The 57,671-nt window shown below is 63.4% G+C and carries 48 protein-coding genes (2 of these 48 only partly in view); 33 read left to right on the top strand and 15 right to left on the bottom strand.

Features of this window, described 5'->3' with window-relative positions; all coding sequences use genetic code 11:
- Positions 1-857, top strand: partial view of a PhoX family protein gene (locus tag WH367_RS02325; protein WP_021026111.1) — the final stretch only. Its footprint begins 1,177 nt before the window's first position; the window shows 857 of its 2,034 coding nt (coding positions 1,178-2,034); its start codon lies off the left edge, out of view; the stop codon is at positions 855-857.
- An 84-nt stretch (positions 858-941) separates the two neighbouring features.
- On the opposite strand, the gene WH367_RS02320 is transcribed toward WH367_RS02325, so the two are convergent.
- The 9 genes from WH367_RS02320 to WH367_RS02280 all read right to left on the bottom strand — a co-directional run bounded on the left by WH367_RS02320 (position 942) and on the right by WH367_RS02280 (position 9,276).
- Entirely contained in the window at positions 942-1,940 is a 999-nt protein-coding gene (locus WH367_RS02320; protein ID WP_339534011.1) for a Bug family tripartite tricarboxylate transporter substrate binding protein, read from the bottom strand.
- Between the two features lie 98 nt (positions 1,941-2,038).
- The gene (locus WH367_RS02315; protein WP_021026110.1) at positions 2,039-3,373 is read right to left on the bottom strand and encodes a short-chain fatty acid transporter; all 1,335 of its coding nucleotides are present in this window, start codon (positions 3,371-3,373) and stop codon (positions 2,039-2,041) included.
- A gap of 66 nt (positions 3,374-3,439) precedes the next feature.
- Complete coding sequence (locus tag WH367_RS02310) at positions 3,440-4,189, bottom strand: SDR family NAD(P)-dependent oxidoreductase (protein ID WP_021026109.1); 750 nt, start codon at positions 4,187-4,189, stop codon at positions 3,440-3,442.
- Between the two features lie 20 nt (positions 4,190-4,209).
- The gene (locus WH367_RS02305; protein WP_021026108.1) at positions 4,210-4,506 is read right to left on the bottom strand and encodes a YciI family protein; all 297 of its coding nucleotides are present in this window, start codon (positions 4,504-4,506) and stop codon (positions 4,210-4,212) included.
- Positions 4,507-4,581: 75 nt separating this feature from the next.
- Positions 4,582-5,640, bottom strand: a complete 1,059-nt coding sequence (locus WH367_RS02300; protein WP_021026107.1) for a cyclase family protein — start codon at positions 5,638-5,640, stop codon at positions 4,582-4,584.
- 80 nt (positions 5,641-5,720) lie between these two features.
- Positions 5,721-6,518, bottom strand: a complete 798-nt coding sequence (gene pcaD / locus WH367_RS02295; protein ID WP_021026106.1) for a 3-oxoadipate enol-lactonase — start codon at positions 6,516-6,518, stop codon at positions 5,721-5,723.
- A 158-nt stretch (positions 6,519-6,676) separates the two neighbouring features.
- Complete coding sequence (pcaF, locus tag WH367_RS02290) at positions 6,677-7,879, bottom strand: 3-oxoadipyl-CoA thiolase (RefSeq protein ID WP_339534006.1); 1,203 nt, start codon at positions 7,877-7,879, stop codon at positions 6,677-6,679.
- Between the two features lie 37 nt (positions 7,880-7,916).
- Positions 7,917-8,558 (bottom strand): 3-oxoacid CoA-transferase subunit B, encoded by a 642-nt coding sequence (locus WH367_RS02285; protein ID WP_339534004.1) that lies wholly within the window; start codon positions 8,556-8,558, stop codon positions 7,917-7,919.
- Between the two features lie 16 nt (positions 8,559-8,574).
- On the bottom strand, positions 8,575-9,276 hold the full coding sequence (locus tag WH367_RS02280) for a 3-oxoacid CoA-transferase subunit A (protein ID WP_021026103.1): 702 nt from the start codon (positions 9,274-9,276) through the stop codon (positions 8,575-8,577).
- 310 nt (positions 9,277-9,586) lie between these two features.
- Between WH367_RS02280 and WH367_RS02275 the strand changes: the two genes are divergently transcribed.
- Both WH367_RS02275 and WH367_RS02270 read left to right on the top strand, forming a co-directional pair.
- The gene (locus tag WH367_RS02275; RefSeq protein ID WP_339534002.1) at positions 9,587-10,411 is read left to right on the top strand and encodes an IclR family transcriptional regulator domain-containing protein; all 825 of its coding nucleotides are present in this window, start codon (positions 9,587-9,589) and stop codon (positions 10,409-10,411) included.
- A 408-nt stretch (positions 10,412-10,819) separates the two neighbouring features.
- Positions 10,820-12,922: a TonB-dependent receptor gene (locus WH367_RS02270; RefSeq protein ID WP_339534000.1), complete on the top strand. Its 2,103-nt coding sequence runs from the start codon at positions 10,820-10,822 to the stop codon at positions 12,920-12,922.
- An 83-nt stretch (positions 12,923-13,005) separates the two neighbouring features.
- Here WH367_RS02270 and WH367_RS02265 read toward each other — a convergent pair whose 3' ends face one another.
- Positions 13,006-14,388, bottom strand: coding sequence for a hypothetical protein (locus WH367_RS02265; RefSeq protein ID WP_339533998.1), 1,383 nt, complete (start codon positions 14,386-14,388; stop codon positions 13,006-13,008).
- A gap of 296 nt (positions 14,389-14,684) precedes the next feature.
- Here WH367_RS02265 and WH367_RS02260 point away from each other — a divergent pair, with 296 nt between their 5' ends.
- From WH367_RS02260 to fghA, 7 genes are all read left to right on the top strand, one after another.
- Positions 14,685-15,386, top strand: coding sequence for a transposase (locus WH367_RS02260; RefSeq protein ID WP_339533996.1), 702 nt, complete (start codon positions 14,685-14,687; stop codon positions 15,384-15,386).
- Positions 15,387-15,564: 178 nt separating this feature from the next.
- Complete coding sequence (locus WH367_RS02255; protein WP_339533994.1) at positions 15,565-20,346, top strand: glutamate synthase-related protein; 4,782 nt, start codon at positions 15,565-15,567, stop codon at positions 20,344-20,346.
- A gap of 104 nt (positions 20,347-20,450) precedes the next feature.
- A complete protein-coding gene (locus WH367_RS02250) occupies positions 20,451-21,926 on the top strand; it encodes a glutamate synthase subunit beta (protein ID WP_339533992.1) in 1,476 nt (491 codons plus the stop codon).
- Between the two features lie 216 nt (positions 21,927-22,142).
- On the top strand, positions 22,143-22,409 hold the full coding sequence (locus tag WH367_RS02245) for a metal/formaldehyde-sensitive transcriptional repressor (protein ID WP_021026096.1): 267 nt from the start codon (positions 22,143-22,145) through the stop codon (positions 22,407-22,409).
- Positions 22,410-22,469: 60 nt separating this feature from the next.
- Positions 22,470-23,585, top strand: a complete 1,116-nt coding sequence (locus WH367_RS02240) for an S-(hydroxymethyl)glutathione dehydrogenase/class III alcohol dehydrogenase (protein ID WP_116926434.1) — start codon at positions 22,470-22,472, stop codon at positions 23,583-23,585.
- A 135-nt stretch (positions 23,586-23,720) separates the two neighbouring features.
- Positions 23,721-25,022, top strand: coding sequence for a DEAD/DEAH box helicase (locus tag WH367_RS02235; protein ID WP_339533991.1), 1,302 nt, complete (start codon positions 23,721-23,723; stop codon positions 25,020-25,022).
- Positions 25,015-25,881 (top strand): S-formylglutathione hydrolase, encoded by an 867-nt coding sequence (fghA, locus tag WH367_RS02230; protein WP_339533990.1) that lies wholly within the window; start codon positions 25,015-25,017, stop codon positions 25,879-25,881. The genes WH367_RS02235 and fghA overlap by 8 nt, the downstream gene beginning before the upstream one ends.
- Positions 25,882-25,944: 63 nt before the next feature.
- Here fghA and WH367_RS02225 read toward each other — a convergent pair whose 3' ends face one another.
- The 3 genes from WH367_RS02225 to WH367_RS02215 all read right to left on the bottom strand — a co-directional run bounded on the left by WH367_RS02225 (position 25,945) and on the right by WH367_RS02215 (position 27,406).
- Complete coding sequence (locus WH367_RS02225) at positions 25,945-26,577, bottom strand: LysE family translocator (protein ID WP_339519790.1); 633 nt, start codon at positions 26,575-26,577, stop codon at positions 25,945-25,947.
- A 62-nt stretch (positions 26,578-26,639) separates the two neighbouring features.
- The gene (locus tag WH367_RS02220; protein ID WP_339533989.1) at positions 26,640-26,939 is read right to left on the bottom strand and encodes a putative quinol monooxygenase; all 300 of its coding nucleotides are present in this window, start codon (positions 26,937-26,939) and stop codon (positions 26,640-26,642) included.
- 29 nt (positions 26,940-26,968) lie between these two features.
- Positions 26,969-27,406 (bottom strand): DUF3293 domain-containing protein, encoded by a 438-nt coding sequence (locus WH367_RS02215; RefSeq protein WP_339533988.1) that lies wholly within the window; start codon positions 27,404-27,406, stop codon positions 26,969-26,971.
- Positions 27,407-27,664: 258 nt separating this feature from the next.
- On the opposite strand from WH367_RS02215, the gene WH367_RS02210 reads away from it, so the two are divergent.
- The 14 genes from WH367_RS02210 to hisD all read left to right on the top strand — a co-directional run bounded on the left by WH367_RS02210 (position 27,665) and on the right by hisD (position 38,649).
- Positions 27,665-28,477: an amino acid ABC transporter substrate-binding protein gene (locus WH367_RS02210; protein WP_339533987.1), complete on the top strand. Its 813-nt coding sequence runs from the start codon at positions 27,665-27,667 to the stop codon at positions 28,475-28,477.
- 200 nt (positions 28,478-28,677) lie between these two features.
- Positions 28,678-29,331: an amino acid ABC transporter permease gene (locus tag WH367_RS02205; protein WP_021026088.1), complete on the top strand. Its 654-nt coding sequence runs from the start codon at positions 28,678-28,680 to the stop codon at positions 29,329-29,331.
- Positions 29,332-29,385: 54 nt separating this feature from the next.
- Entirely contained in the window at positions 29,386-30,174 is a 789-nt protein-coding gene (locus tag WH367_RS02200; protein ID WP_445228051.1) for an amino acid ABC transporter ATP-binding protein, read from the top strand.
- A 272-nt stretch (positions 30,175-30,446) separates the two neighbouring features.
- Entirely contained in the window at positions 30,447-31,277 is an 831-nt protein-coding gene (locus WH367_RS02195; RefSeq protein ID WP_021026086.1) for an ABC transporter ATP-binding protein, read from the top strand.
- A complete protein-coding gene (mlaE, locus tag WH367_RS02190) occupies positions 31,277-32,059 on the top strand; it encodes a lipid asymmetry maintenance ABC transporter permease subunit MlaE (RefSeq protein ID WP_021026085.1) in 783 nt (260 codons plus the stop codon). Before WH367_RS02195 ends, mlaE begins: the two co-directional genes overlap by 1 nt.
- Before the next feature lie 41 nt (positions 32,060-32,100).
- Positions 32,101-32,580 (top strand): outer membrane lipid asymmetry maintenance protein MlaD, encoded by a 480-nt coding sequence (gene mlaD / locus WH367_RS02185; protein WP_021026084.1) that lies wholly within the window; start codon positions 32,101-32,103, stop codon positions 32,578-32,580.
- A gap of 24 nt (positions 32,581-32,604) precedes the next feature.
- Complete coding sequence (locus tag WH367_RS02180; protein ID WP_339519796.1) at positions 32,605-33,375, top strand: MlaA family lipoprotein; 771 nt, start codon at positions 32,605-32,607, stop codon at positions 33,373-33,375.
- Between the two features lie 113 nt (positions 33,376-33,488).
- A complete protein-coding gene (locus WH367_RS02175) occupies positions 33,489-34,136 on the top strand; it encodes an MlaC/ttg2D family ABC transporter substrate-binding protein (protein ID WP_021026082.1) in 648 nt (215 codons plus the stop codon).
- Positions 34,137-34,138: 2 nt separating this feature from the next.
- A complete protein-coding gene (locus WH367_RS02170; protein WP_021026081.1) occupies positions 34,139-34,420 on the top strand; it encodes an STAS domain-containing protein in 282 nt (93 codons plus the stop codon).
- A 55-nt stretch (positions 34,421-34,475) separates the two neighbouring features.
- A complete protein-coding gene (locus tag WH367_RS02165; protein WP_021026080.1) occupies positions 34,476-35,426 on the top strand; it encodes an ABC transporter ATP-binding protein in 951 nt (316 codons plus the stop codon).
- Positions 35,423-36,178 (top strand): ABC transporter permease, encoded by a 756-nt coding sequence (locus tag WH367_RS02160; RefSeq protein ID WP_021026079.1) that lies wholly within the window; start codon positions 35,423-35,425, stop codon positions 36,176-36,178. The genes WH367_RS02165 and WH367_RS02160 overlap by 4 nt, the downstream gene beginning before the upstream one ends.
- Before the next feature lie 103 nt (positions 36,179-36,281).
- Positions 36,282-36,524, top strand: coding sequence for a BolA family protein (locus WH367_RS02155; RefSeq protein ID WP_021026078.1), 243 nt, complete (start codon positions 36,282-36,284; stop codon positions 36,522-36,524).
- A gap of 91 nt (positions 36,525-36,615) precedes the next feature.
- On the top strand, positions 36,616-37,260 hold the full coding sequence (gene hisG, locus WH367_RS02150; protein WP_027010712.1) for an ATP phosphoribosyltransferase: 645 nt from the start codon (positions 36,616-36,618) through the stop codon (positions 37,258-37,260).
- A gap of 69 nt (positions 37,261-37,329) precedes the next feature.
- The gene (gene hisD / locus WH367_RS02145) at positions 37,330-38,649 is read left to right on the top strand and encodes a histidinol dehydrogenase (protein WP_339519799.1); all 1,320 of its coding nucleotides are present in this window, start codon (positions 37,330-37,332) and stop codon (positions 38,647-38,649) included.
- 59 nt (positions 38,650-38,708) lie between these two features.
- Here hisD and WH367_RS02140 read toward each other — a convergent pair whose 3' ends face one another.
- Positions 38,709-40,187 carry a glycosyltransferase family 39 protein gene (locus tag WH367_RS02140; protein WP_339533986.1) on the bottom strand — a complete coding sequence of 493 codons (1,479 nt, stop codon included), beginning with the start codon at positions 40,185-40,187 and terminating at the stop codon, positions 38,709-38,711.
- 197 nt (positions 40,188-40,384) lie between these two features.
- The gene (locus tag WH367_RS02135; RefSeq protein ID WP_339533985.1) at positions 40,385-41,260 is read right to left on the bottom strand and encodes an NAD-dependent protein deacetylase; all 876 of its coding nucleotides are present in this window, start codon (positions 41,258-41,260) and stop codon (positions 40,385-40,387) included.
- Positions 41,261-41,369: 109 nt separating this feature from the next.
- On the opposite strand from WH367_RS02135, the gene WH367_RS02130 reads away from it, so the two are divergent.
- From WH367_RS02130 to WH367_RS02090, 9 genes are all read left to right on the top strand, one after another.
- Complete coding sequence (locus tag WH367_RS02130; RefSeq protein WP_027010710.1) at positions 41,370-41,630, top strand: DUF6364 family protein; 261 nt, start codon at positions 41,370-41,372, stop codon at positions 41,628-41,630.
- Positions 41,627-42,067: a PIN domain-containing protein gene (locus WH367_RS02125; protein WP_339533983.1), complete on the top strand. Its 441-nt coding sequence runs from the start codon at positions 41,627-41,629 to the stop codon at positions 42,065-42,067. The genes WH367_RS02130 and WH367_RS02125 overlap by 4 nt, the downstream gene beginning before the upstream one ends.
- Positions 42,068-42,094: 27 nt before the next feature.
- Positions 42,095-43,213 (top strand): histidinol-phosphate transaminase, encoded by a 1,119-nt coding sequence (gene hisC / locus WH367_RS02120; RefSeq protein WP_339519805.1) that lies wholly within the window; start codon positions 42,095-42,097, stop codon positions 43,211-43,213.
- Entirely contained in the window at positions 43,210-43,839 is a 630-nt protein-coding gene (hisB, locus tag WH367_RS02115) for an imidazoleglycerol-phosphate dehydratase HisB (RefSeq protein WP_339519807.1), read from the top strand. The genes hisC and hisB overlap by 4 nt, the downstream gene beginning before the upstream one ends.
- A gap of 38 nt (positions 43,840-43,877) precedes the next feature.
- The gene (gene hisH, locus WH367_RS02110) at positions 43,878-44,546 is read left to right on the top strand and encodes an imidazole glycerol phosphate synthase subunit HisH (protein ID WP_339533982.1); all 669 of its coding nucleotides are present in this window, start codon (positions 43,878-43,880) and stop codon (positions 44,544-44,546) included.
- A gap of 23 nt (positions 44,547-44,569) precedes the next feature.
- Positions 44,570-45,316 carry a 1-(5-phosphoribosyl)-5-[(5-phosphoribosylamino)methylideneamino]imidazole-4-carboxamide isomerase gene (hisA, locus tag WH367_RS02105; RefSeq protein WP_339533981.1) on the top strand — a complete coding sequence of 249 codons (747 nt, stop codon included), beginning with the start codon at positions 44,570-44,572 and terminating at the stop codon, positions 45,314-45,316.
- Positions 45,317-45,653: 337 nt separating this feature from the next.
- Complete coding sequence (galE, locus tag WH367_RS02100) at positions 45,654-46,664, top strand: UDP-glucose 4-epimerase GalE (RefSeq protein ID WP_339533980.1); 1,011 nt, start codon at positions 45,654-45,656, stop codon at positions 46,662-46,664.
- Positions 46,665-46,803: 139 nt separating this feature from the next.
- A complete protein-coding gene (gene hisF / locus WH367_RS02095) occupies positions 46,804-47,583 on the top strand; it encodes an imidazole glycerol phosphate synthase subunit HisF (RefSeq protein WP_021026068.1) in 780 nt (259 codons plus the stop codon).
- A gap of 877 nt (positions 47,584-48,460) precedes the next feature.
- Positions 48,461-57,671, top strand: partial view of a hypothetical protein gene (locus tag WH367_RS02090; RefSeq protein ID WP_339533979.1) — the 5' portion only. Its footprint extends 7,709 nt past the window's final position; the window shows 9,211 of its 16,920 coding nt (coding positions 1-9,211); it begins with the start codon at positions 48,461-48,463; its stop codon lies off the right edge, out of view.

The following is a 57,671-nucleotide window of genomic DNA, read 5'->3' as shown; positions in this document are numbered from 1 at the left end:
TTGCCGTGGGCCACAAGTACCTGGACAAGGGCACCCTGTACGTGGCGCGCTTTGATGCCGAAGGCAAGGGCGAATGGCTGGCGCTGACCCCCGCCACCAAGGGCAAGGACGGCCGCAGCCTGGGCGAGGCCTTTGGCAATATCGATGCCATCCTGATCAACACGCGTGGTGCGGCCGACTTTGTCGGTGCCACGCCGATGGACCGCCCCGAGTGGACCGCCGTGCACCCCAGCAATGGCGATGTCTACCTGACCCTGACCAACAACACCAGCCGCAATGCCGAGCGCGGCACCAACCCCGCCAACCCGCGCCTGAACAATGTCAACGGCCATATCGTGCGCTGGCATGACGACGCTGGTGCCAACACCTTCCGCTGGGACATCTTTGTGTTTGGCTCGGACGCGGCGGGCAATGCCGACACCAACCGCTCGGGCCTGACCGAGCTGAACCAGCTCGCCAGCCCCGATGGCATTGCTTTCGATGACCGCGGTATTCTGTGGATCCAGACCGACAACGGCATCGATGGTGGCCGCAACAATGCGGTTGCCAAGGCCACCAACGACCAGATGCTGGCCGTGGTGCCGGGCGCCTTGAAGGATGCCAAGGGCACCGGCCCCGTCATCAATGCCAGCAACCAAGCCGAGCTGCGCCGTTTCTTTGTCGGCCCGAACGAGGCCGAGATCACCGGCTTTGCCTATACCCCCGACCACACCAGCATCTTCCTCAACATCCAGCACCCGGTGAACTGGCCCGCCTATGGCACGGCCGATGCCACCCGCGCGCCCGATGGCACGGTGCGCCCGCGCTCGTCGACGGTGGTGATCCAGAAGGCGGACGGCGGCCCGATCGGCGTCTGATCTTTTAGTCAGCCGCCATAGAAAAAGCCGCCGGTCCTGGGCGTCCAGGATCGGCGGCTTTGCTTTGTGCGATTGGGCTGTGGATTAGCCTGCGGTCGCGCCCGAGGTCTTCACCACTTGCTTCCACTTTTCGTTTTCAGCAGCGATGAACTTGCCAAATTCGGCCTGCGATTCGGTCACCACTTCGCCGCCCTGGTCGCCAATTTTCTTGATCACGTCAGGCTTTTGCAACACCTTGATGATGGCGGCATGCAGCTTGGCCTGCACATCGGCGGGCGTCTTGGTGGGGGCGAACAGGCCAAACCACGAAGTAGCCTCGTAGCCGGGCACGCCGGCTTCGGCAACCGTTGGCACATCCGGCAGCTCGGGCGAGCGCTTGGCGGTGGTCACCGCCAGCGGGCGCAGCTTGCCAGAACGCACATGCTGGATCGCAGAGGGCATGTTGTCAAACATGATCGCAATCTGGTTGCCCAGCAGGTCGGTCACGGCCGGCGCGCTGCCCTTGTAGGGGATGTGGATCATGTCGACCTTGGCCATCATCTTGAACAGCTCACCGGAGAGGTGGATGGAGCTGCCGCTGCCCGAGGAGCCAAAGTTCACCTGGCCGGGGTGGGCCTGGGCGTAGCTGATCAGCTCCTTGACGTTCTTGAAAGGCTGCGCAGGGTTGGCCACCAGCAGGTTGGGCACATTGGCCACGCGGGTCAGCGGCACAAAGTCTTTGTTGGGGTTGAAGGGCATCTTCTTGTAGAGCCATTCATTGATCGCATGCGTGCCCACGGTACCCATGAAGATGGTGTAGCCGTCGGCCGGCGCACGCGCTGCAAACTGGCCGCCGATATTGCCACCGGCACCGGCGCGGTTGTCGATGATGACCGGCTGGCCCAGCTCCTCGCCCAGCGACTGGCCGACGATGCGGGCCAGGATGTCGGTGGTGCCACCGGCCACAAAGGGCACGACCATGGTGATGGGCTTGTTCGGGAAGGCCTCAGCTGCAAAGGCTGCTGGCAGCAGGGCGGCGCCCAGGCTGGCAGCGGTGATGGCTTGCAGCACGGTGCGGCGGGCGTTGAGGCGGATGGTGTTCATGGGTATCTCCAAAGCAAGGTGAAAAAGGCTGCCACTTGTTTTGTCAATGCTTGTTGGGTCTCGCGTGACAGCCGGAGGAAGGGAAGGTCTGGCCCGGTTTATGGCCAGAACAGGGAGGAGCCGATGTAGATGGCCCCCACGACGAACATCGAGACCACGGTGTAGCCCATGATGTCCTTGAGCTTGAGCTTGGACAGCGCCAGCGCCGGCAGGATCCAGAAAGGCTGCACCAAGTCGTTCCAGCCATTGCCCAGCATCACCGACATGGCGGTGTGGGCCTGCGATGCGCCCAGGGTCTTGGCCGCTTCGATCATGAAGGGGCCTTGCAGCACCCAGTGGCCACCGCCCGAGGGCGCAAAGAAGTTGATGAAGAAGGAGCTCACCAGGCCCCACAGCGGCAGGGTGTAGGCGGTCGAGAAGCTCACAAACACATGGGCGATCGATTCGACCAGGCCCGAGGCATGCATGATGGCCATGATGCCGGCGTAGAACGGGAACTGCAAAATGATGCCGCCAATGGTCTTGACGCCTTCATTGACCTTTTCCACATATTTCATCGGCGTGCCCAGCAGCAAGATGCCCAGGAACAGGATGAAGAAATTGATCATGTTCAGATCCAGGCTGCCGTTCTGCATGAAGTGCATCGCCACAAAGGCCATGCCGGTCAGGCCAATCAGCCAGCTCAGGATGCGGCTGTTGTTCAGGCGGCCGGCAAAGGTCTTTTCATCGCCCAGCAGGTTGGCGGCCGATGGGCCCTTGGCCTCTTCGTTGCTGGCCAGCTCGGGGCTGATTTCGGTGATCTTCTCACCGGCCTTGGGGTGCATCGCGGCGTTGATCAGCGGCAGCACGATCAGCACGGCCAGGGCCGTGAGCAGGATGTGGGGCGAGAAGATGGTTTCGCTCAGCGGGATGATGCCCATCTGCTTTTCAAAGCTGTGGCCCTTGGTGGAGATCAGCACCGGAATGGTCGCCGACAGCCCCAGGCTGTACATCGTAAAACCCGTGTAGGCCGAGGCGATGATGAGCGGGTAGTGCACGCCCTTGACGCGCACGGCCAGCTTCTTGGCCATGATGCCGCCAATCACCAGACCGAAACCCCAGTTGAGGTAGCTGCCCACGCAGCCCACGACGGTGGCCATGATGATGGCGCCACGCGGCGTGTGCACCATGCCGGCAATGCGGTTGAGGAAGCGGTCCACCACCGGCGCGGCGGCCAGCACATAGCCCATCACCAAGATCACCGCCATCTGGGTGGTGAAGGCCAGCAGGCTCCAAAAGCCCTTGCCCCAGTCCTGCACCACCAGGTTGATGGGCCGGCTCTCCACAGCAAAGGCCAGCACCATGGTCAATAGCGTCAGCAAGATCGCGAACACAAAGGGGTCGGGCAGATACTTGCGCATCAGCTCGGTGAAAAAAGCGGTGATTTTTGACATCAATGTCTCTTGTTATCGGTGGTTGGAGCAAAGGTGGGCCGGTACCAGACAGGCCCACGAAAAAATTTAGACCGGTGCCACGCCCACGGTCATGCCGCCGCAGACATAGAGCGCCTGGCCGGTGACAAAACCGCTGCGCTCGTCGAGCATGTAGGCCACGGCATGGGCCACGTCATCGGGCGTGCCCACACGCTTGACGGGCACAGACTGGATGATCTTTTGCGTGCGCTCGGCACCCGGCGGGTTGGCCTTGTCGAACAGCTCGGTACGGATGGGGCCGGGGCCAATCGCATTGGCGGTGATGCCCCATTGACCCAGCTCCAGCGCCCAGACGCGGGTCATGCCGATCAGGCCGGCCTTGGTGGCAGCGTAGGCGGTGCGCAGGTCCTTGCCCAGCGCAGCGCGCGAGGACATGTTGACGATGCGGCCAAAGCGCGCCTCCTGCATGCCCGGCAGCAAGGCCTGCATGCACTGGAAGGCGCAGCGCAGATTCAGCGATACGGCCAGATCAAATTCGGCCAGAGTCTGGCTGGCGGCGTCGTTGGGCACCACGATGCCGACGTTGTTCACCAGGCGGGTGATGGGGCCGCCAGCGAGCGCTTCGCCCAGCGCGCGCGCCGTGTCTTCGGCGCTGCTGAGGTCGGCCTGGATCGCGACAAAGCCTGCCGGCACCTGGTCAATCTGGCGGTCGATGATGACCGGGTCATAGCCATCGGCATGGCAGCGCAGCGCAGCGGCTGCACCAATGCCGGCGCCGCCGCCGGTGATGAGCACGCGGGGGCGTGCGGGAGTCGATGGGGTCGATGGAGTGGACATAGCAGTTTCCAAGAAAGGCGTCACAGGCAGCACTGGCCGGCCACATAGGCCTTGCGCCAGCGCGTGATGCGCACCTGGGCAAACAGTGCAGCCTGGTAGAAGGGATCGGATTCGATAAAGGCCTGGGCTGCTTCGCGCGTGTCCAGGTCCACCACATAGAGGCCACCGCCCATGTCGCTGCCGTCGTCCTGCAGCTTGGCGCCGCAGGCCAGCAGCAGCTCGGCGTTGCGCGCCAGAAAGTCCAGATGCGCCGGGCGGTGGGTCTGGCGCACGGCCTGGTGTTCGGGCTTGTCGAAAGTCTCAATGATGTAGGGCATGGTGGCTCCGGGGTAGGGCGCGGCAGGCGTGCTTAGGACGGCTGCCGCTGTAAAACGGGTCTCTGAATGCCGGTCTCAGACCGTGGCAATCGGGGTCACGGGCGAGGCAATGGCGCCGGGCAGGTTCAGCGGTGGGGCGGTCAGCAGAAAGCGGCTGCGGCCATGGGCACGCAGCCACTGCGCCAGCGGCGTCAGGTGCCAGAGCTCACCCAGGTGCAGGCCCAGCTTGAACAAACAGTGCTCATGCAGCGGCAGCGCGGCGCAGCAATCGGCACCGGGCTGGGCCGGATGGGCTTCGACGGCATAGTTGTCGGCAGCGATCACGGCGATCTGGCTGTCGCTGATCCACTGAAGCAGCTTCTCGTCGCGGCCATTGAGCACCGCGCAGCTGTTGTTCAGCACCACCGGGTCGGGGTTCTTCTGCATCGCCAGCACGGCCTGGGCAAAGCCGGTGTGCAGGCAGAGCATGTCGCCGGGCTCGATCTCCAGCCGGTCGGCCTCGATCACGCGCATCCACTCGTCGTAACCGATCAGGCTGCGGGCATCGCCGTAGTGCGCATGCAGGTCCAGCATCACGCCCCGGCCTTGCACGCCGTTCTGCGCCATGCCCTCGATGCCCAGCGCCTTGGCGCAGCTGGTGCTGCCGCTGCTCTCGGCCGTGGGCATGCCGGTGTCGCTGACCAGCAGCGGCCCCAGCACATCGCGGCCAGCAGCAAAACCGTTGTAGTAGAGCGGCTCGGGCACACCGTCGCCATTGGCATCGAACAGCTGGCCGGCATGGGCCAGGCCATCCCACTGGGTGGAATACTGCAGCGACAGCACGGCCATGTCGTCCGACAGCACATCGGTGCGGCCGGGCTCCAGGTCGCCCAGCAGGCAGTTGAAATTGACCAGGCCCTTGCGCTGCAGCGGGCGCAGCACAGGCGGCTTGCGGTTGGGGTTGAGCGCGCTGCCGCCGGGGTAGTCGAGCGGCAGGCTGAGTGAAAAGCGCAGGCCTTCCTGCACCTCGGCCACGCCCTGGCGCACCTTGGCGGCCGTCAACAGGTTGAGGCGGCCCAGCTGGTCATCGGGGCCGAAGTCGCCCCAGGTCGATCCTGCAGGGCGCTGCTTCCAGCGTGGATTGGCATCGGACATGCTTGTCTCCTTGGTTGAGGAAGGGCTGCAGCGAGCGGTTGTTGTTCTTGGTACCCGTCTGCATGGTTTGAGGCTTTGCCTCAGTGTTTTTGCAAAAAGCTGCCCAGTGCCAGGTCAAAGGCCTGGGGCACTTCGAGGTTGGACAGGTGCGAGGCCGGCACGGTCGCCAGCTCCGAGCCGGCGATGGCGGCATGCATGGCCTGGGCATCGGCCACCGTGGTGACCGGGTCGGCGCTGCCGCCAATCAGCAAGGTGGGGGTCTGGATGCGGGCGATATCGGCACGCAGGTCCTCCACAGCCAGCGCTTCGCAGCAGCTGGCATAGCCTTCGGGGGCAATGCCGGCAATCCAGGCCTGGGCGGCCCGCACCACCTGGGGCTGGCTGGCGATAAAGCCTTCGGTGAACCAGCGGCTGGGCGATGAATCGGCCAGGGTCTGCATGGCGGCCGTGCCATTGGCACGCACCAGCGCAGCGCGGTCGCGCCAGCCGGCTTCGGCGCCAATCTTGGCCGCGCTGTTGGCCACGGTGATGCTGCGCATGCGTGCGCCGGCATGCACGCCCAGCCAGAGCCCGGTAAGGCCGCCCATCGAGATACCGCAGAAATGGGCCTGCTCGATGCCCAGGCTGTCCAGAATGGCCAGCACATCGCCGCCCAGTTGTGCGAACTGGTAGGGGCCTGGGCTCAGCACGCTGGCGCCGTGGCCCCGGGTGTCATAGCGCAGCACGCGGTACTGGCTGCTGAAGGTACGGGCCTGGGCATCCCACATGTCCAAGGTGGTGCCCAGCGAGTTGGAGAAAACCAGCACCGGCGCGCCCTCAGGGCCTTGCAGATCGATGTTGAACATGCCGGTCGCAGTGGTGATTTGTTGTGTTGCCATGGCGTTCTGTCCTTCAAAAAGTGCCCCTGCATCGCTGCGCGGGCGTGGCTGCGCCAAGGTGGGCGAGGCAGCAGCGCTGGTGTTGGGGGGGAGGGTGTCGGGGGGATGCGGGGCAAGGCGCGGCCTTGGCAGGCCCGCGCTTGCCGCCGCAGTGGGCGTCAGACTTTTTCGAGAATCACGGCAATGCCCTGGCCCACGCCGATGCACATGGTGCACAGCGCGTAGCGGCCACCCAGTGCATGCAGCTGGTTGACTGCGGTGGTCGCGAGGCGTGCACCCGATGCGCCCAGCGGGTGACCCAGCGCAATCGCGCCGCCCCATTGGTTGACGCGCTGGTCGTCGTCCGCAATGCCCAGGTCGCGCAGCACAGCCAGGCCTTGGGCGGCAAAGGCTTCGTTCAGCTCGATGACATCCATGTCGGCCAAGCTCAGGCCAGCCAGCGCCAGCACCTTGCGCACGGCAGGTGCCGGGCCAAAGCCCATGATGCGTGGGGCCACACCGGCCGTCGCCATGGCCACCACCCGGGCACGCGGGGTCAGGCCGTATTGCTGGGCGGCTTCGTCATTGGCCAGCAGCAAGGCGCAGGCGCCGTCGTTCACGCCCGAGGCATTGCCGGCCGTCACGGTACCGCCTTCGCGCACCACGCCCTTGAGCTTGGCCAGCGCTTCGATCGTCGTGGCGCGGGGGTGTTCGTCCTGGCTGATCACCAGTGCGTCACCCTTTTTCTGCGCAATGGTCACGGCCACGATCTCGCGGGCCAGGTGGCCGGCAGCGATGGCCGCTGCGGCCTTTTGCTGCGAGGCCAAGGCCATGCGGTCCTGGGCGTCGCGCTCGATATTGAAGTCGTCGGCCACGTTCTCGGCCGTCTCGGGCATGGAATCGACGCCGTACAGCGCCTTCATCTGCTTGTTGACAAAGCGCCAGCCAATGGTGGTGTCGTAGACGGCATTGTTGCGGCTGAAGGCGGATTCGGCCTTGGGCATCACAAAGGGGGCGCGGCTCATCGATTCCACACCCCCCGCGATCATCAGGCGTGCTTCGCCGGACTTGATGGCGCGGGCAGCGGAGCCCACGGCATCCAGGCCCGAGCCGCAGAGGCGGTTGACGGTGGCGCCGGGCACCTCGATGGGCAGGCCCGCGAGCAGGCTGGACATGCGGGCCACATTGCGGTTGTCTTCGCCGGCCTGGTTGGCGCAGCCGTAGATGACATCGGTCACGGCCGTCCAGTCCACACCGGGGTTGCGCTCCATCAGCGCCTTGATGGGTACGGCGCCCAGGTCATCGGTGCGCACACCGGCAAGCGCGCCGCCGTAGCGGCCAAAGGGGGTGCGCACAGCGTCGCAGATATAGGCGTTGGTCATCTTGGTCTCCTTGGATGAATACAGATCGGCGCTGCGCTTAGAGCAGGCTCAGGCCAATCATTTGTTCGAGTTCGGCCTTGTCCAGACCTGCAACGGTGTCGATAAGCTTGAGGCCTTGGGGCGTGACCTCGATGGTGGCCACATCGGTGTAGATGCGCTTGACGCAGCCAATGCCGGTCAGCGGATAGCTGCATTGCTTGACGATCTTGCTCTCGCCCTTCTTGGTCAGCAGGTCCATCATTACCCAGGTCTGTTTGGCACCAATGGCCAGGTCCATCGCGCCGCCCACGGCCGGAATGGCACCAGCTTCACCGGTGCTCCAGTTGGCCAGGTCGCCGTTCTCTGCCACTTGGAAAGCGCCGAGCACGCAGATGTCGAGGTGACCGCCGCGCATCATCGCAAAGCTGTCGGCATGGTGGAAGAAGCTGCCACCCGCCAGCAAGGTGACGGGCTGCTTGCCGGCGTTGGTGAGGTCATAGTCTTCCTCGCCAGCGGCGGGTGCCGGGCCCATGCCCAGGATGCCGTTTTCCGACTGCAGGATGACTTCGCGGTCCTTGGGGATGTGGTTGGCCACAGCCGTCGGCTGGCCAATGCCCAGGTTCACGTAGGCGCCATCATGGATGTCCTGCGCCACGCGGGCGGCCAGTTCGTCTTTCGTGCGTTTTTGGTAGCTGCTCATGGTCTTGTCTCCTGCTTCAGGCTGTTTTTTTGAAGCCACCGGCTTGCGTGGCAACGCGCTCGATCTTGATGACCTGGTTGACATAGATGCCAGGGGTGACCACGGCCTCCGGGTCGAGCTGGCCCAGCTCCACGATCTCATGCACGGTGGCCACGGTGTACTTCGCCGCAGTAGCCATCACCGGGCCAAAGTTGCGGGCCGATTTGCGGTAGGTGAGGTTGCCCCAGCGGTCGCCTTGCTCGGCCTTGATCAGCGCCACGTCGCCATAGATGGGGTACTCCAGCACATAGTGCTTGCCATTGATCTCGCGCGTTTCCTTGCCCGCTGCCAGCTCGGTGCCGTAGGCGGTGGGGCAGAAGAAGGCGCCGATGCCGGCACCTGCCGCGCGCATGCGCTCGGCCAGATTGCCCTGGGGCACCACTTCGAGCTCGATCTTGCCGCTGCGGTAGAGCTCGTCGAACACATAGCTGTCGACCTGGCGCGGAAAGCTGCAAATGATCTTGCGCACGGCGCCGGTCTTGAGCAGCGCCGCCAGGCCCGTGTCGCCATTGCCAGCGTTGTTGTTGACCACCGTGAGATCGCGCGCACCTTGCGCGATCAGGCCATCAATCAGGGCTGCGGGAATGCCGGCGGTGCCAAAGCCGCCGATGAGCACGGTCGAGCCGTCCTGGACGCGGCTGAGGGACTCGGCAATCGAGTCCGAAATCTTGTTGATCATCTTGTCTCCTGGTTCTGAACACGGGTCGCAACAGGCTGCTGATCCCGCTGCGGCATGGTCGCGCTGCGCTGGGGCAGTGCCTGTACCGCGTGCGACAAATGCAATGCCGAGGCTGCCTGCGCGAAACCTGGGAATGCATTTGAGAGGATCGGCGGCCTTTGGTAGGGCTCTTGGATGAAATGTTCGTATATAGAACATTAGTTCGCTAAAAGAATTATAGACTGCCTGATAATCCGCTACCCGATGTCCCTGCGATTTGCTTTTGTATTGCCAGGGACCCGCTCCACGCCAACGACCAAGATTGCGGCCTATGAAAGAAGAAGACCCGACCCTCCGCCCCAGCGACAGCTATGTGCAGTCCTTCGCGCGCGGGCTGGAGGTCATCCGCAGCTTTGGCGCGGCAGCGCCCCGCCAGACCTTGACGGAAGTGGCCGAGGCCACCGGCATGACGCGTGCCGGGGCGCGCCGCATTTTGCTGACCTTGCAGACCCTGGGCTATGTGCGGGTGGAGGGCCGTTTGTTTGCGCTCACGCCGCGCATCCTGGATCTGGGCTTTGCCTATCTGTCGTCGATGCCGGTCTGGAACCTGGCCCAGCCGGTGATGGATGCACTGGTCGAGCAGACGCACGAGTCCTGCTCCATCGCCGTGCTCGATGGCCAGGATGTGGTCTACGTTTTGCGCGTGCACACGCACAAGATCATGAGCACCAACTTAGGCATGGGCTCGCGCCTGCCGAGCTTTTGGACCTCGCTCGGCCGGGTGCTGCTGGCCGAGCTGCCGCCGCAGGAGCTGCAGCCCTTGCTCGATGGCCGCGACCGCACGATGTTCACCCGCTTCACCCTCCAGGACGATGCCCAGCTGCTGGCCGAGCTGGCCCAGGTGCGCGCGCAGGGCTGGTGCCTGCTCAACCAGGAGCTGGAAGAGGGCCTCACCTCGGTCGCGGCCCCCATCCGCAATGCCAGCGGCCAGGTGGTGGCTGCGATGAACATCAGCGGCCAGGCCAACCGCACCACGCCCGAGATCATGCAGGGCGAGCTGCTGCCCCAGCTCTTGCAGGCGGCCGGGCGCGTCTCGGGCCTGCTGGGTTACCAGCCGGGTCGGGGCATCGGCGGCAAGATAGCACCACGCTGCTGAGCGGCGGGCGCCGCTGCGCGCTTGGGCTCCAGCCTCATCGTTCCCCCATCGCTTTGATGCGCCCATGCCGGTCGCAGGCTGCGGCTCGCCATGCCCTGGCCCCGGTAAGCCCTCTGTTGCTGGGGGCATTTCTCTGCTTTGAGGCGAGCCCAGCGCGGCCTGCGACGGCGCGCAGACAGCCCATGCGCTGCAGTTGCGGCGTTTCTTAACAAAATCTGAAGGCGCGTTAAGAAATCGCCTACTGTGGCTTTGTTGCTGCCTTGCATTCCTTTCTTAAAGATATGTAAATGAGAACCATTTTCCTCTTTAAGATGTGCGAGCTTTTCACGGTGGTAGCCAACCAGAGTGCGGATCTCCCATGCGGTACAGCCAGACCGAACACATACCAAGGCAATAAAAGGAACTGGAATGGCTTTCAAAACACAAGCCGTGGCAGCAGCAGTGGCGCTGCTGTGCACGGGCTATGCAGGGGCGCAGCAGGCGCCAGCTGAGACGACCTTGCAGGAAGTGCGCGTGCAGGGCGATACCGCAGCGGACGTGGGCTATGCAGCGCCCACGGCCAAGAGTGCCACCAAAATCGAAGCGCCTTTGCGCGACATTCCGCAAACCGTGAACGTGGTGCCCCAGCAGCTGATGCGCGACCAGGCCGTGCAGTCGATGCAGGACGTGCTCAAGGCCGTGCCCGGCATTGGCCTGTCGCATGGCGATGGCCAGCGCGACCAGGTGACGATCCGTGGCTTCTCGGCCATTGCCGACCAGTTTGTCGATGGCGTGCGCGATGACGCGCTGTACTTTCGTGACCTGTCCAATGTCGAGCAGGTCGAAGTGCTCAAGGGCCCGGCATCGGTGCTGTACGGCCGGGGCTCTTCGGGTGGTTTGATCAACCGCATCACCAAAAAGCCCGGCATTGACCGCAGCGAAGTGGGCCTGACCCTGGGCAGCTGGAACCAGCGCCGGGGTGAGTTTGACCTGGCACGCGCCCCGCAGGACAGCATCGTCTCCTACCGCCTGACCGGCGCCATCGAGCGCGCCGACAGCTACCGCGACCAGCAGTTTCTGGACCGCAAGGCGCTGGCCGGCTCGGTGCAGTTCAAGTTCAGCGCGGAGACGCAGCTGCTGCTGCAGGCCGACTACCTCAAGGACAGCCGCCTCACCGACTTTGGCATTCCCGCCTTCCAGGGCCGCCCGGTCAACGTGTCGCCCCGCACCTACTTTGGCGCGGCCAATGCCCGCGATACCGATGTGAGCACCTCCGAGGTGTATTCGGCATCGGCCACCTTGAGCCACCGCTTCAACGACAGCCTGAGCCTGCGCAATGTGCTGCGCTACTACGACTACAGCCTGGACCGCAGCAATACCTTGGTCGGCTCGGTGAATGAGAAGGCGCAGACGGCAACCCTCAACCGCGGCCATCTGGAGCGCGACGAGCATGGCTTTTTCAACCAGCTGGAGCTGACGCAAAAAGTCGATCTGGCCGGCATGCAGCACCAGGTGCTGTACGGGCTGGAGCTGGGCCGCCAGAACAAGGGGCTGCTCAGCATCAGCCAGAACAATGTCGGCACGGTGTCGCTGTTCAACCCGGTGCTGCCGGTCGTCTCTCCGGTGCTGACCGCCGCGCCGTCTGCCAACAACGACAGCGTCTTCAGCGTGGCCAGCGCCTATGTGCAGGACATGGTCACCCTGGCCCCGGAATGGAAGCTGCTGGCCGGCGTGCGCTATGACCGCTTCCGCCAGGAAACCGACAACTACACGCCAGGCAGCGTCAACCTGGGCCGCACCGATGTGGCCTGGAGCCCGCGCGTTGGCCTGGTCTACCAGCCGAGTAATGCGCTGTCGTACTACGTGTCGTTCAGCAAGTCCTTCCAGCCCTCGGGCGAGACCTTTGCGCTGGCGGCCAACAATGCCCAGCTGGCGCCGGAGAAGACCAGCAGCCGTGAGGTGGGGGTGAAGTGGGATCTGCTTGACGGCAAGGCCAGCGCCAATGCAGCGCTGTTCGAGATCGAGCGCACCAACATCAAGAGCGTGGACCCTGTGACCAACACCTTGGTCCCCCTGGGCGTGCAGCGCACGCGCGGCCTGGAGCTGAGCTTTGCTGGTGACCTGTCACAGGGCTGGCAGATCTGGTCGGGCTATGCCTACCTGCTGAGCGAGATGACCTCGTCACCTGCCGTCGATGCCGGCCAGGCCGTAGAAGGCAAGCGCGCCACCTTGACGCCCAAGCACAGCGCCAATATCTGGGTGACCAAAGCCCTGGGCCATGGCTTTGGCGCCGGTGGTGGCATCAACTATGTCGGCGCGCGTTTTGCCAACCCTGGCAATACCGTTGTGCTGCCGGGCTACGTCACCCTGGATGCCATGGCCTACTACCGCCTGAACAACGTGGACCTGCAGCTCAAGCTCAACAACCTGCTGGACAAGCGCTACATCGTGGCCGGCCACGGCTCCTCGCCCAACCTGAACCTGCCGGGCGCGCCGCGCTCGGTGCAACTGGTGGCGCGTTACCGCTTCTAAGCTGCAAAGCTGGTATGGAAAAAGGCCATCTGCCGTGGGCAGATGGCCTTTTGTCGTTGTGGGTGCTGCGAAGGCGGAAGGGCTCAGTTGATATTGCCCAGGCCTTGGAGGTTGCCGAAACGGTCGCGGATCTGGATCCAGTTGCTGCCCTGGTTCAGCAGGGGGAGGGCGAAATTACCTGTACCGGCTAGGGTTTCGCCAGCGGTCTTGGTGCAGCTGATGCGGTCAGGGTTGTCTGGGTATTTCTGTTCGCAACTGATGGCGCCATCAGAAGACAAAACCGCGCCATCCTTCTCCTGGTTGAATACCAGATGCGCTTGCATGGGCGGTGAGTACCATTCGCCAAGCAGCTTGTCGGCCAGCGAAGGCGGGTCGTCCAGTCGCATGCGCACGATGGCTTTGGGCGCTTCTCCCGGAAAGGTCACGGTGCCGCGCTGTGAAAAGTGGGGTAAAGGTTGCCCGCGGTTCAGAGCCAAATCGATGCGCACTGGGCCCGCGTCTGCCACCGGGTGCGCCGATTGGGGCGCACCGCCCAGGCTGCGTCCACCCGCATACTGGTTCAGCGCAAACTCCGCCCGCGACGCCAGGGTATCTGGTCCGGCGCTGACGTAGCTTCCGCTGCCCATATGGAAAGTGGGCTGGCCATTGGCGCTGTAGTTGAAGACCTGCAGCACCATCGTGGAATTCTGCACGTCCAGCGCCAGTCCGCGCCCGGGCTTGCCGGTCATCTCATCCTGCACAATCCAGGTGCCATTGACGGGCATCAGTTGGTGGCTGTGCGTGGTGGGTATGCCCGTCACGGTCGCGCCGGGAATCACGAAGGACCAATAGGTTTGCTGCTGACTGTCACGGCGGCCTAAGTCCATTGCAGAATCGCTTTGCCCGATCACATTGAGCTGCTGCGTTGGCGTATCTTTCATCGTGATCTGGCCTGCCAGCTGGCCGCCCACCATTCGGAAGCGCAGACTGTCGATATCGCTGCCGCTGTCAGCAGCGCTGCAGACAAACTGGCCTTCGTCGGGTTCGAGGCTGCAAGGAAGGACATTTCCCATTGCAGACGAGCCAGGATGTTCCACCAGCACCGGCTGCCCTTGGTTATCGCGCTGAAGCATTGCACTGCGGTACTGCTTGAACTGCAGATTCTTGTCCAGTATCAGCAGATGCAGGCCGCGTTGGCCTATCTGGGCAAGTGGGTTGCTGATGCTCGGCGTGAATTCCTTGATCGCAAAGCGCTCCATCGCTGCGGGTGCTTCGCCGGGAAACTGCACGCTGCCTTTGAGCCCATTGCTGAAGGAAACGGTCACATCACCGGGCGAACTGTCTTCCACGCCATCACGTGCTTCGCTGCCAAAGCTGCGCCCGCCGGTATAGCGAACGAGTGGGGCGGTGATGCTGTTGCCACCCAACTGCCCGGTGGCGGTATAGAAGGTGGCATCGCCATTTTTCTCATAGCCAAACACCTGCATAAAAAAGGTATTGCCTTGCACATCGATGGCCAGGCCACGGCCGGGCTTGCCATCGATTTCGCTGCTGACGATCCAGGTGCCCGCTTGGGGTGTGAAATCGCGTGCGGCCCAGCTGTTGGCGCTCAAGACCAGCAAGGACGCAATCGCTAGCGAAGAAAAGCGCATGGTGTTTCCATCTCCCGGGTTATTGGCTTATTTACCAGTTGGATCATAACGAATAGGTACGCAAGCTAGCTGTCAGGGAAGCGTTGATAATGGTGCCGCCTCTCCATCTGCCGTCCTCGCCCATTACGCCTATGGCCCGCCTTCCCCGACTCAGTCTTCCTGACATGCCGCACCATGTGCTGCACCGGGGCAACAACCGGCAGACGGTTTTTGTCGATGACGCGGACTTCCAATACTTCAGTGACTTGCTGCGTCAGTTGGCGCAGACCCATCTGGTGGCAGTGCATGCCTTTGTGCTGATGCCCAACCACTTTCACCTGCTGATAACGCCCCAGACCGAGCAGGGCCTGCCGTTGCTGATGCAGGCGTTGGGCCGGGCCTATGTGCGTTATTTCAATGCCCGGCACGGGCGCAGCGGCACTTTGTGGGAAGGGCGCTACCGCTCGACGGTGCTTGAACCGGCCGAGCCGTTGCTGCAATGCATCATCTATATCGATTCCAACCCGCAGCGCGCTGGCCTGGTTACCAAGGCGGAAGACTACCCCTGGTCCAGCTGTTCGCACCATTTAGGTGCAAGACCACTGGCCTGGCTGCGCGATCCGGCGGCTTTCTGGGCCTTGGGCAACACCCCCTTTGCGCGGGAGGCCCGCTATGCCCAAATGCTGGCCTATGGCCTGTCGCAGCGCGAGTCTGGCGCGCTGACCGATGCCGTGCAAGGGGGCTGGGCGATGGGCAGTGAGGACTTTGTGCAATCCCTGCAGTCCAAAACGGTGCGCAGGCTGCACAAAAAGAGTGCGGGCCGTCCCCGTCTGCTAGCCCCTTCCGACGATTGAATTAAAAATGTCATATAAATCAACGATAATTTTGCTCATTTAAATATGACCCCAATTAATTGTTGAGAAAAATCATTTGAAAATAATTGGTATCTGACCCTAAATAAAAATCTTGCTCGGGTATTGCCAGCTGCTCTACATTGACCTTCCCGCGATAGATTATTTGAAGGATTGCGCCATGTCGGCTTCTGCACGCGAGCACATGCAAGCTCAGGGTCTGTATGACCCGACTCTGGAACACGATGCCTGCGGCGTCGGTTTTGTGGCCCACATCAAGGGCCAGAAGAGCCATGCCATCGTGACCCAGGCTCTGAAGATTCTGGAGAACCTGGACCACCGGGGTGCGGTGGGTGCCGACAAGCTGATGGGTGATGGCGCCGGTATCCTGATCCAGCTGCCTGACGCGCTCTACCGCGACGAGATGGCCGCCCAGGGCGTCAAGCTGCCGCCGTTTGGCGAATACGGCGTGGGCATGGTGTTCCTGCCCAAGGAACATGCATCGCGTCTGGCTTGCGAGGAAGAGCTGGAGCGCGCCATCAAGGCCGAAGGCCAGGTGCTGCTGGGCTGGCGCGATGTGCCGGTCAACCGCGAAATGCCAATGTCGCCCACCGTGCGCGAGAAAGAGCCTGTCATCCGCCAGGTGTTCATCGGCCGTGGCGCCGATGTGATCGTGCAGGATGCGCTGGAGCGCAAGCTGTATGTGATCCGCAAGACCGCCAGCGCGGCGATCCAGAACCTGCAGCTCAAGTACAGCAAAGAGTACTACGTGCCCAGCATGAGCAGCCGCACCGTGATCTACAAGGGTCTGCTGCTGGCCGACCAGGTGGGCACCTACTTCCGCGATCTGGAAGATGAGCGCTGCGTCTCAGCGCTGGGTCTGGTGCACCAGCGCTTCTCGACCAACACCTTCCCCGAGTGGCCACTGGCCCACCCTTACCGCTATGTGGCGCACAACGGTGAAATCAACACCGTCAAGGGCAACTACAACTGGATGCGTGCCCGCGAAGGCGTGATGAGCTCGCCCGTGCTGGGCAACGACCTGCAAAAGCTCTACCCGATCAGCTTTGCGCACCAGTCCGACACGGCCACCTTCGACAACTGCCTGGAGCTGCTGACCATGGCGGGCTACCCGCTGGCCCAGGCCGTGATGATGATGATCCCCGAGCCTTGGGAGCAGCACGCCACGATGGATTCGCGCCGCCGCGCTTTCTATGAATACCACGCCGCGATGATCGAGCCCTGGGATGGTCCCGCATCGATCGTGTTCACCGATGGCCGCCAGATTGGCGCCACCCTGGACCGCAACGGCCTGCGCCCTGCCCGCTACTGCGTGACCGACGATGACTTCGTCATCATGGGCTCCGAATCGGGCGTGCTGCCCGTGCCCGAGCACAAGATCGTGCGCAAGTGGCGCCTGCAGCCGGGCAAGATGTTCCTGATCGATCTGGACCAGGGCCGCTTGATCGACGACGAGGAAGTCAAGTCCTCGCTGACCAATGCCAAGCCCTATATGCGCTGGATCGAAGACCTGCGCATCCGCCTGGACGATGTGGAAAAGCCCGTGGCCGGCGAATCGCAGGTCGACCAGCAGGCCAAGGCCTCGCAAGAGTTCGGCGCGATTGCCGATGAGCAGCAGTCGCCCGAGTTGCTGGACCTGCAGCAGGCCTTTGGCTACACCCAGGAAGACATCAAGTTCCTGATGAGCCCGATGGCCGCCAACGGCGAAGAGGGAATTGGCTCGATGGGCAATGACAGCCCGCTGGCCGTGCTGTCGGACAAGAACAAGCCGCTGTACAACTACTTCCGCCAGATGTTCGCGCAGGTGACCAACCCGCCGATCGATCCGATCCGTGAAGCGATTGTGATGAGCCTGGTGTCCTTCATCGGCCCCAAGCCCAACCTGCTCGACATCAACCAGGTGAACCCGCCGCTGCGTCTGGAAGTGACCCAGCCGGTGCTGGACTTCACCGACATGGTCAAGCTGCGCAACATCCGCTCGCACACCGCTGGCAAGTTCAGCTCGGCCGTGCTCGATATCACCTACCCGCTGGAATGGGGCAGTGAAGGCGTGGAAGCGCGCCTGGCTTCGCTGTGCGCACAAGCGGTTGATGCGATCAAGACCGGCAACAACATCCTGATCATCAGCGACAAGGGTGTCAGCAAGGACCGCGTGGCCATCCAGGCACTGCTGGCGCTGTCGGCCATCCACCAGCACCTGATCCGCGAAGGCCTGCGTACGGCCTGCGGTTTGGTGGTGGAAACCGGCACCGCCCGCGAAGTGCACCACTTCGGCGTGCTGGCCGGCTACGGTGCCGAAGCCGTGCACCCCTACCTGGCGCTCGAGACGATCACCTCGATCCACAAGCACCTGCCCGGCGATCTGTCGGCAGACAAGGCGATCTACAACTACATCAAGGCCATCGGCAAGGGTCTGTCCAAGATCATGTCGAAGATGGGTGTGTCCACCTACATGTCCTACTGCGGTGCGCAGCTGTTCGAGGCCGTTGGCATCAACAGCGAAACCATCGACAAGTACTTCACCGGCACCTCCAGCCGCGTCGAAGGCCTGGGTGTGTTCGAGATCGGTGAAGAAGCCATCCGCCGCCACAAGGCTGCCTTTGGCAACGACCCGGTGCTGGCCACCATGCTGGACACCGGTGGCGAATACGCCTGGCGTGCCCGTGGTGAAGAGCATATGTGGAGCCCCGATGCGATTGCCAAGCTGCAGCACTCGACCCGCGCCAACAGCTTCAACACCTACAAGGAATATGCGCAGCTGATCAACGACCAGAGCAAGCGCCACATGACCTTGCGTGGCCTGTTCGAGTTCAAGATCGACCCTGCCAAGGCCATCCCGGTCGAGCAGGTCGAATCGGCGGCCGAGATCGTCAAGCGCTTTGCGACCGGCGCCATGTCGCTGGGCTCGATCAGTACCGAAGCCCATGTGACCCTGGCCGTGGCGATGAACCGCATTGGCGGCAAGAGCAACACCGGCGAAGGTGGTGAAGACCCCGCCCGTTACCGCAATGAGTTGAAGGGCATCCCGATCAAGCAGGGCGAGTCGCTGGCGTCGATCATCGGCAAGGACCAGATCGAATCCGACTACGTGCTGCAAGATGGCGACAGCCTGCGCTCGCGCATCAAGCAAGTGGCATCGGGCCGCTTTGGTGTGACGGCCGAGTACCTGGCCTCTGCGGACCAGATCCAGATCAAGATGGCGCAGGGTGCCAAGCCCGGTGAAGGCGGTCAGTTGCCTGGCGGCAAGGTGACCGAGTACATCGGCAAGCAGCGTTACTCGGTGCCTGGTGTGGGCCTGATCTCGCCGCCGCCGCACCACGACATCTACTCGATCGAGGACTTGGCCCAGCTGATCCACGACCTGAAGAACGTCGCCACGCATTCGACCATCAGCGTCAAGCTGGTGTCCGAAGTGGGTGTGGGCACAATTGCCGCCGGCGTTGCCAAGTGCAAGGCCGACCATGTGGTGATCGCCGGCCATGACGGCGGCACGGGCGCATCGCCCTGGTCGTCGATCAAGCATGCGGGCTCGCCTTGGGAAATCGGCCTGGCCGAAACCCAGCAGACCCTGGTGCTCAACGGGCTGCGCAGCCGTATCCGTGTGCAGGCCGACGGCCAGATGAAGACCGGCCGCGACGTGGTGATTGGTGCACTCTTGGGCGCTGATGAGTTCGGCTTTGCCACCGCACCGCTGGTGGTTGAGGGCTGCATCATGATGCGCAAGTGCCACCTCAACACCTGCCCGGTGGGTGTGGCCACGCAAGACCCCGAGCTGCGCAAGAAATTCAGCGGCAAGCCCGAGCATGTGGTGAACTTCTTCTTCTTCATCGCCGAAGAAGCGCGCCAGATCATGGCCCAGCTGGGTATCTCCAAGTTCGACGACCTGGTGGGCCGTGCTGATCTGCTGGACATGAAGGCCGGTATCACCCACTGGAAGGCCAAGGGCCTGGACTTCAACCGCCTGCTGGCCCGTGCCGAAGTGGCCGACGATGTGCCGCTCTACCACACGCAAAACCAGGACCATGGTCTGGAAAAAGCCTTCGACAACATCCTGATCGAGAAGTCGCGCCCTGCCATCGACAAGGGCGAGCGGGTCAAGATCCTGGAGACCGTGCGCAATGTGAACCGCACCGTGGGCGCCATGCTCTCGGGCGCGGTGACCAAGGTGCATGCCGAAGGCCTGCCTGACGACACCATCCACATCCGTGTCGAAGGCACGGGCGGCCAGTCCTTTGGCGCCTTCCTGTGCAACGGCATCACCCTGTACCTGGTCGGCGACGCGAACGACTACACCGGCAAGGGCCTGTCCGGCGGCCGCGTGGTGGTGCGCCCGAGCCTGGATTTCCGTGGCGAAGCGCACAAGAACATCATCGTGGGCAACACCGTGATGTACGGCGCGACCACCGGTGAGGCCTTCCTGAGCGGCGTTGCTGGCGAGCGCTTTGCGGTGCGCCTGTCGGGTGCCACGGCCGTGGTCGAAGGCACGGGTGACCATGGTTGCGAATACATGACCGGCGGCACCGTGCTGGTGCTGGGCAAGACCGGCCGCAACTTTGCCGCCGGCATGAGCGGTGGCGTGGCCTACGTCTATGACGAGGACGGCCAGTTCGCCAGCCGCTGCAACACCACGATGGTGACCATGGACAAGGTGCTGAGCCAGTCCGAGCAGGAGGCCAGCATCGACAAGGGCATCTGGCACAACGGCCAGACCGACGAAGCGCAGCTCAAGCGCCTGCTCGCCGACCATCTGCGCTGGACCGGCAGCAAGCGTGCCCGTGATCTGCTGGACAACTGGGCGGAAGTGCGCAGCAAGTTCGTCAAGGTCTTCCCAACCGAGTACAAGCGCGCGCTGGGTGAGATCCATGCCCGCGCCGAAGCCAAGGCGCAGGTCGCCAAGGCCAAGACCTCGGCCAAGAAGAGTGTGGACGCCGCCGCAAAGTGAGGCCCCTGGCGGCCTGGCCGCCAAGCACCCAGCCCCTTATTAATGACCACGATTGCTGTCCCCGCCAACGCGGCGCGGGCAGCAGCCAAGCAAGAGATCCGATCATGGGAAAAGTCACAGGCTTTATGGAATTTGCGCGTATCGACGAGGGTTATGCACCCGTTGAAGATCGCCTCAAGCACTACAAGGAATTTGTTGTTGGCCTGAACTCGCAGCAGGCCAAGCAGCAAGGCGCCCGTTGCATGGACTGCGGCACGCCGTTCTGCAACAGCGGCTGCCCGGTCAACAACATCATTCCGGATTTCAACGATCTGGTGTACCGCGCCGATTGGGCGGCAGCCTTTCATGTGCTGGACTCGACCAACAACTTCCCCGAGTTCACTGGCCGCATCTGCCCCGCGCCTTGCGAAGCAGCTTGTGTGCTGAACATCAACAACGACCCGGTGGGCATCAAGTCCATCGAGCACGCCATCATTGACCGTGCCTGGGAAGAGGGCTGGGTGCAGGCGCGCCCCGCCAAGCACCAAAGCGGCAAGAAGGTGGCCGTGGTCGGCTCCGGCCCTGCCGGCATGGCCGCTGCCCAGCAGTTGGCCCGTGCAGGCCATGCGGTGACCCTGTTCGAAAAGAACGACCGCATCGGCGGCCTGCTGCGCTACGGCATCCCTGACTTCAAGCTCGACAAGCTGCACATCGACCGCCGCGCCGCGCAACTGGAAGCCGAAGGCGTGACCATCCGCACCGGCGTGCTGGTGGCCGGCAAGGACGGTCTGGGCAAGGACAGCAAGGTCACCAACTGGGCCAAGGAAACGGTCTCTCCCGAGCAGCTCAAGTCCGAGTTCGACGCGGTGCTGCTGACCGGCGGCTCCGAGCAGTCGCGCGATCTGCCCGTGCCCGGCCGTGAGCTGGACGGCGTGCACTACGCGATGGAGTTCCTGCCCCAGCAGAACAAGATCAATGCCGGCGACAAGCTCAAGGGCCAGATCCGTGCGGATGGCAAGGACGTCATCGTCATCGGCGGTGGCGACACCGGCAGCGACTGCGTAGGCACCAGCAACCGCCACGGCGCCAAGAGCGTCACCCAGTTCGAGGTGATGCCCATGCCGCCCGAAGAGGAAAACAAGCCCCTGGTCTGGCCCTACTGGCCGATCAAGCTGCGCACCAGCTCCAGCCACGAAGAAGGCGCCGTGCGTGAGTTCGCGATCTCGACCAAGACCTTCAACGGCGACAAGGGCAAGGTCAAGAGCCTGACCACCGTGCAGGTCGAGTTCAAGGACGGCAAGCTGAGTGAAGTCAAGGGCACCGAAAAGGAATGGCCCGCCGACCTGGTGCTGCTGGCCATGGGCTTTGTGAACCCGGTCTCACCGGTGCTGGAAGCCTTTGGCGTGGACAAGGACGCCCGTGGCAACGCCCGCGCCACCACCGATTTCACAGGCGGCTACGCCACCAATGTGGACAAGGTGTTTGCCGCTGGCGACATGCGCCGTGGCCAGTCGCTGGTGGTCTGGGCCATCCGCGAAGGCCGCCAGGCCGCCCGTTCCATCGACGAGTACCTGATGGGCTGGAGCGATCTACCGCGCTAAAACCGGTAGCTACTCATCCACGCAAGACCGCAGCCGAGGCTGCGGTCTTTTTTTGTGCCTGCTCGGCCTGAGAGAATTCGAGATATCCGGTATACCCCCAGGGGGTACCTGGGGTTTTCATCTATTTTTCATATGTAATTTTTATAAATTGCATTTATACTCTGGCCCAGTACCTGAGTTTGGCGTGCTTTTGCGCCGTTGCGAACACCGCCTGCCATGCCCCATAACGCCGAAGACAAGCACCGCGCCATCACCCGCCTGCGCCGCATCAAGGGCCAGGCGGAGGCCTTGGAGCGGGCGGTGGAGGCGGGCAGTGATTGCGCCCCCATCCTGCAGCAGCTCGCCGCCATGCGCGGGGCCGTACACGGCCTGATGGCCGACTTGCTCGATGGCCATATGCGCGAGACCATGGCCAAGCAGCCGGCGCCATCGCAGGCGGACATTGACGAAATGCTGTCGCTGCTGCGTTCGTACCTCAAATAGGCCTGTGGTCGTGACCGCGCCTGACTGTTTTCCCCCGTTTTTGACCCAAGGAGTCCACCCATGAAATCCCGCGCCGCTGTTGCCTTCAAAGCCGGAGAGCCTTTGCAGATTGTCGAGATCGACGTTGCGCCCCCCCAGAAGGGCGAAGTGCTGGTCAAGATCACCCACACGGGCGTGTGCCACACGGATGCCTTCACCCTGAGCGGTGATGACCCCGAAGGCATCTTCCCGGCGGTGCTGGGCCATGAAGGCGCCGGCATCGTGGTGGAAGTGGGCGAGGGCGTCACCAGCGTCCAGCCGGGCGACCATGTGATTCCGCTGTACACGGCAGAGTGCGGCGAATGCCTGTTCTGCAAGAGTGGCAAGACCAACCTCTGCGTGGCGGTGCGCGCCACCCAGGGCAAGGGTGTGATGCCCGATGGCACCACGCGCTTTAGCTACAACGGCGAGCCGATCTACCACTACATGGGCTGCTCCACGTTCTCGGAGTACACCGTGGTGGCCGCAGTGTCGCTGGCCAAGGTCAACCCCGATGCCAATCCCGAGCAGGTCTGCCTGCTGGGCTGCGGCGTGACCACCGGCCTGGGCGCTGTCAAGAACACCGCCAAGGTGCAAGAGGGCGATACCGTGGCTGTGTTCGGTCTGGGTGGCATTGGCCTGGCGGTAATCCAGGGCGCGCAGCTGGCCAAGGCCGGCCGCATCATTGCCGTCGATACCAACCCTGGCAAGTTCGAGCTGGCCAAGACCTTTGGCGCGACCGACTGCATCAACCCCAAGGATTTCGACAAGCCGATCCAGCAAGTGATCGTCGAGATGACCGGCTGGGGCGTGGACCACAGCTTTGAATGCATCGGCAGCACCCAGGTGATGCGTGCAGCGCTGGAATGCGCGCACCGTGGCTGGGGCCAGAGCGTGATCATCGGCGTGGCGGGCGCGGGCCAGGAAATCTCTACCCGTCCCTTCCAGCTGGTGACCGGCCGCAAATGGCTGGGCACGGCCTTTGGCGGCGTCAAGGGCCGCAGCGAGCTGCCCGGCATGGTGGAAGACGCGATGGCCGGCAAGATCAAGCTCGAACCCTTTGTCACCCACACCATGGGCCTGGCCAAGATCAACGAGGCTTTCGACCTGATGCATGAAGGCAAGTCGATCCGCTCGGTGGTCAATTACGCCAGCTAAGCACTGCTGGCCGAAGCTGGCCAGTGCCGGTTGCCAGCATGCGCTGCAATAGTCCTGCGCAGCGCTGGCAGCGGTGCCAGGGGCGACAATGCGAGGCTTGTTGTCCCTGCGGCCCGGCCCGCACCATTGAAATCCATGTCTTTTACCTCTCTTGGCCTTGCTCCGTCGCTGGCCCACGCTGCCCAGGCCCATGGCCTGATTGCACCCACGGCCATCCAGACCCAAGCCATTCCGGCCATTCTGGACGGGCGTGACCTGCTGGGCTGCGCGCCGACCGGCTCGGGCAAGACGGCGGCCTATGTGCTGCCCCTGATGCAGGCCTGGATGCTGAGCGACGCGGCAGGCCAGGCGGGCCGCCATGAGACGCAGGCCTTGATCCTGGTGCCCACGCGCGAGCTGGCCACCCAGGTGGCCGAGCTGGTCTACTTTGTTGGCGAGGCCCTGGGCCGCCGCCCCAAGGTGGCCGTGCTTACAGGTGGTGTCTCCATCAACCCCCAGCTGCTGGCCCTGCGCGGCGGCGTGGATCTGGTCATTGCCACGCCCGGGCGCCTGCTCGATGTGGTGGCGCACAGCAAGCTGCGGCTGGACACCATCAGCACCCTGGTGCTGGACGAGGCCGACCGCTTGATGGACCTGGGTTTTGCCGAGGAGCTGCACAGCGTGCTGGGCCTGGTGCCCGCGCGTGAGCAGCGCCAGACCCTGCTGCTGTCGGCCACCTTTGCCCCGGCGGTGCAGGCGCTGGTGCCCACCTTGCTGCGTGCCACGCATGAGACGGTGGAGATCGCCTCGACCCACCTGCAGGACGCCACCATCGTGCAGGAGGCCTACTACCTCGATGCCGCCAAGCGCACGGCCTGGCTGCGTGAGCTGGTCACCCAGTACACCGGCCAGCGCATGCTGGTGTTTGTGGCCAGCCGCTACAGCGCCGAGCATGTGGCCAACAAGCTTTATGACAAGGGCATCAGCGCCACCGCCTTCCATGGCGAGCTGAGCCAGGGCGCGCGCCAGCAGGTGCTGCAGGAGTTCCGCAGCAGCCAGTGGCAGGTGCTGGTCACCACCGATCTGGCCGCGCGGGGCATCCATGTCGAGGCACTGCCCCTGGTCATCAACTACGACCTGCCGCGATCGCCCACCGACTACACCCACCGCATCGGCCGTACCGGCCGGGCCGGTATCTCGGGCCTGGCCATCAGCCTGGTGACCCCCGCCAGCCTGGCGCACTGGAAGCTGATTGCCAAGCGCAATGGGCTCGACGTGGCGCTGCAGACCCTGGACCAGTACCCGGTGACCGAAGCGGTGCCCGCGCATGCGCCCTCTGAAGACGCCGGCAATGGCGGCATCAAGGGCAAGCGCATGAGCAAGAAAGACAAGCTGCGTGCAGCGGCCGCCCAGGCCGCATCCCCGCAATCCCCTAGCGAAGGAAATTCCGATGTCTGAAGCCCAAGCCAGCCTCAAGCTGCAGGCGGCCCATGCCTGCTTTGGCGGCGCCCAGCGTTTTTATGAGCATTTCTCCAGCCAGATCGGCCTGGCGATGAAGTTCTCGGTGTTTCTGCCGCCCAAGGCGGTGGAGGGCGAGAAAGTGCCCGCGCTGCTGTACCTGGCAGGCCTGACCTGTACCGAAGAGACCTTCATGACCAAGGCCGGCGCCCAGCGCCTGGCGGCGTCGCTGAACGTGGCCCTGGTGACCTGCGACACCAGCCCGCGCGGCGCGGGTCTGCCTGGCGAAGCGGAGAGCTGGGATTTTGGCGTGGGGGCCGGTTTTTACCTGGATGCCACGGCCAAGCCCTGGGCGCTGCACTGGCGCATGGAAAGCTACATCCTCGAAGACCTGCTGCCGCTCTTGGGCGCCAAGCTGCCGATCGACCTGCAACGCCTGGGCATCTTTGGCCACAGCATGGGCGGCCATGGCGCGCTGACCCTGGCGCTGCGCCACCCCGGCGTGTTCAAGTCGGTTTCGGCCTTTGCGCCGATTGCCAATCCCATTAACTGCCCCTGGGGCCAGAAAGCCTTTGCCGGCTACCTGGGCGATAACCAGGCCGAATGGGCCAAGCACGATGCCACCGCCTTGATGGCCGCGCAAAAGCAGCCGCCATACCCGGCCGGCATCCTCGTCGACCAGGGCCTGGCCGACAAGTTCTTGCTGGAAAAGCAGCTGCTGCCCGAAGCCTTTGAAGCCGCCTGCACCCAGGTCGGCCAGCCGCTCACACTGCGCCGCCATGGCGGCTATGACCATGGCTACTACTTCATCCAGAGCTTTATCGATGAGCACCTGCGCTTTCACGTGAGCCAGCTGTAAACAGAACCCGGTACGCGGATTTCTGCCAGGCGCTGCCGCCCACCCCGGGCTGCAGCGCCTGTTTTACTTGCGGGCCTCAGTCAGCATGCGCAGCGCCAGGCCTGCGAGCACGGTGCCCATCATCCAGCGCTGCAGCTGCACCCAGCTGGGGCGGCTGGCCAGAAACACGGCGATCGAGCCGGCCAGCATCGCGATGGCGGCATTCACGCTGATGCTGATAACGATCTGCGTGAAGCCCAGCACCATCGACTGCGAAAAAACGCTGCCCTGTGCCGGTGTGATGAACTGCGGCAGCAGCGACAAATACATCACCGCAATCTTGGGGTTGAGCAGGTTGGTCAAAAAACCCATCGCAAACAGCTTGCGCGGGCTGTCCTGCGGCAACTGGCGCAGCGCAAATGGGGAGCGGCCGCCCGGCTTGACGGCCTGCCAGGCCAGGTACAGCAGGTACAGCGCGCCGCCAATGCGCAGTGCGTCATAGGCGTAGGGGATGGCCATCACGATCGCGGTGATGCCCAGGGCCGCGCACAGCATGTAGAAGACAAAGCCCAGGGCCACACCGCCCAGCGAGATCAGCCCGGCAACACGCCCCTGGCATATCGAGCGCGAGATCAGGTAGACCATGTTGGGCCCGGGGGTCAGGACCATGCCCAGGGAAATAAGGCCAAAGGCGAGCCAGTTGTGGAATTCAGGCATGGGCGGCGTGCAAGCGGTGGGGTGGAGAAGAGAGCAGTCGGAGAGGAGAGCGCCAGCTGCGATCAGGTGCTGCGCGGCGCGCCCACCTCATAGACGCGCAGATTGCGCTCGCCCATCTCCAGCGCAGGCCAGGCAGCGCGCCAGGCCTGGATATGGCTGGACGCAAAGTGCGCATCGAGCGCGGCCTGGTCGCTCCAGAGCTCTTTGACGTGGATCAGCCCGGGCACCAGCACATCCTGGGCGTAGCCGTATTCCAGGCAGCCGGCTTCAGCGCGGGAGGCTTCGACCATTGCCTGCATGGCGGGCAGGGCGCGTTCCAGATTGGCGGCGGGCAGGCGGACGGTGCCAACGATCAACAGCATGGGTTTTCCTCTCAGTCGGTCAATGGGGATCAGCGCATCCAGCCGGGCACCTTGGTTTCCAGCAGCTGGGGCACCATGTCGGCGCTGGTCCATACCACTGCCAGCTGCTCCCACTGCGCGGCCCAGCGCTGGGCATCGTCGCGGCCCATGCCGATGACGAGAAACCCCGGCTCGGCCGGCCAGCCGTTGGCAGGGTGCTGGGCGACGGCGGGCAGCGCGGCAAAACCGGCAGCGCCCAGCGCGCGGCCCAGTTGGGCGTGGCGTTCGATGTTCTCGTCCTTGTCCAGCAGCTCGCCCATGGGGTTGAAGGCGGTGATGAAGCAGCTGCAGTCGGTCTGGTGCTGCTGGTAGAGGGCGCCAAGCGCCGCCTGGGCCTGGCCCAGCTGCAGGATGAACGGGGCCTGGTTCAGCACGTGGTACTGGGTTTCTTCAAAGGCCTTGCGCAGTTCGGGCGAGAGGGTGGTCATAAATAAGGGGCCGCCAGTGTTGTAAATCATGCACGCGCAGCAAGCGACAGCCGTGATGTCGAGATGCCCTGGTCGCCAGATGGCGGCCGGGGCAGCCATCGTAGCGGCTTGCGGACGTCCGACTAGGCCGGCAGAGTTTTCCACACAAGCGACACGAATTTCGTGTGATCGGAGACAATACGCGATTCGCCTGCACGCTGATGCTTGTACAAAACAAGTCAAGTGCTCTTATTTTGTCTTTCTCTTTGGTTGAGACACATGAAAAAACGTTCTTTCGTTGCCACCCTGGCGCTGACTGCCTTGCTCACCGCTTGCGGCAAGAATGATGCGCCCAAGCCTGCGGCTGAAGCACCCGCGCCTGCGCCTGTTGCTGCTGCAAGCACCAAGCTGGTGGTAGGTCTGGACGACAACTTCCCGCCCATGGGTTTCCGTGACGAGAAGAACGAAATCGTGGGCTTTGACATCGACATGGCCCGCGAAGCAGCTAAGCGCGCTGGCATCGAAGTGGAATTCAAGCCCATCGACTGGAACGCCAAGGAAGCCGAGCTGCTGGGCAAGCGCGTCGATGCACTGTGGAATGGCCTGACCATTCTGGAAGAGCGCAAGGAAAAGATCCTCTTCACCGACCCCTACATGGTCAACAAGCAGATCATCATCGTGAAGGCCGGCTCGCCGATCAAGACCAAGGCCGACATGGCAGGCAAGATCGTTGGCGCCCAGGAAGGCTCCAGCGCCGTGACCGCGATGGAAAAGGACAAGGACCTGCACGCCCAATTCAAGGAAACCAAGCTGTTTGGCGACAACATCGCTGCGCTGATGGACGTGGAAGCTGGCCGTCTGGACGTGGTGGTGGTGGACGAGGTCGTGGGCCGTTACCTGGTCTCCAAGAAGCCTGACAACTATGTGGTGCTGGCTGAAGACTTTGGCACTGAAGACTATGGCGTGGGCTTCCGCAAGGACGACGAAGCCACCCGCAACAAGATCAACGACGTGCTGTCTGAGATGAAGAAGGACGGCAAGGCCGAAGAAATCGCCAAGAAGTGGTTTGGCGCCGACGTGATCAAGCACTGATCTGCGTGTGACTTTGCACCGGGCCGGCACAGCGTGCCGGTCTTGTGCTTTTGGGCGCAGCCCATGGCCGCCGCAGCGCTGGGCGCTGCCCGGCGGCCAGAACGGATTTTTTTGACAGGAGTGCCAGACCAGGAGCGCCAACGCGTTCCAAGGCGCTCGTGCCTGTGGCAGCGAAGCCGCTGCCACCCTGAAGGCCATCGATGGATTATGTAATTTCAATGCTGGGGCCGCTGTCCAACGGCGCCCTGGTGACTCTCAAGCTGTTTTTCATCACCCTGGCGCTGTCGGTGCCACTGGGTCTGGCCCTGGCGTTGGCGCGCATCTCGCGCTTCAAGGCGCTGGCGCGCTTTGTCGAGGCCTATATCTGGCTGATGCGCGGCACGCCGCTGATGCTGCAGCTGCTGTTCATTTACTTTGCGCTGCCCTTTGTGCCGGTGATCGGCGTGCGCCTGCCGGACTTCCCCTCGGCCGTCGTGGCATTCGCGCTGAACTACGCGGCCTATTTTGCCGAGATCTTCCGCGCCGGTATCCAGAGCGTGGACCGGGGCCAGTACGAAGGCGCGAAGGTGCTGGGCCTGTCCTACAGCCAGACCATGCGCCGCATTGTGCTGCCGCAGATGGTGCGCACCATTTTGCCGCCGGTCAGCAACGAGACCATCACCCTGGTCAAGGACACCTCGCTGATCTATGTGCTCGCCCTCAACGACCTGCTGCGCGCTGCGCGCGGCATTGTGCAGCGCGACTTCACGACCACGCCCTTTGTGGTGGCGGCCGCCTTCTACCTGCTGATGACCCTGGTGCTGACCTGGGGCTTCAACCGCCTGGAAAAGCGCTATGCGAAATACGACGCATAAGTGGCTGGTAGCGGTCGGTGGATGGAAAGCGGCAACGGCGAACAGCGCAGGAGAATGGCGATGACAGGCAATGACATGGGCACCCCGGTGATGGTGCAGGCGCGTGATATCTGCAAGGCCTTCAATGGCAACGAGGTGCTCAAGCGCGTGTCGCTCGATATCCACAAGGGCGAGGTGATGGCGGTGATCGGGCCCTCGGGTTCGGGCAAGAGCACCTTTTTGCGCTGCTTGAACCACCTCGAAGTGATCGATTCGGGCTCGGTCGTGGTCGAGGGCCAGACCTTGGTCAGTACCAATGCCCAGGGCCAGGCCCAGTACGCACCCGAGGCCCAGATGCGCGCCATTTTGCGCCGCATGGGCATGGTCTTCCAGGGCTTCAACCTGTTCCCACATCTGTCGGTGATCGACAACATCACCGAGGCACCGATGGTCGTCAAGGGCCTGACGCGCGAGCAGATCATGCCCAAGGCCCAGGAGCTGCTGCGCAAGGTGGGGCTGCTGGAAAAGGCCGATGCCTATCCAGCGCGGCTGTCGGGCGGCCAAAAACAGCGCGTGGCCATTGCCCGGGCGCTGGCAATGGAGCCGGACATCATGCTGTTTGACGAGCCCACCTCGGCGCTGGACCCGGAGCTGACCGGCGAAGTGCTGCGCACCATGCGCCAGCTGGCCGAGGAGCACATGACCATGCTGGTGGTCACCCACGAAATGGGCTTTGCCCGCGAGGTGGCCAATACCGTGGTGTTCATGGACCAGGGCGCCCTGATCGAGGCCAAGCCTGCGCGCGCCTTCTTCGAGGACTGCAGCCATCCCCGCATTCGTTCCTTTTTGGACAATATGCTTTAATCGTGGGCGCTTCTCACCGTTGTTGACGCTGTGAACAACGGGCCAAGAGGCTGCCTGTGCGATGCTGAAGACTTGCCCGATCAGGCAAGCGACAGCAATAGCCTGTTGCCTTGCGGGGCTTAGCCCGTCCGGGTTACGATCTGGCTATATAAATACATTCATGAATGTTTGTTACAAGCGGTAAGCTTGATGGCTTGCGCTGCGGCAACTGACTACAGAAAAGAGCCCTGCCCCCTCTTATGATGACGATGCCGGATGTTGCCGGCTTTTCTATGCAATCTTCTGCCTCACCACCTCTTGTCGAACTGCGCAATGTCACCTTTGGCTATGGTGACCGCACCATCTTGCGTGATGTGTCGCTGACCATCCCGCGTGGGAAGGTGACTGCGCTGATGGGCGCATCCGGTGGCGGCAAAACCACGGTGCTGCGCCTGATTGGCGGGCAGGCCCGCGCCCAGGCCGGCCAGGTGCTGCTCGACGGCCAGGATGTGGGGGCGATGAGCCAGGCACAGCTCTATGCCGCGCGGCGCCGCATGGGCATGCTGTTCCAGTTTGGCGCGCTGTTCACCGATATGACGGTGTTCGAAAACGTGGCTTTTCCGCTGCGCGAACATACCCAGCTGTCCGATGCGATGGTGCGCGACATTGTGCTGATGAAGCTGCAGGCCGTGGGCCTGCGCGGCGCGCGCGATTTGATGCCCTCGCAGATCTCCGGCGGCATGGCCCGGCGCGTGGCGCTGGCCCGTGCCATGGCGCTGGACCCGGAATTCATCATGTACGACGAGCCCTTTGCGGGGCTCGACCCGATTTCGCTGGGCACCTCGGCGCAGCTGATCCGCGAGCTCAACGACGCGCTGGGCCTGACCAGCATCATCGTCTCGCACGATCTGGAAGAGACCTTCAAGCTGGCCGACCAGGTGATCATCCTGGGCCCTGGGGTGGTGGCCGCGCAGGGTACGCCCGATGAGGTGCGTGCCAGCAGCGATCCGCTCGTGCACCAGTTTGTCAACGCGCTGGCGCAGGGGCCCGTGCCTTTCCATGTGCAAGGGCCCAGCATCGATGAAGATTTTGGCCCTGGCGCCGCCAAGAAGGGAGGCCGCTGATGCGTTGGTGGCACCCTGCTGATATCGGTTTTGCGCTGCGCTCCAAGGCTGCGGCAGTAGGCCAGGCCACGCGCCTGTTGCTGCGCCTGGTCGCCGGGCTGGGCTATGTGCTCAAACGCCCGGGCCTGCTGCGCGACCAGATCCATTTTTTGGGCAATTATTCGCTGGCCATCATTGGCGTCTCGGGCCTCTTCGTCGGCTTTGTGCTGGGGCTGCAGGGCTACTACATCCTGCAGCGCTACGGCTCGGCCGAGGCCGTGGGCATGATGGTGGCGTTGACCCTGCTGCGCGAGCTGGGCCCGGTGGTGACGGCGCTGCTGTTTGCTGGCCGTGCCGGCACCGCATTGACGGCCGAGATTGGCCTGATGAAGGCGGGCGAGCAGCTCTCGGCCATGGAGATGATGGCCGTCAATCCGATCGAGCGCATTCTGGCGCCGCGCTTTTGGGCCGGCCTGATTGCGATGCCGCTGCTGGCGGCGGTGTTCAGCGCCGTCGGCATCATGGGCGGCTGGATTGTTGGCGTATTGATGCTGGGCATCGATGGCGGCGCTTTCTGGGGCCAGATGCAAAGCGGTGTCGATGTGTTCCAGGATCTGGGCAACGGCGTGATCAAGAGCATCGTCTTTGGCATCACGGTGACCTTTGTCGCCTTGCTCCAAGGCTTTGTCGCCAAGCCCACTCCCGAAGGTGTCTCGCGTGCCACCACGCGCACCGTGGTCATGGCCTCGTTGTCGGTGTTGGCGCTGGACTTCATGCTCACGGCCATGATGTTCAGCATCTGACGCCTGCCCTGTAGATAGTGAAAAGAGAAACGGATTCGCATATGCAGCCCTCCAAAACCGATATCTGGGTTGGCCTGTTTGTCATGCTGGGCGCTGCCGCGCTGGTGTTCCTGGCCTTGCGCGCAGGCAATCTGCTGACCCTGGATTTCAACAAAGGCTATGAGGTCACCGCCCGCTTTGACAACATTGGCGGCTTGAAGCCGCAGGCCGCCGTGCGCAGCGCCGGCGTCAAGGTCGGCCGTGTCAAAAGCATTGGCTTCAATGACCAGACCTTCCAGGCCGATGTCCATATCGAGCTGACCAATGGCTACGCCTTTCCCAAGGACAGCTCGTTCAAGATCCTGACCAGCGGCCTGCTGGGCGACCAGTACGTGGGCGTGGAGGCCGGCTTTGATGAAAAGCCCTTGGTCAGTGGTGATACCGTCACCAATACACAATCTGCCATCGTGCTGGAAAATCTGATCGGCCAGTTCCTGTATGGCAAGGCCTCGGAGAGCTCCGCACCCAAGGCTGCCGAATAACACAAGCAAAAAAAGAGAACGATGATGCGTTATCCAATCCACCTCCCAGCCCGCACCTGGATGCTGGCCTCCTCCCTGGGCCTGGCTGCGCTGCTGGCCGGCTGCGCCAGCGGCCCTGGCGCCAACCCCCGCGACCCGCTGGAGCCCTACAACCGGGCGATGTTCAGCTTCAACGATGCCGTCGACAGCGCGGTGCTCGAGCCCGTGGCCACCGGCTACCGCGATGTGACGCCGACTGTGGTGCGCACCGCCGTGACCAACTTCTTCGCCAACCTGGGTGACCTGTGGTCGGCCGTGAACAACGCGCTGCAGCTCAAGGGCGAGGGCACCTACAACAGCGTGGTGCGCTTTACTACCAACACCGTGTTTGGTCTGGGCGGTCTGATCGACATCGCCAGCGAGATGGACATCGAGCGCCACAAGCAGGACTTTGGCCTGACCCTGGCACGCTACGGCATGCCCGCCGGTGCCTACATCGTCTGGCCTTTGCTCGGCCCCTCGACCATCCGTGACTCCGCCGGCATGGTGGTGGACTGGCAAGGCAATGTGGTCAGCTCGATCAACGATGTGCCGGTGCGCAATTCGCTGACCGGCCTGCGTATCGTCAACACCCGCGCCAACCTGCTGGGCACCACATCGCTGGTGCAGTCTGCGGCACTCGACAAGTACAGCTTCACCCGTGACGCCTACCTGCAGCTGCGCCAGAACGCCAGCCAGTCCGCTGAGGACGAGGACGAGACCCAGTGGATGAATGAGTCGGCCGCTGACCCCCAGCCCCAGGGCGGCGTCAAATAAGCCGGCGTTGTAAAGACTTACAAGAAATAGAGCGGTGCATGCAACTGCATGGCCGCCTCAGCATCAAAAGTGCTCTGAGTCTGAATCGCAGACCTGGGCTGAAAGGAAAGCATATGTTCAATCGTCGCGCATGGGTGCAGTACTCCGCCGCAGTGGCTGCCGTGGCCTGCATGGCATCGGCCCCTCTGGTGGCCAGCGCCGCCGACATGGCGCCCGACGCCATGATCAAGCAACTCTCGGACGAGGTGCTCAACACCTTGAAGACCGACCAGTCCATCCGCGGTGGTGATGTCTCCAAGATCACCTCGTATGTCGACAGCGTGGTCATGCCCAATGTGGATTTCCGCCGCATGATGGCTTCGGCCGTTGGCCCCAAGTGGCGCACGGCCACGGCTGCGCAGCAGCAGCAACTGCAAGATGAGTTCAAGAAGCTGATGGTCAACACCTACGCCGGTGCGCTGCACCAGGTGAGCAACCAGACCATCAATGTCAAGCCGGTGCGCATGCAGGCAGGCGACAAAGAGGTGGTGGTGCGCTCCGAGATCCTGGGCCGTGGTGACCCGATCCAGCTGGACTACCGCCTGCAAAAGACGCCGGGCCAGGGCATGGGCTGGAAGATCTACAACCTGAACGTGATGGGCATCTGGATGGTGGAGACCTACCGCAACCAGTTCCAGGAAGAGTTGAACAAGCCCGGTGGCAGCCCGCAGACCTTGATCGACTCGATCGCTGCCCGCAACAAGGCCAACGCAGGCAAGTAAGCATGGCCGCGCTCAGCCTGCCTTCGACCTTGACCCATGACCAGGCACAGGCCTGCCTGCAGCACTTGCAGGCAGGCATGGCGCAGCTGCCTGCGGGCGCTGCGGTGCAGATCGATGCCAGTGCCTTGGCGGTGTTTGACTCGTCGGCGCTGGCGGTGATGCTGGGCAGCCGGCGCGCGGCACTGGGGGCCGGCCGGCCCTTTGAGATGCGCGGCGTGTCCGCGCCGCTGCTGTCGCTGGCCCGCCTCTATGGTGTTGATGGCCTGCTGACCACCGCCGGCTGAGCGCTGAATCCCCAGGACAGCGCCATCTGGCCGCTGCGCCTACAATGGCCGACTCATGTCCGCCATCGCATTCCAATCCGTCTCCAAGGTCTACCAGACCGCCAAGGGGCCCTTCCAGGCATTGAACAACGTCAGCCTCGATATCGAGGAAGGGGAGTTCTTTGGCCTGCTCGGCCCCAACGGCGCGGGCAAGACCACCATGATCAGTATTCTGGCCGGCCTGGCCCGCGCCAGCAGTGGCTCCGTCAAGGTGCTGGGCAGCGATGTGCGCGAGGATTACGCCAACGCGCGCCGCAAGCTCGGTATCGTGCCGCAGGAGTTGGTGTTTGATCCCTTTTTCAATGTGCGCGAGTCGCTGCGCATCCAGTCCGGCTATTTCGGTGTGAAGAACAACGATGCCTGGATCGATGAGCTGCTCGAGAGCCTGGGCCTGGCGGACAAGGCCACGGCCAATATGCGCCAGCTGAGCGGCGGCATGAAGCGCCGCGTGCTCGTTGCCCAGGCGCTGGTGCACAAGCCGCCGATCATCGTGCTCGATGAGCCCACGGCAGGCGTCGATGTGGAGTTGCGCCAGACCTTGTGGCAGTTCGTCAGCAAGCTCAACAAGCAAGGCCATACGGTGCTGCTCACCACCCATTACCTGGAAGAGGCCGAAGCGCTGTGCAACCGCATTGCGATGCTGCGCTCGGGCCATGTGGTGGCGCTGTCGACCATGGCCGAGCTGCTGCAGGGCAGCTCCTCGAACGTGCTGCAGTTCAAGACCGATGGCCTGCTGCCGGCCGATCTGGCCGCCCAGGCGCGCATCACCGGCCGCATTGTGCAACTGCCCGCCAGCAGCGCAGCGGATGTGGAACGCATCCTCGCCCAGCTGCGCACGGCAGGCGTGGTGGTGGAAGACCTGGAGATCCGCCGCGCGGATCTGGAGGATGTGTTCTTGCAAGTGATGGCGCGCGATGCCGTGGTGGACCATGCCACCACGCAACTGGGTGCGGGAGTGGCACGATGAGCGGCTGGCAAACCCTGTTTTACAAAGAAGTGCTGCGTTTTTGGAAGGTGAGCTTCCAGACCGTGGCCGCGCCGGTGCTGACCGCCGTGCTCTACCTGCTGATCTTTGGCCATGTGCTGCAAGGCCGCGTGACCGTGTTCAGCGATGTCAGCTACACCGCTTTCCTGGTGCCGGGCCTGGTGATGATGAGCCTGCTGCAAAACGCCTTTGCCAACAGCTCGTCGAGCCTGGTGCAAAGCAAGATCATGGGCAGCCTGGTGTTTGTGCTGCTGACGCCGCTGTCGCACTGGGGCTGGTTCTTTGCCTTTGTCGGTGCCTCCATCGTGCGGGGCCTGGCCGTCGGCCTGGGTGTCTATGTGATCACCTTGTTCTTTGCGCCGCCGCATTTTGCATCGCTGCCCTGGGTGCTGATGTTTGCCGTGCTGGGTGCGGGCCTGATGGGTACGCTGGGCCTGCTGGCCGGCCTGTGGGCGGACAAGTTCGACCAGATGGCTGCGTTCCAGAACTTTGTGATCGTGCCGATGACCTTTCTGTCGGGCGTGTTCTATTCGATCCAGTCGCTGCCCCCGTTCTGGCAAAAGGTCAGCCACCTGAACCCGTTCTTCTACATGATCGACGGCTTTCGCTATGGCTTTTTTGGCCAGAGCGACACCTCGCCCTGGCTGAGCCTGGGCATTGTGGCGGTCGCCTGGCTGCTGGTGAGTGCATTGGCCGTGCAGCTGCTGCGCACCGGCTACAAGATCCGCAACTGATGAACATTGGCTGCAGCCCACGCGTGGCTGCAGTCGCCTGGCCAGCAGCCCGCCCCACGGAGCGGCTGGCAGGCATTTAGAACCGACTAAGTGAGAGCGTGCAATGACTGCTGAGGACCTCAAAGACATCATCACCGCCGGCCTGGCCTGCGAACATATTGCGCTGGAAGGCGACGGCCGCCACTGGTTTGCCACCATCGTGTCGCCTGCCTTTGAAGGCAAGCGCCTGATCCAGCGCCACCAGCTGGTCTACGCGACCCTGGGCCAGAAGATGCATACCGATGAGGTGCATGCACTGTCGATGAAGACGCACACCCCTGCCGAGTGGGCTGCCCAGCAGGCCTGATTTTTCTTGTATCAACCCAGGCTGGCCCAGCCCCATCCGGCAAGGATGCGCAGGCTGCCGCTGGCGAAAGTGCCCCATGGACAACACCACCATGATCACCTTGGCCCTCTCCAAAGGCCGCATTTTTGACGAAACCCTGCCGCTGCTGGCCGCTGCAGGCATCGAGGTGCTCGAAGACCCCGAAAAGTCGCGCAAGCTGATTTTTGCCACCACCCAGCCCGATGTGCAGGTGGTGCTGGTGCGCGCCTCCGATGTGCCCACCTATGTGCAATACGGCGGCGCCGACCTGGGCGTGACCGGCAAGGACACCTTGCTCGAGCATGGCGGCGAGGGTCTCTTCCAGCCGCTCGATCTGCAGATCGCCAAGTGCCGCGTGAGCGTGGCGGTGCGCAACGACTTTGACTATGCCCAGGCCGTCAAGCGCGGCGCACGCCTGCGCGTGGCCACCAAGTACCCGCAGATTGCCCGCGAGTTCTTTGCGCGCAAGGGCGTGCACGTGGACCTGATCAAACTCTACGGCAGTATGGAGCTGGCGCCGCTGACCGGCCTGGCCGATGCCATCGTTGACCTGGTGAGCACCGGCAATACCCTGCGCGCCAACCACCTGCAGGAAGTCGAGCACATTATCGACATCAGCTCCCACCTGGTGGTGAACCAGGCGGCGCTCAAGCTCAAGCAAAAGCGCCTGCGCCATATCATCGATGTGTTCGCCGCCGGCGTGGCCCAGAACAGCTAAGCCGCACCTACCATCCCCCAGGCTGGCACCTGCCTGTTTGAAAAGTGTCTGAGTCAGAAGGTAATCACTATGGAATTCGTTGCCACTCCCGCCCGTCTGTCAACCACCGATGCCCAGTTCGAGCATGATTTTGCTCAGCGCCTGCATTGGTCGGCAGACACGGACGCTGCCATCGAGCAGCGGGTGGCAGATATCCTGGCGGATGTGCAAAAGCGCGGCGATGCCGCCGTGCTGGACTACACCGCGCGCTTTGATGGCCTGCAGGTGAGCAGCATGGCTGCGCTGGAGTTGAGCAAGCAAGAGCTCAAGGCCGCCTTTGAGGGCCTACCCACTGAGCAGCGCGAGGCGCTTGAATCCGCAGCCCGCCGCGTGCGCAGCTACCACGAGGCCCAGAAAAAGGCCAATGGCGAGAGCTGGAGCTACCGCGACGAAGACGGCACCTTGCTGGGCCAGAAGGTCACGCCGCTGGACCGCGTGGGCATCTATGTGCCAGGCGGCAAGGCCGCCTACCCCAGCAGCGTGCTGATGAACGCCATCCCCGCCCATGTGGCCGGTGTGGAAGACATCATCATGGTGGTGCCCACGCCCCAGGGCGTGAAGAACCCGCTGGTGCTGGCTGCGGCCTATGTGGCGGGCGTACACCGCGCCTTCACCATTGGCGGCGCACAGGCCGTGGCGGCGCTGGCGTATGGCACGGCCACCATCCCCAAGGTGGACAAGATCACCGGCCCGGGCAATGCCTATGTGGCCAGCGCCAAAAAGCGCGTGTTTGGCCTGGTGGGCATCGACATGATTGCCGGCCCCAGCGAAATTCTGGTGCTGGCCGATGGCTCGACGCCGCCGGACTGGGTGGCTATGGACCTGTTCTCGCAGGCCGAGCACGATGAGCTGGCGCAGTCGATTCTGCTTTGCCCCGATGCCGCCTACCTGGATGCCGTGCAGCGCGAAATCGACCGCCTGCTGCCCGAGATGCCGCGCAAGGCCATCATTGCCAAGAGCCTGTCCGACCGGGGCGCGCTGATTTTGACGCGTGACATGGAAGAGGCCTGCGTGCTGAGCAACCGCATTGCGCCCGAGCACTTGGAAGTCTCCAGCCGCGATCCGCACCGCTGGGAGCCCTTGCTCAAGCATGCGGGCGCAATCTTCCTGGGTGCCTACACCAGCGAAAGCCTGGGCGACTACTGCGCAGGCCCCAACCATGTGCTGCCCACCAGCGGCACCGCGCGTTTCTCGTCGCCGCTGGGTGTCTATGACTTCCAAAAGCGCTCCAGCCTGATCGAGGTGAGCGAGGCGGGCGCCCAGGTACTGGGCAAGACCGCGGCGGTGCTGGCCTATGGCGAAGGCCTGCAAGGCCACGCGCGCGCAGCCGAGATGCGCATCAAGCGCTAAGCATCGCTCGCCTGCAGCCCCGGGTCAAAACGGCTGGGGCAGAGCAAGCAGGGCGGTGATCAACGCCGCTCGCAGGCCGCCGGCACATAGGCGCGCCATTGCACCACCAGGTCCGCACGGCTCTGGCCCCTGGGCCAGGGAATGCTCCAGGCACCCTCGTGCAGGCGCATACCTTGCAGCCCATCGAGCACCGGGTAGGGCCCGGTAGGGGCGTCCCGATCCGCATCTTCTTGCGCCTGCCAGATCCGCAGCGCACCCTGCTGCTGCAGGCGCTCGGCCGTGGCCCAGGGCGAATGGCGAGGGTCGCCCGGGATCAGCACCGAGGGCTGGCTTTGGGCGCCGATGGCGACAAGGCCTCCGGTCCAGGCATCGCTGGCGACGGTATCGAGCGGGCAGCTGGACAGCGAATCCCAGGTGGCTTCGGCCTGCTTAGCCAGCGCGGCGGCAGGCCAGTCGCTGCGCACGGGGCTCCTGCGGAAGTCCGAGATCTTCCACAGGTACACACCGCAGAGCACGGAAATCAACGTGAGCCACACGATGGTGCCGCGCAGCAGATAAGGGCGCATGGGCGCGAGCCAGGCGCTGGGGATCAGCGCCGCTGCCAGCACGCCGCTGAAAGGCCACATCGGCACGCCCCACATATCCCGCAGACGCAAGCCCAGGGCCATGCCCAGGGCCGCCAGCAGCAAACCGGGGGCCAGTGCGATGAGGCACAGGTAGGCCGGCTTGGCGCTGTGCCATTGCCAGGGGGCGGACACTGCAGGCCGCAGCCTGGACCAGCGCAGCCGCAAAAAGGCAAACAGCACTATCAGCAAGAGCGGCAGGTGGTTGAGCAGCTGGGTCAGCAAAAAACCCAGCGCGCCGGCGCGCGGCGATTCGCCGGAGCTGTTGGAGCGGTCCTTGGCATAGGAGAAAGGCAGCCAGTCATTGTTGTGCAGCCAAAGCAGGTGCGGTGCAAACACCAGCGCCATCACCAGCAAGGCCAGCCAGGGGCCTGGACGGCGCAGCAGGCTGCGTGCGGGGCTCAGCACCGTAAACAGGCCCAGGCAGAGCAGCAGCAAGCCGATGGAGTATTTGCTCAGCAGCCCCAGGCCGGCCATCAGGCCCAGCATCAGCCATTGCCAGCGCTTGTCGTCCTGCCAGGCGGCCAGGTAGAAGTAGCAGATGCCCGCCCAAAAAGGCATCTGCGCAATATTGTGGTTGAACTCCAGCGCGGGCCGGGTGTAGAAGACCACGCCCATGGTCAGCACCGTGCCGATAAAGGCGCGCTCGCGCCCGACCAGGCGGCAGGCCGTCAGCCACACCAGCCACAAGGTCAGCGCCACACAGAGCTGGCTCAGCGCAAACGGGCCCCAGCGGCCCAGTGCCAGGAAAGACACATGCAGCGCAATCGGTGGCAGCGGCGGATGCTTGTAGTAACCCCATTGCCATTCACGGCCCCAGCCCAGGCTCTCGACCACATCCAGCGGAAAGCTGGGGGCCAGCAGCGGTGGCATGAGGGTCCAGGCCAGGGCGTACAGGCAGGCAAAGGCCAGCATGGTGCGCAACGCTTTTTGGTGGTCGTGCGGCTGGAGTGGGTGGGGGATGGCAGGGGGCATGCAGTGGAACGCTCACAGCGCTTGAGGCTGTGTCAGGGGCTGGGTGGGCTTTGTAAAGCTGGCTAGTGTAGCTGCAGGCTATCGGCTGCATCTACCGTTGGCGGGGCAGCAGGCGGGGGTTTTGGTTACTGAAAATATCAGCCGCTGCGGGCGGGCGCCAGCAGATCGGCCAGGCTGCTGAGCGCGGGCGCGCAGGCCTGGGCCAGCTTCAGGTCCAGCAGTGCGCCATCGCGCATCTGCCCCAGGTTGATGGCGGCCACCGGCAGGCCCGCTTGCTTGGCGGCATGCACAAAGCGCAGGCCCGAATACACCATCAAGGAGCTGCCCACCACCAGCAGCGCGCCGCTGGCAGCCAGGTGGTCCATGGCTTGCTGGCGGCGCGCGGCTGGCACGTTTTCACCATAGAAGACGACATCGGGCTTGAGGATGCCGCCGCAGGCAGGGCAGGCTGGCACCTGAAAGGCGGCAAAGTCCACGCCGGCCAGATCGGCATCGCCATCGGGTGCGGCGCTGGCGCTCAGGTGCTGCCAATCGGGGTTGGCGGCCAGCAGCTGGTGCTGGAAATCAGTACGCGCCAGGCGCCGGCCGCAGCCCATGCAGACCACCTGGTCGAGCCGGCCATGCAGATCCACCACCCGCTCGCTGCCCGCGCGCTGGTGCAGGCCATCAACGTTCTGGGTGATCAGGCCTTGGACATAACCGGCCTGCTCCAGCCGGGCTAGCGCCTGGTGCGCGGCATTGGGCTGGGCCTGCGAGAACACCGGCCAGCCGACCAGGCTGCGCGCCCAGTAGCGCTGGCGCGTGAGTGTCTCGGCCATGAAATCCTGAAAGCGCACCGGGGCAGGGCGCTTCCAGGCGCCTTGCGCATCGCGGTAATCGGGGATGCCGCTGCCGGTGCTCACGCCCGCGCCGGTCAGCACGGTCCAGGGGCGGTGCTGCTGCAGCAAGCGGGTCAAGGCTGCCAGATCTGCGGAAACAGGGGCTTGCGGGAGGAGGTCGGTGAGAAGTGGCATGGCTTAGGGCTTGGCTGCAATGATCATAGTGCCCGCAACGTCCGATGGCTGCAGTCTGGATTTTCGACACGAAATTCGTGTTGCACGAATTTCGTGTAAAATCGACCGCATGAAAAATCTCACCATCACTGTGGAAGACAGCGTGCTGGAATGGGCCCGGGTCGAGGCCGCGCGGCGTGGCACCAGCGTCTCGCGCATGGTAGGAGATTTTATGGCCGAGCTCCAGCAGCGCGAGGACGCCTACGAGCGCGCCTACCTGGCTTGGCGCACGGACGAGCGCAGCTGGCAAGGCGGCGCAACGCCCCAGGGTGGCGCCGCTGCGGCACGCAAAATCGGCGGCCGCCGCAAGACCGGGCAGGAGGGCGCATGAGCACCGTGTTTGTCGATACCTCGGTGCTGGTCGCCGCAGAAAACGTCTCCGATGCCACGCTCTACCAGGCCACCTTGGACTGGCTCGATCTGCTGTGGAGCAGCCGCACCGGCCGCACCGGCAACCAGGCGCTGAGCGAGTTCTACGACCAGGTCACCACGGCGGCGAGCCCCATGCCCCAAGGCGACGCACGCGCCGCCATCCGCCGCTACCAAAGCTGGACGCCTTGGAAAACCGATGCCGCCACCTTGGAGACCGCCTGGGCGGTGCAGGCGCGCCATGCCTTGGACTTTGGCGATTGCCTGGCGGTGGCCTGCGCCCAGCACAGTGGCTGCCAGCAGATGCTCAGCCTCCACCTGCCCCATGGCGCCGAATTTGGTGGCGTGACCATCGTGCACCCCTTGCGCCAGGCCGCACCGGCCCAGGCCAAAGCCTGAATATTCCTGATGTGAAAGAGTGATGTGATGACGTCCCAAGACAAGTCTGTGCAGGCCCTGCAACGCATCCGCGCCGATGTGCGCGCCATGCAGGCCTACCATGTGCAAGATTCCAAAGGTCTGCTGAAGATGGACACCATGGAGAACCCCTACCGCCTGCCAGATGCGCTGCAGCAAAAGCTGGGCGAGCGGCTGGGCGCGCTGGAAATCAACCGCTACCCGGGCGAGCGCCTGGAGACGCTGAAGAAAATGCTGGCCGACTATGTGGGCGCGCCTACCGGCACGGCCGTGCTGCTGGGCAATGGCTCGGACGAGATCATCACCTTGCTGGCGCTGGCCACCGCCCAGCCCCATGCTGAGGGCCGCGCCAAGATGCTCGCGCCGATGCCAGGTTTTGTGATGTACCCCATGTCCGCCCAGCTGCAGGGCCTGGACTTTGTGGGCGTCAACCTGACGGCAGACTTTGACCTGGATGTGCCCGCGATGCAGGCCGCCATCGCAAAGCACAAGCCCGCCATCACCTATATCGCCTACCCCAACAACCCGACCGCGACCCTGTGGGACGACGACAAGGTGCTGGCCGTCATCGATGCGGTGGCGGAGGTGGGTGGCCTGGTGGTGATGGACGAGGCCTACCAGCCCTTTGCCAGCCGCAGCTGGATCGACCAGATGCGTGCCGACCCTGCGCGCAATGCGCATGTGCTGCTGATGCGCACCCTGTCCAAGTTCGGTCTGGCCGGTGCGCGCCTGGGCTACCTGGTGGGGCCGGCGGTCATCGTCAACGAGATCGACAAGGTGCGCCCACCCTACAACATCAGCGTGCTCAACTGCGAGACCGCGATTTTTGCGCTGGAGAACGAGGCGCTCTATGCCGAGCAGGCCCGCGCCATCCGCGCAGAACGCCAGCCGCTGATTGACGCGCTGCAGGCGCTCAGCGGCGTGCGCAAGGTCTGGCCGTCAGAAGCGAACATGGTGCTGATGCGCGTAGACGATGCGGGCAAGACCCAGGCGGCGATGAAGGCGCGTGGCGTGCTCGTCAAGAATGTGTCGGCCATGCACCCGCTGCTGGCCCAGTGCCTGCGGCTGACCGTGGGCACCCGCGAAGAAAATGCCCGCATGCTGGCGGCGCTCAAGGAGTCTGTATGAACCATCTGGTTCCCACCCCATCGACCGCCACGCCGCTGCACCGCACGGCCGAGGTGGCTCGCAACACCGCCGAGACCCGCATCCAGGTGCGCGTCGACCTGGACGGCACGGGCCATGCCCGGCTGAACTCGGGCATCGGCTTTCTGGACCACATGCTGGACCAGATCGCGCGCCATGGTCTGATCGACCTGGACATCGAGTGTGCGGGCGACCTGCATATCGACGGCCACCACACGGTCGAAGACATCGGCATCACCTTGGGCCAGGCCTTTGCGAAGGCCATTGGTGACAAGAAGGGCATACGCCGCTATGGCCACGCCTATGTGCCGCTCGATGAGGCGCTCAGCCGCGTGGTGATTGATTTCTCCGGCCGCCCGGGTCTGCACATGGATGTGAAGTTCACCGCCGGCAGCATTGGCCAGCTTGATACGCAGCTGGTGTACGAGTTCTTCCAGGGCTTTGTGAACCATGCCGGCGTGACCTTGCACATCGACAACCTCAAGGGCTTCAATGCCCACCACCAGTGCGAGACCATCTTCAAAGCCTTTGCGCGCGCATTGCGTTTTGCGTTGGAGCATGATCCCCGCATGGCGGGCGTGATACCGTCCACCAAGGGCTCCCTGTAAGCTGCCGTTGGCGGCAGCCGCTACACTTCATTCTTGCTATGACAACTTCATCCAATACCGTTGCCGTGGTGGACTACGGCATGGGCAATCTGCGCTCGGTATCGCAGGCCGTGCAGGCGGCAGCGGCCGGCTCGTCCGTGGCCGTGGTGGTGACGGCCGACCCCGACGTGGTGCGTGCCGCCACCCGCATTGTGCTGCCGGGCCAGGGCGCCATGCGCGACTGCATGGCCGAGCTCAAGGCCTCGGGCCTGCAGGACAGCGTGCTGGAAGCGGCCCGCAACAAGCCGATGTTCGGCGTCTGCGTGGGCATGCAGATGCTGCTGGACCACAGCGAAGAGGGCGACACCCCGGGCCTGGGCCTGATCGCCGGCCAGGTGCGCAAGTTCCAGCTGGCGGGCCGCACCCAGGCCGATGGCAGCCGCTTCAAGGTGCCGCAAATGGGCTGGAACCAGGTGCAGCAGCAAGCCCATGGCGGCCAGCCTCACCCGGTCTGGCAAGGCGTGCCTGACCAGTCCTATTTCTATTTTGTCCACAGCTTTTATGCGGCCCCAGCCAGTGATGCCCAGTGCCACGGTTGGGCCGAGTATGGCGAACGCTTTGCCTGCGCCATTGGCCGCGACAACATCTTTGCCACCCAGTTTCATCCAGAAAAAAGTGCGGACCAGGGCCTGGCGCTCTACCGCAACTTCTTGCACTGGAACCCTTAAATTTTCACCGTCAGCCCACTACCATGCTGCTCATTCCTGCGATTGACCTCAAGGACGGTCACTGCGTTCGTCTCAAGCAAGGCGATATGGACCAATCCACCACCTTTGGTGAAGACCCGGTTGCGGTCGCCCGCCGCTGGTTCGATGCGGGCGCGCGCCGCCTGCATCTGGTGGACCTCAACGGCGCCTTTGCCGGCCAGCCCAAGAACCTGCCGGTCATCAAGGCCATCCTGAAAGAGTTTGGTGACGAGCTGCCGGTGCAGCTGGGTGGCGGTATCCGCGACCTGGACACCATCGAAAAATACATCGATGCCGGCATGCAGTACGTGATCATCGGCACCGCTGCGGTCAAGGACCCGGGCTTTTTGCAGAACGCCTGCACGGCCTTTGCCGGCCACATCATCGTCGGCCTCGATGCCAAGGACGGCATGGTTGCCACCGATGGCTGGAGCAAGATCACCCAGCACTCGGTCATCGAGACGGCCAAGCGCTTTGAGGACTGGGGTGTGGAATCGATCATCTACACCGACATCGGCCGTGACGGCATGCTCAGCGGCATCAACATGGAAGCCACCATCAAGCTGGCCCAGGCGATCAAGATTCCGGTCATTGCCTCCGGTGGACTGTCGGGCATGGCCGATATCGAGGCGCTGTGCAAGGCCGAGCCCGAAGGCGTCGAAGGCGTCATCTGCGGCCGCGCCATCTACACCGGTGATCTGGATTTTGCCGCGGCCCAGGAGCGCGCGGACCAGTTGAGTGACCGTGTCTGATTGCTGCTGAAACTCTCTGCAACACAGCAGAACAGCAAGGCTACCCTCGGGTGGCCTTTTTGATGTTTGTGTTAATTGAAACAGTTTGTATTCGATCTTGGGCGTCCCTTGGCGTGCAGGCTGTGGGAGTGGGACTACACCGCGCTTTTAAGTCCGTGTGGTGACTGCGAATTTGAGAAATGTCAACAAATGCTAGTTGTTACCCGCAGCTGCTTCTGATGACCGACAAATGTTTTGAATAACTGTGGCTTATCAGACAATGGTTGCTTGGTCAGGATGACAGAATCCATAGAAGTCTTGGATAGCGCATTCTGCAAGACCTCTTTGAAAGCCCCCTGTGATACTCGTGACTGGCGGAGCCGGCTATGTTGGCTCTCATATCTGCATTGCTTTGGCCGAAGCCGGCATGCCGTTCCTGATTCTGGATAACTTCAGAAATGCAAGGCGTTCGGTCATCACCAGGCTGGGCAAGATCCTGGGTTTTGCGCCGCCCTGCATCGATGCCGATGTGCGCGATGTCGCGGTGCTGGAACAATTGTTTGACGAGCAGCATTTCGATGCGGTCATCCACAGCGCTTTTCTCACCGCGTCTGCCGATGCCGCGCGCGAGCCACTGCGCTACTACGACAACAATGTCTCGGGCACCATCGGCCTGCTGCGCGCCATGCAGACCGCCGGCTTGCGCAACCTGGTGGTGTCGTCCTCGTCGGTGGTCTATGGTGATCCGGCGCCGCACCCGGTGCGCGAGGACGCGCCGCTGTCCGCCTGCACGCCCTACGGCCAGACGGCGCTGATGGTGGAGCAGGTGCTCAGCAGCTTGGATGAAGCCTCGCCCAAGCGCTGGCGCATGGCCTTGCTGCGCAGCTTCAATGCTGTGGGCTGCCATGACAGCGGCCTGATTGCCGAAGACCCACCGCGCATGTCTTCGCATGTCGCGCCGTATCTGGCCCAGGTGGCTGCCGGCAAGCGCGATGGCCTGCGTATCTATGGCGGCGACTACCCCACGCCCGATGGCACCCCCGTGCGCGACTACCTGCATGTGATGGACCTGGCCCGTGCCTATGTCGCCACCCTGCAGTATTTGCGCGGCCACGCGGGCCTGGCCCGCTTCAACATCGGCTCGGGCCAGCCCACCTCGGTGCTGGGTCTGGTGCGTGCTTTCGAGCATGCCAATGGCCGTGCCGTGCCTTTTCGCATCGGTGCACGCCGCGCAGGCGATGCTGCGCATTGCTGGGCGGATATCTCGCAAGCACGCACGCAGCTGGGCTGGCAGCCCAAGCTGGGTCTGGACCGCATGATGGAAGATGTCTGGCGCTGGCAAATCGGCACTGGCCGCAGCGTGCACTGACGGATCCTGACCCAACGCCTGGCGGCCCAAGCGCTGCAGGCGTTTTTCTGGCCCGCAGCCTGCGCGCCAGCGCTGGGCGTGTTATTGTTTTGCCCGTCTGGCGCTATCGCCACCGCTCCCATCTGCCACGAGATCTTCCATGCTTGCCAAACGCATCATTCCTTGCCTCGACGTTACCGGCGGTCGCGTCGTCAAAGGTGTCAATTTTGTCGAACTGCGCGATGCCGGCGACCCGGTGGAGATTGCGGCGCGCTACAACACCCAGGGTGCCGATGAGCTGACCTTTCTGGACATCACCGCCACCAGCGATGGCCGCGATCTGATCTTGCCGATCATCGAGGCCGTCGCCAGCCAGGTCTTCATTCCACTGACCGTGGGCGGCGGCGTGCGCACCGTGGCCGATGTGCGGCGTCTGCTCAATGCCGGTGCCGACAAGACCAGCTTCAACTCTGCGGCCATTGCTGACCCGGCCGTCATCAACGCCGCCAGTGATCGCTACGGCTCGCAGTGCATTGTGGTTGCCATCGACGCCAAGCGCCGCCAAGGCCAGGATGTCATCGAGCGCGGCGAGGGCTGGGATGTCTACAGCCACGGCGGGCGCAAGAACACGGGGCTGGACGCTGTCCGCTGGGCGAGTGATATGGCCGCACGCGGCGCCGGAGAAATCTTGCTCACCAGCATGGACCGCGATGGCACCAAGTCCGGTTTTGACCTGGCCCTGACCCGTGCCGTGGCCGATGCCGTGGGCGTGCCCGTCATTGCTTCGGGCGGTGTGGGCAACCTCGACCACCTGGCCGATGGCGTGCAGCAGGGTGGTGCCGATGCGGTGCTGGCGGCCAGCATCTTCCACTACGGCGAGTTCACCGTGCAGCAGGCCAAAGAGCGCATGCGCGAGCGCGGTATTCCGGTTCGACTCTAAGAACCTGTTCAAAGTCTCCTCGCGCCGCGACAGTGTCTTTGCGAGATGGGATGCGAGGCGCAACACCGCAGTAATAGCCGCGCTATTGCGAGGATTTGCAACGACGCAGACCGCTCGCAAAGTCACAGTCCCTACGGGTTGGAGTGAAATCGGGCGATTTCTGCGCGCTGGCTCTTGCTTGCACCCCGGTGCAAGCTGCGTTCCATCCCTTCGAACTCATCCCGATTGCACTCCAACGCGGCTGCGTAGAGACTTTGAACAGGTTCTAAGAACAGATTCTAAGCACGGCTTTTCAGGCTGGTTTTTGACACAAGCAACGGCGCCTTTGGCGCCGTTTGTGTTGTGGGACCTGATCCAGCTAGCTACCCATTCCGTCTGCGAGCTTTGGGCCAGCGACGCCGCCCTTGCTGGAACTCTCCAGTCTCCGCTGTCTGAACTGCCCAGGCCGTTTGTGCGCGTTTGCACTCTCCTCCGTAGGCATCCACCAGCCAGCCTCTGGAGGGGTGGCGTGACTGGCGTTTGTCTTTGGCCATTGCAAGCGGCTATTCGTCGGCGCGTGGATTGGCTGACCTGGCTACCCCCATGCACCTGGGTGGGGCCAGGAGGCATTTGCAAACGGCATCCCATGAGCATGCTGACCAGCCAAGTTCTGAGCCTCTGCACTCTCCTTCGTCACTAGTGATCTGCAAAGCTATAAAAATGATTGATTTAATCGATCAGAAATGACAGTTTGCAATGATTGACAATGTTTCCAAAGTTGAAACACACTCGGTAATTGCAAACTGCTATAAACGCGATCTATCTATTTTTAGTCACAGTTTGTTTCGGTTGTCTGAGAAATGCGGCGGCAAAAGCCGTAGGCAATTGCAATAGAACTATGAGAAAACGCGTCGCCGATCCGGGCCTGGTGACGCTGATAAGAGGCTGGGAGTTGTCGGCTATGTCGGTGTTTGGGATATGCGTTATGCAGGCTTTGGCCTGCCTGTCTGTTTTCCGCAAGATTTGCGCGCGCACTGCGATGCTGGTGGCGCTGCTGGTGTTACCGGTCAGTGTCTGGGCGCAGGTCTGTGCAGTGCCCGGCAAGGATGGGGGGGGAACGGCCAGCGGGGTGGTGAATGATTACTTCCCTGGGGCGGGATCGCCGACACTGTCCGCTGGCAGTACCAGTTTGACCCTGGGGGCCCAAAGAACAGACGGTGCTGGCAAGGTGCTGGCCGCCAATGATCTGCTGCTGATCATTCAGATGCAGGATGCCAGCATCAATGCCGTCAATTCCAGCGCCTATGGCAGTGGCGGCAGCGGCGGTCAGGGATCGACTGCCGTGGGCAACACGGGCCTGTATGAGTTTGTCAAAGTCGCGACGGTCTCGGGCACGACCGTGACCTTCACGCCCGCGCTGACCAACACCTACCGCAATGCGGCGGCGACCACCACCTCTGGACAGAAGACCTACCAGGTGGTGCGGGTGCCGCAGTACACCAGTGCTGCCGTCAGCGGCATCACGGCCCCGGCCTGGAATGGTGCCTCCGGTGGTGTGGTGGCCATTGATGCCCGCGATACCTTGACGCTCAACGGCGCTACTGTGGAGAGCCAGGCCAACCGGGCGATTTTCCTGGCAGGCAAAGGCTTTCGCGGCGGAGCCGCCAGCAATGGCTCCAATCTCGGCTCCCGGGATGACTGGATGGGTACCTATGCCGCAGCCGGTGGTGGCGGCGGCAAGGGCGAAGGCATTGCCGGCACGCCCCGGTATTTGGCGAGCAAAGGCACCGCCTATGGTTCCAAGCTGACCAATGCGGTGCTCAGTGGCGGGATCACCCAGGTCGATACGGGTGCAGAAGGCTACCCAGGCGGCTCGCGTGCGCGCGGCGCGCCGGGGAATGCCGGCGGCGGCGGTGCCGACGGCGCGCCGGCGGGTACCAACAACAACCAGTACAACTCCGGCGGCGGCGGCGGTGGTAACTATGCCGCTGGCGGCCTGGGTGGGCGTCCCTGGAACTACCCGCTGGTCGACAGCGGTGGCCGAGGTGGCGGTGGCTATGTGGGCACGACCGCGTTCAACCGCATTTTCCTGGGTGGTGGCGGCGGCTCAGGCAGCACCAATGACGGCACCGCCGATAGCGCGGTCTATAGCAACAACGGCATTGGCTGCTCGGATGGAGGCGGTCGTTGCTCTTCCGGCGCCTCTGGCGGCGGTATTGTCATTTTGCGTGCGCAAAATGTCACCGGCACGGGCGTGATCGACGTGCGCGGCGCCAATGGCTACAACGTGCAAAACGATGCAGCAGGCGGCGGTGGCGCAGGCGGCTCGGTGGTGATCCATACGCTTGAAGGCGGCACTGCCGTGATTGATGCCAGCGGTGGTGACGGCGGCAACGCCTGGGCGGGCAGCCAGACTGGCTCTGCCGGACGCCATGGCCCTGGCGGCGGTGGCGGCGGTGGCTTTATCGCCTTTTCTCCATCCAGCATGGTGGTCACGACGACCATCAATGGTGGCACTCCGGGTTACACCACCAATGGCACGACGGACAACTACGGAGCCTTTGGTAACCAGGGCGGCGTTGCCTCGTTCCAGTCACCCAATGCACCAGGCACCTTGCCGGGTGCTGCCTGCGCGGTTGATCTGCGGCTGACCAAGAGCAATGGCGCCAATATCGTCAATGCTGGCGGAACCACCACCTATACCTTCACCGCGAGCAATGTGGGCGCATCCGCCAGCAGCGGAACGATCACCCTGGTCGATAAGCTGCCCTTGGGTGTGACGATTCCCACCGGTACCATTTCTCTAACAGGCGCTAATGCGGCGAACTGGAGTTGTTCTGGCGCGGCGGGTTCTCGTTTGATCACCTGTACCAGTTCCACCCCCATTCCGGCGGCTGGCAGCAGCGTGTTTGGGGTGATGGTTAATATTGGGCTGCTAAGTGCAACGGGAGCGACGGCCACCAACAAGGCCAAGATTGGTGGTGGTGGCGATCCGCTCAATAGCTCGGCACCGACCGAAGCAAACGTAGATGCCTGTACCAGCAACCAATCCCCGGCAGGCTGCGCGCTTGATGTCGATGCAGTGAACTCGCCTTTGCTCAGTTTGACCAACAGCGACAACACCGATGTGGTGCTGACCGGAAGCACAACCACTTATGCATTGACCGTCAGCAACGTCGGCAACGCACCCACGGTAAACACGATCACCGTGGTGGACGTTCTGCCCACCGGCATGTCTTATGGCGGTGCAACAACCTTCACCAGCGGTGGCTTCAGCTGTACCTACACCTCGGGCACCACAAGCTTCAGCTGTACCCGCTCCACACCGATTGCAGCCGGGGACAATGCTGTCATCTCGTTGCCAGTGTCGATTTCCAGCACAGCGCCCAGCGCCCTGGTCAATCTCGCCCGTGTTGGCGGTGGCAGTGATTCCAGCAAGCCTAATGCCCCCACGGTTGCCACAACGCAAACCTGCTCGCCCGCGATTGCCTCTGAAATAGCCACCGGTTGCGCCGCCGATACCGATGCGGTCAAGCGTGTGCAGCTGAACCTGACCAAGGATGATGGCCGCTTTGGCATCTATGTCGGCGGCACGACGACCTATGCCTTCCGCGTCAGCAATACCGGCGATGCCGACTCTGTGGGCACGATCAATTTCCGCGATGTGCTGCCCACGCCGATGAACTGGCCAGCAGCGCTGACCAAGACGGGCCCCAATGCCGCAGACTGGACCTGCACTCGGGTCAGCAACACGGAAGTCAGCTGTACCTCGAGCACGGTGATTGCGGCGGGGGCGGTCAGCCAGTTTAGTCTGCTGGCCAATGCAGGCGCGATGACCAGCGGCAACCAGTACATGAACAAGGCATTGGTCACTGGCGGTGCCGACGCCGTCCTGGGCTCTGCAGCACCGACCACCACGCAAGTCAATGCCTGTACCAACAACAGTATTCCAGCCGGTTGCGCCATCGATCTGAACACGGCGCAGACACCACCCATCCTGCGGCTGACCAAGACCCATTCCAATCCCCAGTCCAAAGCGCCTGGCGATACGGTGGCTTTCACGCTCACCGTTGCTAACTCCGCCACCGTCGAAGCCCTGGCCAATACCGTGCGGGTGGTCGATGTGTTCCCCACGGGGCTCAGCAATTTCACCCTGAACGCCACCCAGGGTATCTTTACCTGTGCCATGGGCTCGGGTGCCGACAGCAATGTGCTGACCTGCAACAACACTGGCGGTGCATTGGCCGCCAGCACCAGCGCCACCATCGCTGTCACTGCCACGGTCTCGGCGACCACCAGCACCACCTTGGTCAACAAGGCGCAGGTGGGTACCGACAACACGGACCCCACGACCAGCAGCTACCCCACCAGCACGACGGCGGCGGCCTGTACCGCGCTCAATACGCCGACCGTCGGTTGCGCCACGGACTCGATCCCGGTGGTGCCATCGGCTACCTTGACGGTGGTTGCCAATGTCGCCAGCCGCGTAGCCAGTACCGACCAGTTCACGGTCGCCATCAGCAACGGCCCCACCGCGACGACCTCGGGCACCGCCACCAGCGCCAGCACCGCGGCCTTTGCGGCTACCCCGGGCACCAGCTACGCACTGAGTGAAACGGCTGCCGGCACGACCAACCTGGCGCGCTATACCACCACTTACGCCTGTACCAATGCCACCGCAGGCGGCACCTCGGTGGCGCCGGGCACTGGCACCACCGTGAATGTGACCCCGCAGGCGGGCGATGCCATCACCTGTACGTTCAGCAATACCCCGATTGCGCCGCGCCTGACCCTGGTCAAGAGCATTGCCTCGCGCGCACTGGCCTCGGACCAGTTCACGATCGCCATCAGCAATGGAGGCCCCACCGCATCGACCGCCGGCACGGCAACCTCGGCAAGCACCACGACTTACACGGCCACCGCCGGCACCAGCTACACACTGAGTGAAGTAGCAGCCGCTGGCGCCAACTTGTCGCGCTACAACAGCAGCTACAGCTGTACCAACACGGGCGTTGCCGGCACCACCATGCCTTCGGGCACGGGCACCAGCTTCAGCCTGGCGCCCCAGGCGGGCGACAACATCAGCTGTACCTTCAGCAACAGTGCCATTGCGCCCAAGCTGACGGTCAACACGGTCGTATCGGGCCGCATTCTCGGCACCGACCAGTTCAGCGTGGGCATCAACAATGGCGGCCCTAGCGCCACCACCAGCGGCACGCAAACCACAGCCTCGGCAGGCCCGACCACCGCGACGGCCGGCACCAGCTACCTGCTGACTGAAACCGCCGCCGGCACACCTGCGACCAACCTGGCCCGTTACACCACCACCTACAGCTGTACCAATGCGACGGCGGGCGGCACCAGCGTGTCCTCGGGTGCGGGTACCTCCATCACGGTCGTACCCCAAGCCGGTGATGACATCAGCTGTACCTTTACCAACACGCCGGTCTACCCCAAGCTCAGCGTGACCAAGGCCGCATCACCGACCAGCTTTGTCGTGGGTGCCAGCGGCCAGAGCTACCGCATCACCATTGGCGTGGCCAATGGGCCCACCACTGCGGCCATCAGCATCGCCGACAGCCTGCCCGCTGGCGTGACCCTGTCGGGTGCGCCAACCGTCAGTGGCGCCGCCACCCTGAGCGGTTGCAGCAGCAGTGGCAGCAGCATTGGTGCTTGCCAACTGGCCAGCGGCCTGGCCGATGGCAGCTATGTGCTGACCATTCCCGTGTCGGTGGCATCATCGGCCACGGGCGCCGGCGCTGCCAACACCGCCAATCTGGGCGGCGGCGGTGATCCCAGCTGTACGGCTGCCGCAACGACGGAGGCATGCGATCCCACCACCGCTGCGGTGGCCGTCAAGACCCCGGCCAATGTCAGCCTGGCAAAAACCGGCGCAGCCACTGCGGTGGCAGGCAATAGCTATGTCTACACGCTGGCGCTGGGCAATAGCGGCCAGACCGCCACGGCCTCCAACCTGGTGGTGCGTGACCAGCTCGCCTCCGGCATGGTCGCCACGGGCGTTACCGGCGCCAACTGCGGCACCTTGCCCAGTGCGGCAGGTGCCTTGCTGACCTGTACCGTGGCTGATCCGATCGCAGCAGATGGTGGCTCTGCCAGCATCCAGCTGACCGTGACCATGCCCAGCGGTGGCGGCAATGTCGTCAACTATGCGGCAACCCATCCATCGGGCAGCGGCAATCCGGGTGTGGACCCTGGCCCGGCCTGTACCAATGCGGCCAATGTGGCTTGTGCCAGCTCGACGGCCGCCGTCAGCACCCCCGCCAATGTCAGCCTGAGCAAGACGGGCGCAGCCACGGCGCTGACCGGCTCCAGCTATGTCTACACGCTGACCCTGAGCAACAGTGGTCAGTTGGCCACCGGCAGCAACCTGATCGTCAAGGACAAGTTGCCTGCAGGCGTGGTGGCCACTGGCGTGACTGGCGCCAGCTGCGGCGCGCTGCCCAGCAGTGCCGCCGCCTTGCTGACCTGTACCGTTGCCAGCCCACTGGCAGCCGGTGCATCGGCCAGCATCCAGCTGACCGTCACTTTGCCAAGTAGCGGCGGTACCGTCGTCAACAACGCTGCTACCAACCCCACGGGCTCGGGCGCTCCTGGCGTGGACCCCAGTGTCACCTGCGTGAACAGCAGCACGACTGCTTGCGCAAGCCACAGTCTGTCGGTCAACACGCCAGCGAGCCTGGCGACCACCAATGTGCTGACCTTGGTCAATGGCAGCCCCGTGCCCGCTGGCTATTTGGCCAAGCCTGGTGATGTGCTGACCTATACCGTTAGCGTCACCAACAGCGGCGGTACTGCAGGTTCCACGGAAGTGGGCCAGACTGTGCCCGCAGGTACGACCTACACGGGCACCAGCCAAGGCTGGGGCGCAGGTTGCACGGCAGCGGGCACGCAGTGCGCGCAAACCGTGGCAGTCGGTGCTGGCCAGACCAGCACCGTGCAGTACACGGTGACTGTTGCCAGCCCAGGCAGCACTGCCACCATCGTGGACACCGTCACCAGCTCGGTGGGTACCTGCACGACCTGTGTGGAGACTACCGACACGCAGCATGCAGATATGCAGGCAACCGTGACGGTGACGCCAGGCACGACCAGCACGACGGGTGTGGAGTTGATCTACACCAGCGTCTGCAAGAACAATGGTCCACAGACGGCGCTGAACGCCGCTTGCACGGTGACCTCTCCAGCCGGCGCGGTGACGACCTGTACGCCCACCAGCCCGGCAGCGACGCTTGCATCGGGATCCAGCATCACCTGTACCACCAAGCTCACACCGAGCGTGGTGGGTGACTATGCCGTGAGCGTTGCCACCAGCAACACCCTGTACGACGCCGTGACGAGCAACAATGCCGCCACCGCGACGGTCAAGGTCAACACGCCAGCGGCTCTGCGCATCGTCAAGACCCTGGCGCAAGTCAATGGCGCGGCTGTGCCTGCTAACTACGCGGCCAAGATCGGCGACAAGCTGACCTACGCTATGGTCGTTACCAACACCGGTGGCACTGCTGGCACGACAGTTCTGACTGAAACCGTGCCAGAAGGTACCCAGTTTGTGGGTGGTAGCGCTCCTGATGTAACTCAAGGCTGGAGCCAGACAACACAAGCTTGCGGCGTGGCAGCCAGCACCTGCACGCAAAGCGTGACGGTGCCAGCGCAGAGCGCCGAAGGTGTGGCTGGTGAGCAAACCGTGCGCTTCACGGTGGAAGTGCTTGCCCCAGCGACCAGCAACGGCAAGATCACCAATACCGTGAGCAGCGACATTGCTGCAGCTTGTGCCTCAGGTACTTGCTCGGTTGAAACCGCCAATGCGGTTGCTGACATGCAAGCGCAAATCACCAACATCCCAGCTTCGGCTGTGGTGGTAGGCCAAAGCGTGACCATCACCGGTACCTGTACCAACAATGGTCCCGTCAGTGCTGTTGGCGCCAGCTGCCAGATGGCCGTGCAGAACGGTGCTGCATCGGTCGGTGCAACTTGCGATGCAGCCAAGACCTTGGCGGTGAGCGAGACGCTGAGCTGCTCGGTGACCTTCACGGCAGCGGAAGGCGCGATCAGCGCCACCATCAACACGACCACGCAAAGTTACGAAAGCGATATCACCAACAACACCGACACCAAGTCCACGGTGGGTAATACGCCAGCTAGCCTGGCGACCACCAATGTGCTGACCTTGGTCAATGGCAGCCCCGTGCCCGCTGGCTACCTGGCCAAGCCCGGTGATGTGCTGACCTATACCGTCACCGTCACCAACAACGGTGGTACCGCCGGCTCCACCGAAGTGGGCCAGACTGTGCCCGCAGGTACGACCTACACGGGCACCAGCCAAGGCTGGGGCGCAGGTTGCACGGCAGCGGGCACGCAGTGCGCGCAAACCGTGGCAGTGGGTGCAGGCCAGACCAGCACGCTGCAGTACACGGTGACCGTTGCCAGCCCAGGCAGCACTGCCACCATCGTGGACACCGTCACCAGCTCGGTGGGCACCTGCGCGACGTGCCAGGTCACTACAGGTACGCAGCAGGCCGACATGCAGGCCAGTGTGACCGTCAGCCCAGGCACGACCAGCACGACCGGCGTTGAGCTGACCTACACCGCCGTTTGCAAAAACAACGGCCCGCAAAGCGCTATCAACGCAACTTGCGTGGTGACCGCACCAGCGGGGGCATCGGCAGCAATCTGCACGCCAACCAGCCCAGCGGCGAGCTTGGCTTCGGGTGAGAGCATCACCTGCGTTACCAAGCTCACGCCAAGCACGGCCGGTGACTATGCCGTGAGCGTTGCTACCAGCAATACCTTGTACGACGCAGCTACTGGCAACAACAGCGCAACGACCACCGTTAAGGTCAACACCCCTGCAGATCTGCATATCGTCAAGACCCTGGCGCAAGTGAACGGCGCGGCTGTGCCTGTCAACTACGCTGCCAAGATTGGCGACACGCTGACCTACGCAATGGTGATCACCAATACTGGCGGTACCGCTGGCACGACGGTCCTGACTGAGACCGTGCCAGAAGGTACCCAGTTTGTGGGTGGTAGCGCTCCTGATGTAACTCAAGGCTGGAGCCAGACAACACAAGCTTGCGGCGTGGCAGCCACCACCTGCACGCAAAGCGTGACCGTGCCAGCGCAAAGTGCCGAAGGTGTGGCCGGTGAGCGGACCGTAGAGTTCACGGTGGAAGTGCTTGCCCCAGCGACCAGCAACGGCAAGATCACCAATACCGTGAGCAGCGACATCCCAGCTGCTTGCGCCTCTGGTACTTGCTCGGTCGAAACTGCGAATGCAGTTGCCGATATGCAAGCGCAGATCACCAGCAGCTTGCCAAGTGCTGTGGTGGTGGGCCAAAGCGTGACCATCACTGGCCTGTGTACCAACAATGGTCCCGTCAGTGCTGTTGGCGCCAGCTGCCAGATGGCAGTGCAGAACGGTGCTGCATCGGTCGGTGCAACTTGCGATGCAGCCAAGACCTTGGCAGTGAGCGAGACGCTGAGCTGCTCGGTGACCTTCACCGCTGCCCAAGGCGACATCAGTGCGACCATCAACGCAGCAACGCAAAGCTACGAGTCCAACACTGCGAACAACACGGACACCAAGTCCACAGTGGGTAACACGCCAGCGAGCCTGGCTACTACCAATGTGCTGACCTTGGTCAATGGCAGCCCCGTGCCAGCCGGCTACCTGGCCAAGCCTGGTGATGTGTTGACCTATACCGTTAGCGTCACCAACAGCGGCGGTACTGCAGGTTCCACGGAAGTGGGCCAGACTGTGCCTGCAGGCACGACTTACACGGGCACCGGCCAAGGTTGGGGTGCGGGCTGCACGGCAGCGGGCACGCAGTGTGCGCAAACCGTGGCAGTGGGTGCAGGCCAAACCAGCACCGTGCAGTACACGGTCACCGTTGCTAGCCCAGGCAGCACTGCCGCCATCGTGGACACCGTCACCAGCTCGGTGGGTACGTGCACGACCTGTGTGGTGACTACCGACACGCAGCATGCAGATATGCAGGCAACCGTGACCGTCAGCCCAGGCACGACCAGCACGACTGGTGTGGAGCTGACCTACACCGCCGTTTGCAAAAACAACGGCCCGCAAAGCG

It is taken from the genome of Comamonas sp. MYb21 (assembly GCF_037479395.1).
Taxonomy (GTDB): domain Bacteria; phylum Pseudomonadota; class Gammaproteobacteria; order Burkholderiales; family Burkholderiaceae_C; genus Comamonas.
Note: the sequence above shows the minus strand (reverse complement) of the source record. Positions and strands in the feature narration are given on the sequence as shown.

Bases quoted from the DNA above. Each gene is read 5' to 3' on its own strand.
- WH367_RS02250 (WP_339533992.1), top strand. From the start codon at position 20,451: ATGGGAAAAGTCACAGGCTTTATGGAATTTGCGCGTATCGACGAGGGT.
- WH367_RS02200 (WP_445228051.1), top strand. From the start codon at position 29,386: ATGGCGATGACAGGCAATGACATGGGCACCCCGGTGATGGTGCAGGCG.
- WH367_RS02285 (WP_339534004.1), bottom strand. From the start codon at position 8,558: ATGAGCAGCTACCAAAAACGCACGAAAGACGAACTGGCCGCCCGCGTG.
- fghA (WP_339533990.1), top strand. From the start codon at position 25,015: ATGTCTGAAGCCCAAGCCAGCCTCAAGCTGCAGGCGGCCCATGCCTGC.
- WH367_RS02255 (WP_339533994.1), top strand. From the start codon at position 15,565: ATGTCGGCTTCTGCACGCGAGCACATGCAAGCTCAGGGTCTGTATGAC.
- WH367_RS02135 (WP_339533985.1), bottom strand. From the start codon at position 41,260: ATGCCACTTCTCACCGACCTCCTCCCGCAAGCCCCTGTTTCCGCAGAT.
- hisA (WP_339533981.1), top strand. From the start codon at position 44,570: ATGCTGCTCATTCCTGCGATTGACCTCAAGGACGGTCACTGCGTTCGT.
- hisD (WP_339519799.1), top strand. From the start codon at position 37,330: ATGGAATTCGTTGCCACTCCCGCCCGTCTGTCAACCACCGATGCCCAG.
- WH367_RS02270 (WP_339534000.1), top strand. From the start codon at position 10,820: ATGGCTTTCAAAACACAAGCCGTGGCAGCAGCAGTGGCGCTGCTGTGC.
- WH367_RS02245 (WP_021026096.1), top strand. From the start codon at position 22,143: ATGCCCCATAACGCCGAAGACAAGCACCGCGCCATCACCCGCCTGCGC.
- hisB (WP_339519807.1), top strand. From the start codon at position 43,210: ATGAACCATCTGGTTCCCACCCCATCGACCGCCACGCCGCTGCACCGC.
- WH367_RS02155 (WP_021026078.1), top strand. From the start codon at position 36,282: ATGACTGCTGAGGACCTCAAAGACATCATCACCGCCGGCCTGGCCTGC.
- WH367_RS02125 (WP_339533983.1), top strand. From the start codon at position 41,627: ATGAGCACCGTGTTTGTCGATACCTCGGTGCTGGTCGCCGCAGAAAAC.
- WH367_RS02260 (WP_339533996.1), top strand. From the start codon at position 14,685: ATGGCCCGCCTTCCCCGACTCAGTCTTCCTGACATGCCGCACCATGTG.
- WH367_RS02195 (WP_021026086.1), top strand. From the start codon at position 30,447: ATGCAATCTTCTGCCTCACCACCTCTTGTCGAACTGCGCAATGTCACC.
- WH367_RS02235 (WP_339533991.1), top strand. From the start codon at position 23,721: ATGTCTTTTACCTCTCTTGGCCTTGCTCCGTCGCTGGCCCACGCTGCC.
- WH367_RS02310 (WP_021026109.1), bottom strand. From the start codon at position 4,189: ATGTCCACTCCATCGACCCCATCGACTCCCGCACGCCCCCGCGTGCTC.
- hisC (WP_339519805.1), top strand. From the start codon at position 42,095: ATGACGTCCCAAGACAAGTCTGTGCAGGCCCTGCAACGCATCCGCGCC.
- WH367_RS02205 (WP_021026088.1), top strand. From the start codon at position 28,678: ATGGATTATGTAATTTCAATGCTGGGGCCGCTGTCCAACGGCGCCCTG.
- WH367_RS02305 (WP_021026108.1), bottom strand. From the start codon at position 4,506: ATGCCCTACATCATTGAGACTTTCGACAAGCCCGAACACCAGGCCGTG.
- WH367_RS02210 (WP_339533987.1), top strand. From the start codon at position 27,665: ATGAAAAAACGTTCTTTCGTTGCCACCCTGGCGCTGACTGCCTTGCTC.
- WH367_RS02170 (WP_021026081.1), top strand. From the start codon at position 34,139: ATGGCCGCGCTCAGCCTGCCTTCGACCTTGACCCATGACCAGGCACAG.
- WH367_RS02280 (WP_021026103.1), bottom strand. From the start codon at position 9,276: ATGATCAACAAGATTTCGGACTCGATTGCCGAGTCCCTCAGCCGCGTC.
- WH367_RS02180 (WP_339519796.1), top strand. From the start codon at position 32,605: ATGCGTTATCCAATCCACCTCCCAGCCCGCACCTGGATGCTGGCCTCC.
- WH367_RS02275 (WP_339534002.1), top strand. From the start codon at position 9,587: ATGAAAGAAGAAGACCCGACCCTCCGCCCCAGCGACAGCTATGTGCAG.
- mlaD (WP_021026084.1), top strand. From the start codon at position 32,101: ATGCAGCCCTCCAAAACCGATATCTGGGTTGGCCTGTTTGTCATGCTG.
- pcaD (WP_021026106.1), bottom strand. From the start codon at position 6,518: ATGGCAACACAACAAATCACCACTGCGACCGGCATGTTCAACATCGAT.
- hisG (WP_027010712.1), top strand. From the start codon at position 36,616: ATGATCACCTTGGCCCTCTCCAAAGGCCGCATTTTTGACGAAACCCTG.
- WH367_RS02265 (WP_339533998.1), bottom strand. From the start codon at position 14,388: ATGCAGGTGTTTGGCTATGAGAAAAATGGCGATGCCACCTTCTATACC.
- WH367_RS02130 (WP_027010710.1), top strand. From the start codon at position 41,370: ATGAAAAATCTCACCATCACTGTGGAAGACAGCGTGCTGGAATGGGCC.
- WH367_RS02140 (WP_339533986.1), bottom strand. From the start codon at position 40,187: ATGCTGGCCTTTGCCTGCCTGTACGCCCTGGCCTGGACCCTCATGCCA.
- WH367_RS02240 (WP_116926434.1), top strand. From the start codon at position 22,470: ATGAAATCCCGCGCCGCTGTTGCCTTCAAAGCCGGAGAGCCTTTGCAG.
- WH367_RS02225 (WP_339519790.1), bottom strand. From the start codon at position 26,577: ATGCCTGAATTCCACAACTGGCTCGCCTTTGGCCTTATTTCCCTGGGC.
- WH367_RS02300 (WP_021026107.1), bottom strand. From the start codon at position 5,640: ATGTCCGATGCCAATCCACGCTGGAAGCAGCGCCCTGCAGGATCGACC.
- mlaE (WP_021026085.1), top strand. From the start codon at position 31,277: ATGCGTTGGTGGCACCCTGCTGATATCGGTTTTGCGCTGCGCTCCAAG.
- WH367_RS02215 (WP_339533988.1), bottom strand. From the start codon at position 27,406: ATGACCACCCTCTCGCCCGAACTGCGCAAGGCCTTTGAAGAAACCCAG.
- WH367_RS02315 (WP_021026110.1), bottom strand. From the start codon at position 3,373: ATGTCAAAAATCACCGCTTTTTTCACCGAGCTGATGCGCAAGTATCTG.
- pcaF (WP_339534006.1), bottom strand. From the start codon at position 7,879: ATGACCAACGCCTATATCTGCGACGCTGTGCGCACCCCCTTTGGCCGC.
- hisH (WP_339533982.1), top strand. From the start codon at position 43,878: ATGACAACTTCATCCAATACCGTTGCCGTGGTGGACTACGGCATGGGC.
- hisF (WP_021026068.1), top strand. From the start codon at position 46,804: ATGCTTGCCAAACGCATCATTCCTTGCCTCGACGTTACCGGCGGTCGC.
- WH367_RS02320 (WP_339534011.1), bottom strand. From the start codon at position 1,940: ATGAACACCATCCGCCTCAACGCCCGCCGCACCGTGCTGCAAGCCATC.
- WH367_RS02175 (WP_021026082.1), top strand. From the start codon at position 33,489: ATGTTCAATCGTCGCGCATGGGTGCAGTACTCCGCCGCAGTGGCTGCC.
- WH367_RS02220 (WP_339533989.1), bottom strand. From the start codon at position 26,939: ATGCTGTTGATCGTTGGCACCGTCCGCCTGCCCGCCGCCAATCTGGAA.
- WH367_RS02165 (WP_021026080.1), top strand. From the start codon at position 34,476: ATGTCCGCCATCGCATTCCAATCCGTCTCCAAGGTCTACCAGACCGCC.
- WH367_RS02160 (WP_021026079.1), top strand. From the start codon at position 35,423: ATGAGCGGCTGGCAAACCCTGTTTTACAAAGAAGTGCTGCGTTTTTGG.